Raw genomic sequence first — 57,671 nt, 5'->3', positions numbered from 1 at the left:
CTACGGTGGCCAGCTGTGCCGAGACCGGATCAGGTGAGAAGCACAACCCGTGCGGTGCCAGAGCAGCTTGCAGGCCGGAGTTGATGACACCGGGTTCGACTCGGGCACAACGCTTCTCGGTGTCGATGTCGAGTATCTTGTCGAAGACGGACAGGTCGAGCAGGACACCACCTTCGGCGGGCATCATCCCGCCCGAGCAGTTCGACGCCCCGCCGCGGGGAACGACGTGAACCTGGTGTTCGGACGCCAGGCGCATGATGGCGGCGATATCGTCGCGGGTGTGAGGACGCAGCAGCAGTCCGGCCAGCCCCCCCCCGACTCCCCAATAGTCCTGGCCTCGTTCGGTGAGCACGGTGTTGTCGGTGATCACCTCACCATGGCTTGCCGCCGCCGCGGCGAACCGATTGATGGCAGCATTGTCCGCGCCAGTTTGCTGTTGTGCAGTGTGAGTGGTTATTTCAATCAGATCCTTCGGTCGGGCGGCCACGTAGCCAGGCCTCCTCTTCGCCGGGGGCAGGTAGCACGCGTCCGCCTTCGATGGCAAAATGTGCTGGGCTGTTTTGAATCACAACCAGGACGCGCTCGGCGGGTATGCCGGTGACCCGCGAGGCCGCAGCGGCGATCGCGGCCACCAATTGGCTGCTTTGGGCTTCGGGATGTCCGGTCCGGACCCACCCGTTCACCAGAAGGGGTCGGGCGGGTTGACCACCGGTGTAGACGTCGTCGGGGGCCAGTTCATGGAAGACGACGTTGACATAGGTTCCGGGAACGTGATTGATCATCGAATGGATCCTGGTCACTTCGCCGGCGAGGGCGGCTTTCGTGTCGGCACTGAGCGTCGACTGCACCGTGGTGCAGGTGTAGACCGGCATCGCTCAGCCCAGGAACGGCAGTTGCGGTTGGGTGGGGACCACCAGAACGGTTGGTCCGTCGGCTTCCAGCGCCGCCTTGAATTCACGGGCGAGGTGCTCGGTGCCGTCAATCTGGGCCGTCCGACACCCGAAACCTGTTGCCAACGAAGCGATGTCCAGACCTGGAAGATCAAGGCCGGGGACGTTTGGCGTCTTCTCCAGTAGCGCAAATGATTTGAGTACTGCGTATTCACCGTTGCGCTGTACCACAAACACTATGGGCAATTTGTGCTGCGCGGCCGTCCAGATTGCCTGTATCGAGTACTGGAACGAACCGTCGCCGATCGAGGCGACGATGGTCCGCTTCACGCCACGGGCCCGGTCGCCGAGGGCGATGCCCACCGCCGCAGGCACTCCCCACCCGATGCCGCCGCTGCCGGTGGCAAAGAAGCTACCCGGACGTCTGGTGGGCCACCAGTGGATGAGGTCCGCCAATGTAGAGGTCGACTCCATCACGACTGCAGCGTCGTCGGGTTTGACCGAACTCAGCACTGCATAGACGTCGTTCGGCATCAGGGGCGCGGATGCCACCGGGAGCGTGTCGTTGAAATCTCTGCTCAATCCAGGCGGGGCCTGCCGATCGACCGGAACCTGCACCAGGTCCAGGAGCTGTTCCAGGACAGTGCCCATGTCGCCGACCAGGCTGTCGCCAACCGGCGCGATTGCGGCAAGGTGGGGATCGGAAGTGATCTGCAGGACCGAGGTTCCCTCAGGCAGGTAATCGCCGGCGACATAGGGGTAGTACCGGAACACCTGCGCACCGATCACGATGACCAGGTCGTAACCCGCCACGGCCTCGCTGACACCGGCGATGGTCAGCGGAAGTGGGCCCCCGTACAGCGGGTGGTCCTCGGGGAATGAGCACCGATCCGACAGCGCGCTGCCGCGCACCGGCGCCCGCAGCTTCTCGGCGAAGGCGACACCGGCCTCCCACGCACCGGCGCGGTCCACCTCTGGGCCCAACACCAAGAGTGGTCGCTCAGCCCGGCTGATCCGTTCGGCGAACTCGCGCAGCCGCTCGGCGTCGGGCTGGACGCGCCGGCTGACCGTCCTGACCACCGCCGGCGCCAGAGCCGGCTTGTTCCAGTCGTCGAGCGGGATCGACAGGAACACCGGACCCGCTGGCGGCTGGGTCGCCACCGCGTAGGCGCGCATGAAAGCCGCCGGCACATCCTCGGCGCGTGCCGGCTCGTAGGCCCACTTAACCCAGGGCTGTGGCATCACTGTCGGGTCGGGATTGTTCAAATACGGGTCGCACAAGGACATTTCACGGGTCTGCTGACCGGCGGTGACAATCAGTGGGGTATTGGCCCGGTAGGCTGCGACGAGGCTTCCCATTGCGTTGCCGGTGCCGGCGGCGGTGTGCAGGTTCACCAGCGCCGGCTTGCCGCATGCCTGGGCGAAGCCATCGGCCATCGCCAGCACCGAGGCTTCCTGTAGGCCCAACACGTAGGTGAAGTCGTCCGGGAAGTCCTGCAGGAAGGTCTGCTCGGTGGAACCCGGGTTACCGAACACCGTGGTCAGGCCCAGTGTGCGGAGCAGATCGAAGGTGACGTCGTGAACGGTCTTCTCGTCGGCCATCGTGTGAAACCCTTCGTGAAGTTAGGCAAGAAAACTCGGCTGCGGAAATCACACACCCTGCGCGCCCGGCTCCACCCCGTGGAAACCCCGGGTCCCGGTCAGACCCGGGGCCCGGCAGACTTGCCCGCGGGCCCGTCGGGGTGGCCGTCCTTTCTGCGGCTAAGAGCCGCCGCCATCCCTCTGACGTGCCAAGATGGCGAATATGGGACCGGGGGGTACACGACGCGGCGCTCTGTTCGGACGCCAACGCGAGCAACAGCAACTGGCCGAATTGCTGGGGCTCGCGATGGTCGGTGGTAGCGGGGTACTTGTCATTCACGGGGACGCAGGTATCGGCAAGACTGCGCTTCTCGCCGATGTTCTCGCCACGGCCTCCGATGTTCACGCCATCCAGATCAGCGGGGCGGAATCGGAAATGGAATTGGCCTACGCCGGCGTGCAGCAGTTGTGCGCCTCGCTTCTCGGCCGAATCGACCGGTTACCCGACCCGCAGAAGAATGCAATACGGGTGGCGCTGGGACTGCGAGACGGTGATGCACCTGACCGCTTCCTGGTCGGCTTGGCGGTGCTGACGTTGCTCGGAGACGCCGGTGCCGAACGTCCCACCGTGTGCATCATCGATGATGCCCAGTGGGTCGACCGCGCGTCACTGCTGACCCTGGCGTTTGTGGCGCGCCGGCTGCTCGCCGACCCGGTGGTGATGATCTTCGCCGCCCGCAATCCCGGCGGCGAACCCGAATTGGCAGGGCTACCCGAACTGCACCTGGGCGGGATCGCCGACTCCGATGCCCGCGCACTGCTGAGCACGGTCATGCCAGGCCGACTCGACGAGACCACACGGGAGAACATCCTCGCCGAAGCAGCCGGAAATCCGCTGGCGTTGCTCGAATTGAACCGTGCGTTGGCGCCTGCACAGTTGGCAGGAGGCTATGGGCTGGCGACTGCAAAGCCGCTGGCGACGCGGATCGAGCGTTCCTTTGACCTGCGGCTGCGTGAACTTCCTTCGCAGACAAAGACTCTGCTGCTTCTTGCCGCGGCAGATCCGACCGGTGAGCCCGCGTGGTTGTGGGCGGCGGCGGGGCAGCTCGGAATCAGCGCAGACGCGACCGTCCCGGCCGAGCGGGCAGGCCTGATCACCGTCGAATCGCGCTTACGATTTCGTCATCCACTGGTGCGTTCCGCCGTCTACCGCAACGCCTCGCTGTCTGAGCGGCAGCAAGCGCATGCCGCGTTGGCAGACGTGATGGTCGGCCCCGCCGCCGACGAGCATCGCGTTTGGCATCGCGCGCACGCCACGAGTGCACCCGTTGAGTCGGTGGCCGTCGAGCTGGTGCAGTCAGCCGAGCGGGCCCGCCGCCGCGGTGGTGTTGCCGCGGCCGCAGAGTTCCTGGCGTATGCGGTCGACCTGACACCGGATCCGGTCCGGCGGGCCGAGCGAGCCCTGGATGCCGCCCAGGCCAAGCTGGACGCCGCCGACCCGGAGGCCGCCGCCAGCTTGCTGATCGCCCTGTCGGAAACTGACGACGAATTGCTCAGTGCGCGAGTGGATCTCTTGCGCGCCAAGATCGCCTTTGCGGTGCGTCGCGGTCGCGACGCACCGCCGCTGCTGTTGGCTGCAGCCGAACGGCTGCGCCCGCTGGACCCCGAACTCGCGCGAGAGACCTATCTCGAAGCGTTGATGGCGGCGATGATCGTCGGCCGCCTCTCCGCCGATGTGCACGTGTCCGCGGCAGCGATCGCCGAGTCGGCGCGGCGGGCGCCACCTCCATCCGATCCGCCCACAGCGGTCGACTTGTTCCTCGACGGGCTTGTCGTCCGGCTGACCGAAGGCCACAGCGCCGCCGTTCCGCTACTGAGGCGAGCCATTCAGGAGTACCTGCAGGAGGACAACACCGGCGCCGCGGATCCCCGCTGGCACGACATCACCAATCGAGTGCTGCTGGACCTGTTCGATCAAGACACCTACAGCGCACTCAATGCCCGCCAGCTCGAACTACTCCGGGCGGCGGGCGAGTTGACGGTGCTGCCGGCGGCGCTGACCACCTACGCCGGGGCGTGTGTCACGTCCGGCGACTTCACGCAGGCCGCTGGGTTACTCGAACAGTCCGACGCAATCTCCACCGCAACCGGTGCACCGCCGCACCGCTCCATCCGCAGCTATCTCGCCGCCTGCCGCGGCCAGGAGCAACTGTGCCGTGACTTCGTCCAGGCCACGATCGACGAGTCCACTGCACGCGGGGAGGGTACCGAGGTCACCATTGCGCTCTTCGCGGCGACAATCCTGCACACCGGACTCAGCCAATACGAGGAGGCATTTGCGGCGTGCACCTCGGCCCTGGAATACGACGACGTCGGTATGTGCGGCCATCTGCTGAACGAGCTGGTGGAGGCCGCCACCCGGTCCGGCAACATGCGCATCGCCGAAGCAGCGGCCGATCAGTTGATCGAGCGGGCGACCGCCAGCGCAACCACAACCGCGCTCGGGTACGCGGCCAGGGCGAAGGCCTTGACCAACACCGGAGCAGATGTGGAATCCGAATACCGTGAGGCGATAGCCCAATTGGAGCGCAGCCCGCTTGTTGTCCTGTTGGCGCGGACGCACCTGATCTACGGTGAGTGGCTGCGGCGCGCCAACCGCAGGTCGGAGGCGCGGGACCGGCTGCGTGTCGCCCACAGCATGTTCGTGCAGATCGGTGCAGCGGGTTTCGCGGAGCGGACTCGCCGCGAACTGCGGGCCGCCGGCGAAGCGCCCCGCAAGCGGGCCGAGCGACCGGCCGTCGAGCTCACGACTCAGGAGAGCTACATCGCCCGGCTGGCGGGTGAAGGCTATACCAACTCGGAGATCGCCGGGCATCTGTTCATCAGCCCGCGCACCGTGGAATGGCATCTCGGCAAGATCTTCGCCAAACTCGGTGTGACGTCCCGCCGCGATTTGAGGCGCCTGCGGGAAAGTGTTGACGGGCAGTGAATCGCCACTGCACCGCGGACCGCGACGTCTTGTCAGCGCAGATCTCGCCGTCGAAAAGCGAGTAACCCGACTGCGATCAGTGCGGCGTCGATCAACAGCAGCCACATCAGCGGCGCGGCAGCTGATGTCGCCGAACCGATCCGGGGCACATGGCCGAACGGTTCGAGGTCGAGAAGCCATTGCGGGGCACCTGACAGCGACCCCAACAGATACACGGCGATGAGCCCAACCAGGACACCCCAAGCCGCTGGAGCAAAGCGGGGGAGCACCCCGAACAAGGCGACGCCGACGCCGGCCAACAGCCATACCGCAGGAAGCTGAACAGCCGCGGTGGCGACCACATTCGGCAGCTTGCCCGCCAGGTCGCCGGCTGCCAGTCCATAACTGAATCCGGCAACCAACCCCGAGATCAGCATGGCCACCGACGTACCCGCCAACACGATCATGAGATGACCGGCCAACCAACGGATCCTGCTCACCGCGCCGGCGAGTAGTGTCTCCGCCCGCTGGCTGTTCTCCTCCTGGTGCAACCGCAAGGTCAGCGACACCGCGAAGGCCGCGGCGACCATGGCGAGCATGTTGAACGCCACCGCGATGAACGCCGCCTCCATCTCCGTCGTGCCGCCCAGTCTGATCACGATGTCCTGAGCAAGTTGGCTGTTGCCGATCTCGTCTCCGATGCCGTGGACCACGCTGCCGATCAGCAGGCCGTAGAGCGACAACCCGACGGTCCACAGCAGCAGCGCACCGCGATCCAGCCGCCAGGCCAGCCCTACCGGCCCGTGCAGCGTGGACGAAGCCGATCCGCGTCCGGGACGTTCGGCGATCAGACCCGCCCCGACGTCGCGGTGATTCAGCAGCACATAAGCGATGACCGTCAGCACCATTGCCGTCGAGAGGTGCAGCGCCAGCACCCACCACCGATCTCCGGCGAAGGGCCGCACCAGCAAGGACCAACCCAGTGGGGAAAGCCAGGACAGGCCGGCCGCGCCCGCGTCGCCGACCGCACGCACGGTGAACGCTGCGGCGAGTACGGAAAACGCTGCGCCCCTGGCGAACCGCGCGCTCGGGGAGATCTGTGCAGCTACCGCGGCCACCGCCGTGAACACCAGCCCGGACCCGATCAGCGCCAGGCAGAACGCCAGCGAGCCGGCGACCGGGACATCGACGAAGAGCAGCCCGACGAAGCCGATCAGGCCGGTCAGCATGGCCGCTCCGGAGGCCAGCACCAGCGCTGCGGTCAGCCCGGCGCAACGGCCCACCACTGTCGAATCGAGGAGGTCGGTGCGGCCGGACTCCTCGTCGGCGCGGGTATGCCGGATGACGGTGAGGATCACCGCCACCGCGATCAGCACATGGAACATCCCGGCTTTCCAGATACCCACGGCGCCCAGGCTGTCGCTGTAGATGTTGCCGTAGAGGGCCCGCTGGGCGGGGCTGGCCATCACCGCTGCGGCAAAGATCGTCCGATCGGCTGCGGAGGGGTATACCGCTTCGATGCTGCCGACATACACGGTGGACAGAGGCACCGACAACAGCAGAATCCACAGCGGAGCCACCACCCGGTCCCGACGCAGATACAGCCGAAGCAGGTCAGTGGTGCCGGTGAAGCTGGAGGTGCGCGGCGCAGCGCGGTGGGCGGGTCGGTCGATCGTTGCGGTACTCATGCGAGAGTCCTCGGCGAATCATGCTGCACTGCGGCTGTTTTCCCGTTCTCGCTGTAGTGGCGCAGGAACAGGTCTTCGAGCGTCGGCGGCTGGCTTGTCAGGCTCTTCACACCGGCTTCGCCCAGGACCCTGATCAGTTCACCGAGACTTTCGCTGTCTACCTGGGCGCGCAGCGTGTGCCCGTCGACGCTGGCGTCCTCCACTCCCTTGATTCGGGAGATGTCACCTGGGTCGCCGATCATCTCTGCCTTGATCGATGTCCGGCTCAGGTGCCGCATCGACTCCAGCGTGCCGCTCTCGACGGCCTTGCCGGCGCGAATGATCGTGACTCGCCGGCACAGTGCTTCGGTTTCGGCGAGGATGTGGCTGGACAGCAGGACCGTGACACCACGTTCCTGTACTTCGGCGACACATTGCCGAAAGACGTTCTCCATCAGCGGGTCAAGTCCGCTGCTGGGTTCGTCGAGGAGCAGTAACCTGGCGTGCGACGAGAAGGCGGATATCAGCGACACCTTTTGCCGGTTGCCTTTGGAGTAGGTCCGGGCCTTCTTGCGCGGATCGAGGGCGAAGCGTTCGATGAGTTCGTTGCGGCGGGCAGTGTCGATGCCGCCGCGCATGCGCGCCAGCAGGTCGATGGTCTCGCCGCCGGTCAGTGTTGGCCAGAGTGTGACATCGCCTGGAACATAGGCGATCTGGCGGTGTAGTTCCACGGCGTCGGACCACGGGTCGCCACCCAGGAGTGTCGCGTGGCCCCCGTCGGCTCTGATCAGGCCCAGCAGAATTCTGATGGTGGTGGATTTACCGGCGCCGTTGGGTCCGAGGAACCCATGCACCTCACCTTCGGCAACCGTGAGATCGAGCCCGTTCAGCGCCGTGACGGCACCGAATCGTTTGGTCAGTCCTTGAATTTCGATGGCGGGGTGCGTGGTGTCAGGCTGTGCCGACATCGTCTTCTCCTTCTGTTGTTGTCTTGATGGGGAGGCCTTGCCGAAACTGGTCGGCAAACGTGTCGTACATCGTGTGATCGGCCAGTAGGCCGTCGCTGTAGATCTCGAGAGCAGGCAGTGTCATGTCCTGCATGTAGTCGTGCAGAACGGCGCGCATGTCCGCGGGATTGCCGTGCAACTGCAGGTACAGCAGGAACGCGCCACCACTGGTCATTGCGATGAACCTGGCGCGCGCCTTGGGATCCCGGGAGGGTTTGAGGGTGCCGGCGCGGACGCCCTCTTCGAGATATGTCTCCGCGTTGTCGATCATGGTGCGCCACAGTGACTTTGCGAGGTCGCTGCCGGACTGCAGGCTGCGCACCAAGTAGGACATGGCTGGAGCGAAGTCTTCCACCTCGGTCAGCTGGGACAGCCAGGTCGCCGGATCATGGGTCTTCAGTGACTCTGACTTGGCGCTGCGAATCAATTCGGCGACGTGGGCGTCGCAGGCCTGACGCAACCCGTCCTTGGAGCCGAAGTGGTGAATGACCAGGCCCGGGCTGACCGCAGCCGCGTCGGCGATCGAGCGCACTCCGACACCGAAACCGTGTTCGCCGAACTGGGAGATCGCCGCGTCGCGGATTCGTGCTGTCGCCGTCATGTCGATTGAACGCATGTTTAGAATACTAAACGCGTGTTCAGTGAGTATCAAGTAGTTGACAGTGATTTGCTGAGTGTTCGCTGTGGCGGTTTTCGGGGTGCCCATTTTTGCATTCAAGAGAATCATCGTTATTTGTGGCTGGACGCGCCAGGAACGGACGGCGGGCTGACCTAGGGGCGGGTTCTTGCGCCTTCCAGCCCTATTGCCTGCCGATAAGCCGCTGCAGCCCCTTGGGGTTCGGGTGCGGGACGGTACGTGGGAACGGCGATGTGCGTGGCGAATCCAATTATGTAAATAACATATTCAAATTCGACCTCGAGTTGCGCGGTTTGCTGTTACGTTGCTGAAAGCGCGCGTAACCACACACTGTCGTGGAGGAGACGTCTGGCCATGTCGAAGCATTCGAAGAGTTCCGTCACATGCCGTCGACCACTGGTGACCACGGCGGTTGGTGCAGGCTTGGTCCTCGGAGCGCCGGCGGCGGCCGTGCTGGGTTCAGCCGGCACCGCGGCAGCCGCGCCACAGGCCGCCGAAGTGGTGTGTCTCCTGCAGGTCGACTGCCCTTCGACGCCGCCGAATTCGATGTTCGGGACGGCTGCCTCGGCGCCGACGCCGCCCGGCCTGGCGACCGCGACCGTGTCCCTCGCCGGCCAATTCGAGGCCCTGCTCGACATCGCCGGCCTGATCCCAGGCCTCAACGTTTTCATCGGCAACGCACCCGACGCCGTCCTCCCCGGCATGAACGGCGGCAACGGCGGCATTCTCTTCGGTCGCGGCGGTAACGGCGCCAGCAGCCTGCTCGGCGGTGACGGCGGCAACGGTGGCAATGGCGGATTGTTCTGGGGCAGCGGCGGTAACGGCGGTGACGGCACCTTCGGCGGCAATGGCGGCCGTGGCGGCGATGCCGGGCTCTTTGCGCTGTTCGGCAATGGCGGAAGCGGTGGAAACGGCGGCGACGGGGTCCACGGCCTGCTATTGGCGCCGAACACTGCAGGTGGCAACGGCGGAGCCGGTGGCAGTGCCGGCTTCCTCGGCCTCTTCGGAAACGGCGGCGACGGCGGAAACGGCGGTAAGGGGGTTGCCGGCAACGACACGCTGGTGAACCCGGTTCTCGGGGGAGTCCCCGGCACCTACGGCGGATTGACTCTGGAACCCGGCGCCGATGGCGGCAACGGCGGTAACGGCACCGGCATCGGGATCCTGGGGGTCGGTGGCACCGGCGGCTCGGGCGGCTCGTACGTCGTGGTCAACGGTGATGGCGGCAACGGCGGCAATGGTGGGGACGGGTCTGCGGGAGGTGGTGCCGGCGGTAACGGCGGCCTCGGTGGCTCGTCCGTGGCGATCCTCGGTGCCTCCACCGGTGGTCGTGGTGGTGCCGGCGGTGACGGTGGCGACGGCCAGGCCGGTGGAAACGGCACGGCGGGAGGTGCCGGTGGCAGCGGGGGTAGCGCCGGGATCTTCGGCCGCGGCGGCAACGGTGGCGACGGCGCACGCGGCGGCGACGGTGGCAAGAGCACCACGATCGGCGGTTCCGGCGGGTTGGGCGGTGCCGGAGGATCGGCCACCGGTCTTGTCGGCCTCGGCGACACCACCGGAGGTGATGGTGGTGACGGCGGCAACGGCGGTGATGGCGGAGCCGGGGGCCGCGGTGGTGACGGAGGTAAGGCAGGTGCGGCGGGTGGTTCCGGATTGTTCGGCTCCGGAGGCACCCGTGGTTCCACGGGTAAAGGCGGAAAGGGCGGGGCCGGTAGCCCATTCGGTGGTCTGGGCGGCGCCGGTGGGCTCGGCGGTGCCGGCCTGTCCATCGGCGGGAACACCGGCAAGGCCGGCAAAGCCGGGAAGGCCGGAAATGCCGGCGCGTCCGGAGCCGACGGCACCGATGGCGGAAACGCCGGCGGCAACGGCTGAGAAACCTCGGGCTCACCCGGTGCGACCGGGCCGCGACTACATCCGGCGGTACACCCGCCAACGCATCTCGACGGGGCAAGCGTCACGGTTGAGATCGAACAGATCTCGCCCGCTGACCCAATCGGAGTACCAGCTCGTCGGCGGCCAGGCGCCGTCGGGCAGATTGGCCTCCTCGTACTCGTGGACCGAATCGTCCCCGGCTGGAATCAGCGGCAATCCCGCTGCTGCCATGGCCAATTCGTCTTCGGTGAAGATACTGGTGTACACCTGCTGGCCGAGCTCGCGGGCGGCGGCATCGGGGGTGTACCCCGCCTTGGCGAGGAACACGTTGAACAGCAACTGGCCGCCGGCTGCCAGGCACCCGGCTGCCAGCTCGAACACCCCCCGTAGCTGTTGAAGCGAGCGGAAGTCCGAGACCACCTCGGAGAGCAGGATCAGCTGGTAATCGGGTCGCAGTTCACCGGTTGTCGCAAAGACGTCGCCGTGGATGACCCGGACGTTCAGGGCCTCGGTCCTGGCCTGCTCTGCAATTTGCTCGGCGAACTTGGGGGTCAGCTCGACGGCGTCGACCGGATGTCCCCGGCGCGCCAGCGCCAGCGCATTGCGTCCGGTGCCGGCCCCGATGTCGAGCACCGGGGATGCCGCTGGGGCGCCTGCCTGACCGGCTGCCGCCCATACCCGTGCGTCGGGTTCGGTTCCGAACAGGGGAGGTTTGCGGGTGCTGATCCAGTTCTCGTATGCCTTGTCCAGTGACCACCACTCGATGTTGATCTCGTAGTTCAGCAGTGAGGCCGCAGATGCGCTGTAGGACACCACGATCGAGGACCGCGGTGACTTGGCGAAAGCTTCGTCCAACTGGCGCTGCAACAGCTCGCGTAACTGGTTGAGTTCCTCCGGGCTGAATTCGCGGCCGATATCGGCGAACACGTTGCCGCAGGTCGCTACGTAGTCGTCGATCATGCTCGGGACCGCGGGCACCGTGATCTGTCCCGTCGAGGCAGTGCGCCGAGCCAGCTTTCGTGACAGGGCCTCGCTCAGTGGTGCGGAACTGCCGTGTGATTTGACCATCGGGTCTTTTGCTACACCACAAGCTCGGCGTCCGCAATCCGTACCTCATCCCGCCCGCTACTATCTGCGCATGGGGGATGTCACATCGAACCGTGAAGAACTTGCCGGCGCACCGACTGTCGAGCAGCGAGCACAGCCGGGGACGGCGCTGGCTGTCGCCGCGTTGGTGATCGCCGTGCTCGCGGTGGCGCTGGCAGGCTGGACCTTGGTGACCCGGGATGCCGCCGAGACCGCGGCGCCCGTCGAGGAATCCGAGGTCGTGACCATCGATCCAGCCGCCTCGAAGACACGGGTGTGCACAGCTTTCGAGACGGTCACCAGGGCGGTGCAGTTGCAGACCAACGGCAACCTCGGTCCGGAACCGGTGGCTCAGATGGCCGTGGCCGCCAACGCTCGGCTGTCACTACTTGGCGGCGGCATGTATTTGGCCGCTCAGATCGACGAGGGCACGGCCGAGGATCTGGCCGAACCGGCACGGGAATTCGCCGACGTCCTGCAGGTGATCGGGATGAACGCGCTCACCGGGGTGACCAATCAGGACGCCGCTCAGCAGGGCAGATTGACCCAGGGCGAGCAACTCCGCCAGAGGATCGTCGCTCTCTGCGCCTAGTTGCGGCAGATCACTCGCGGGCGGCGGCCAGGATGCCGTCGCCCAGCGGGATGATCACCGGGGTCAGGCGTTCGTCCTCGGCGATGAGCCGGGCCGCTTCCCGCACCGCGGACACCTCGGCGTCGTGGGCGGCGGGGTCGCCGGCGCGGCCGCCGAGCGCGGCACGGTGCACCACGATCACGCCACCGGGTTTCAGCAATCTGATTCCCTCGACGACAAAGTCCGGCTGATCGCCCGGATCGGCATCGATGAACACCAGGTCGTAGGACTCGTCGGCGAGCCGGGTGAGTACCTCTTGGGCGCGCCCGCTGATCAACCGGGTGCGCGAGGGGCCGATCCCGCCCTCGGCGAATGCCTGCTTGGCAAGGCGCTGATGTTCGGGCTCGATGTCGATCGTGGTCAGTACGCCGTCGGGACGCATACCCGACAGCAGCCACAAACCGCTGACGCCGGCGCCGGTACCCACTTCGACGACGGCCTTGCCGCCGCTCAACCTGGCCAGCAGGCTCAAGAGGGCGCCGACAGCGGGGCTGACCGCACCGGCACCGATGTCGAGGGCTCGTTCGCGGGCGGCGACCAGCACCGCGTCCTCGGAGATCGCCCCCTCGGCGTGCGAGACGATCGATTCGGCCGTGTTGGTCGGGCCCTGACCTGATGTTCCATCTGCGGAGGCCATGCCCGCAGCGTAGAGGGGCGGGTGAGTGCGGCATCGCAGGCGCGCGGGTATCTGGGCCAGGCGTCCGACACGCCCGGCCGACACGCCGATCTGGAGCGCCTTTTGTGCTGGCTATGAGGGGTGACACACTCATTCTCAGCTAAAGTTCAGGTAGCTCATATGCCGACCACACGCCCATGCACGACGGTGTGGGGATGGAACTCGGCGGTCGCTGGTCCGGGAATAGCGCGCACCCCTCGGGCGTTCCCAGTCATGTCGATCTGTCGGGTCCATCCGGCAGCACAGATCAGGAGGATTCGACGACCACGATGACGGCGCCGAACAGCATGTCGCACGTCGCAGTACAGGCCGAGGCCGATTGGGTTGAACCCACGGACGAGTTGCAGGGCACCGCAGTATTCGATGCCACCGGCGACAAGGCCAATATGCCGTCGTGGGACGAACTGGTACGTCAGCACGCCGATCGCGTCTATCGCCTGGCGTACCGCCTCTCGGGTAATCAACACGATGCCGAGGACCTGACCCAGGAAACCTTCATCCGGGTATTCCGCTCGGTGCAGAACTACCAGCCTGGAACCTTCGAGGGCTGGCTGCATCGCATCACCACCAACCTCTTCCTCGATATGGTCCGCCGCCGCAGCCGTATCCGGATGGAAGCGCTGCCGGACGACTATGACCGGGTGCCGGCCGACGAGCCCAACCCCGAGCAGATCTACCACGACTCCCGACTGGGGCCCGACCTGCAGGCAGCGCTGGATTCGTTGCCTCCGGAGTTCCGCGCCGCCGTGGTCCTGTGCGATATCGAAGGTCTGTCCTACGAAGAGATCGGCGCCACGCTCGGCGTCAAGCTCGGTACGGTTCGCAGCCGTATCCACCGTGGTCGTCAAGCATTGCGTGAGTTCCTGGCGGCGCATCCGCAGGTTGACGCATCCGTAAATTCTGCCTGACAAGACCGTCCGTTGCGGTACCCGAAACCGGTCGGCGAGGTACATTGTTAAGGAAATGATTAAAGGCAGTTCTGACTGCCTGAACTCGCGCGGGTACCGGAAGGGGCGGGGTGAATGAGCGATCGGGGACACGTCTTCCGGCGAGCGTTCTCGTGGCTTCCCACACACTTCGCATCACAGAGTTCCGCTCCGGTGGGTGCCCCCCGACAGTTCGGCTCCACTGAGCATCTCTCCATCGAAGCCATCGCCGCATTTGTCGACGGCGAGCTGCGGATGAACGCGCATCTGCGCGCGGCACACCACCTGTCTCTTTGCGCTGATTGCGCCGGCGAGGTCGACGCACAGCGTCAGGCCCGCGAGGCGCTGCGCGACTCCTGCCCCATCCACATACCCAGCGGATTGCTCGGCGCGTTGTCGCAGATTCCCCACGCACCGGTGACCCCGCCCGACGATGCCGCCGACCGGATCGCCGATCAGTTGGCAGACGACACGACGCGTTCCCGCCGTCGCCGCCGGTAGGGTGGATGGGGCCGAGTCCGTCGTATGACAGGCTCGCGATCGCAGTATGAGATGTCGGTGATCCGTGGCTCGTAACCCGAGCGCCCCCAGAATGAGGATGACGTGAGTTCGAACCAGGACAACTCAGGCCACGGGTCCACTGGCCCTCGGTTGGCGCCACGTCCCGTTTCGAGGCCGCCGGTCGACGACGCACAGCGCCGGGCATTCGGGAGGCCCGACGGGGTGGACGGCTCATTTGTCTCCAAGGACGTCCGCCCGAAGAAGTTCCGCGACGGCGCCGAGTTCGAGCCACGCGACCTGCCACCGGATCCCGTGCTGGCCGAAGCCTTCGGTCGTCCCTATCTGAACGGCGACTCGCTGCAGCGGCATCCCGTGGATGCCGGCGCGCTCGACGCCGAAGAACAAGCCCGGAAAAACGGATCTGGTCCAGACGCTGCGGAGGACCCGTGGCGTGACCCGGCTGCGGCCGCGTCGCTGGGAACGCCGGCCGTGGTGCAGGCGCCCCCGCAGCAGGTCGTCGCCCCGATCGGCAAGCTCGGCGTCCGTGACGTGCTGTTCGGCGGCAGGGTGTCCTACGCCGCGCTGGCGGTGCTGGCGATCATCGCGCTGGTGATCGGCGTGGCCGGCGGCTGGGTCGGCCGGAAGACCGCTGAGGTGGTGCAGGCCTTCACGACGTCGAAGATCACCCTGGAGACCAACGGCAGCGCTGATCTGCCGCCGGGCCAGATCGCCATGGTGGCGGCATCGGTGGCCGATTCGGTGGTGACCATCGAAGCCAAGAGCGACAACGGCGGCGCCCAGGGTTCGGGTGTGGTGATCGACGGTCGCGGCTACATCGTCACCAACAACCACGTCATCTCCGAAGCTGCCACCAACCCGAGTCAGTGGAAGATGTCGGTGGTCTTCAATGACGGCAAGTCGGTGCCGGCCAATCTGGTGGGCCGCGACCCCAAAACGGATCTGGCGGTACTGAAGGTCGACAACGTCGACAACCTCACCGTGGCCCGCCTCGGTGACTCCGATGACGTCGTGGTCGGTGAAGAAGTGATCGCCGCGGGCGCCCCCCTGGGCCTGCGCAGCACCGTCACCTCGGGAATCGTCAGCGCATTGCACCGGCCGGTGCCGTTGTCCGGGGACGGTTCCGACACCGACACCGTGATCGACGCGATCCAGACCGACGCCTCCATCAACCACGGCAACTCCGGTGGCCCGCTGATCAACATGGAGTCGCAGGTCATCGGAATCAACACCGCGGGCAAGTCGCTGTCGGACAGCGCCAGCGGTCTCGGCTTCGCGATCCCGGTCAACGAGGTCAAGCAGGTCGCCGAGTCGTTGATCCGGGACGGCAGGATCAGCCATCCGACGCTGGGCCTGTCGGCTCGCTCGGTCAGCAACGATCTGGCCTCGGGCGCGCAGGTGGCCAACGTCCGCGCCGGCAGCCCGGCGGAGCGAGCGGGCATTCTCGAGAACGATGTTGTGGTCAAGGTCGGGCCTCGCAATGTCGCCGACGCCGATGAGTTCATCGTGGCGGTTCGTCAGCTGCCGATCGGCCAGGACTCGCCGATCGAGGTGATGCGCGACGGTCGTCGCGTGACGCTCATGGTCAACCCGACCCCGGACAACTGACGTGTTCGCCAATGTCGGCTGGGGCGAGATGTTGCTCTTGGTCATCATCGGACTTGTGGTGCTGGGGCCGGAGCGGCTCCCCGGCGCCATCCGATGGACTGCCGGCGCGGTACGGCAGGCCCGGGACTACGTCAGTGGCGCCACATCTCAACTGAAGCAGGATCTCGGTACGGATTTCGACGATCTCCGGGAACCGCTGTCGGAACTGCAGAAATTGCGCGGGATGACGCCCCGTGCGGCGCTCACCAAACACCTTCTCGACGGCGATGATTCGGTGTTCACCGGGAAGTTGGACGACAAGTCCACCCGCAATACCGGCAAGCCCGCCGACCCACCCGCATCCTCGACGCCGCCGCCGGCAGCACCCCCGGCGGTCACCCCGTTCGACCCCGACGCCACCTGACGCGCTCGAACTCACGCCTCGGCGGGGTCGGGGTATGAGCTCAGCGGCGGGTGGTGTCCAAGCCGAGCGACATGCCGGCCAGCCCACGCCGCCGTGACGACAAGGAATCGGCGATCCCACGGAGTTCCTTGCCGGCGGCGGAATCCGGGGCGCTGAGCACCAGCGGCACTCCGGAGTCGCCGGCGGCGACCAGCGCCGGGTCCAGTGGAACCTGACCCAGCAGCGGAACGTCTGCGCCGACGGAACGCGACAGGCTTTCAGCGACCTGACGTCCGCCGCCTTCACCGAAAATCTGCATAGTGGTGCCGTCGGGAAGCACCAGCCCCGACATGTTCTCCACCACGCCGACGACGCGCTGCCGCGTCTGCAGTGCGATCGCACCGGCGCGTTCGGCGACTTCGGCGGCGGCCAGCTGCGGGGTCGTCACGACCAGGATCTCGGCGCCGGGAATCAGCTGAGCCACCGAGATCGCCACGTCACCGGTACCCGGCGGCAGATCCAGCAGCAGGACGTCCAAATCGCCCCAGTACACGTCGGCGAGGAACTGCTGCAGCGCGCGGTGCAGCATCGGCCCGCGCCAGACCACCGGAGTGTTGCCCTGGGTGAACTGGGCGATCGAGATGACCTTCACGTCGTGGGCGACCGGCGGCACGATCATCGATTCGACCTGGGTGGGCCGGTCGGTGGTGCCCATCATCCGGGGCACGGAGTGGCCGTAGATATCGGCGTCGAGCAGCCCGACCGACAAGCCACGGGCTGCCATCGCGGTGGCGAGGTTGACGGTCACACTGGACTTGCCGACGCCGCCTTTCCCGGAAGCCACCGCGTACACCCGGGTCAGCGAGCCCGGCTGAGCGAACGGAATGACCGGCTCAGCGGAGTCGCCGCGGAGCTGTTTGCGCAGCTCGGTGCGTTGCTCGTCGTTCATCACATCCAGGGTGACGGTGACGGCGCCGGTGCCGGGGACATCGGCGACGGCCTGCGTGACCCGTTCGGTGATCTCGGTCTTCTTCGGGCAGGCGGAGGTGGTCAGGTAGATCTCGACGTGGACCGCGGCATCGGGTCCGACGTCGATGGACTTGACCATGTTGAGTTCGGTGATCGGACGCCGCAGCTCCGGGTCGATCACTTTGCCCAGTGCCACGCGGATCGCGGAGGTGAGGTCGCTTTGAGACATATCACCGCTGAGTGTATGCCGCCCGTCGCCGAGGCGATCAGACCTCACGCATCGAGTGTCACTCCAGGGCGCAAATCGGGCCGTCAAACCCGCCCTGGAGTGACACTCGATGGCGTGGAGCAGGTAAGCGTGGAGCGCGCCAGAGGTCAGGCCGGACCGGGCAACGGTCCCAGTGGGGCTGCAGGTGCCGGCGCCGGCGGAAGAGGAGGCGGAGGTGGACCGAAGAGGGTCATCCAAGGAGGCGGGGGCGGCGGCGCAAAAGGAGGCGGAGGCTCTACTGCGGCGACCGGGAGCGCAGGAGCATCGCTGATGCAGAAGATCGCGCACGGTCCCGCTACCGGCGGACCACCGGGTTCAGCGGGGCCCGGCGGCACCGGAAGCCGATTCGCGACGTCGGTCTGGTTCAGGCTCACCGGGAACTGGGCCAACGGATCAGTTGAGGGCAGACCGGCCGCGCTCAACGGCAGGTCCGGCCCGATCCCGCCGCGGCCGTTGAGATGGGCCATGCTGAGCTGGGGGACCGAACCGGTGATCGGCGGGAGGTCGACGGGCTCCACCCCGGTGGCATAGGACGCCGCCCAGCCGAGGACATTCCGGGCGTAGGCAACCGAATTGTTGTAGCGCAGCACCGCCGTCATCACCTGAGCCGGGTCGCGCAGGTTCAACCCGCCACTGCACAGGTACCGGGCGGCGGCCAGCGCCGAGTCGTACAGGTTCTGTGGATCGGACTTGCCGTCCCCGTCGCCGTCAGAGGCATACCGCGACCACGTGCCGGGCAGGAACTGCATCGGGCCGAGAGCGCGGGCGTAGGTCACCCGACCGGCCTGGTTGCTCTGCACGATGATCTCGTTGCCGGGCAGGGTGCCGTCGAGCGCAGGCCCGTAGATGGGCTGCACCGCAGTGCCCCGGGCGTCGGTGGCGCCGCCGTTGGCGTGCATCGACTCGATCCGGCCGATCCCCGCCAGCAAGTTCCAGCCGACCCCACAATTGGGCATCGCGCCGGCCATCATCACCTCGGCGTTGCGATACGCCGACAGAGCCATCGACGGAATCCGCAGCGAGCCCGGTGCCGACACCACGGTCGGCGGCGGCGGCGCGGAACTTGTTGCGGCAGCGACGCGGAAGCTCGCCGGCGGCCGCTTCACGGAGACCACCGAGGGTCCGGACATGTCCGGCGGTGCCGGCGCCACCGCGGCCAGTGGCGTCACTGCCTGGGTGCTCACGGGTTTGACGTTGGGCCCGGAGGCGCCGACGGCTGCGGCCAGCACCAGCGGGGTGAGGGCGAGGGCGCCGATCAGAGGCCGCTTCGATGCTTCGGATGCGGTGCGCCGGACGGACTTCAGCACATCCGCGAGACCCGGATGTGGTCCGGTGCCTCCGCGTATGCGCACTGGACCGTCCTAGGTGTGAGCCGCCGGCAATCCGGCCGTGCCGGGTGAACTCAGTCACCATACATATTCTCGTGACGGCTGTGGCAGCAATCGTCAGGCTTCGTCCGGGGCGGTCCCGTCGACGGATTCTTCGTGATCATCGCTGGGGTGCTGCTCTTGTGCGGCCGCCGTCACCCGCTGCTTCTTGGCGCGCCGCGCTTTGCCGTCTCCTTTGCTCGAGGACTTCGGAGGTTGCAGCGCCTCGAGCAGTTCGCGGAGTTCTTCGATTTCACGGCGCATGTAGTCACGGGTGGCGACCTCGCCGACCGCAAGCCGCAGCGCTGCCAGCTCCCGCGCCAGGAATTCGGTGTCGGCTTTGGTCTGCTCGGCCCGCCGGCGGTCCTCCTCGAGCGAAACGCGGTCGCGGTTCTCCTGCCGGTTCTGCGCCAGCAGGATCAGCGGCGCCGCGTAGGCGGCCTGAGTGGAGAACGCCAAGTTGAGCAGGATGAACGGGTAGGGGTCCCACTGCCAGGCGAACGCACCCATGTTCAGCATGACCCAGACGATCACCAAGACGGTCTGGATTGCCAGGTACCGTCCGGTGCCCAAGAAGCGCGCTATCGACTCGCTGACGCGGCCGACGGCCTCGATGTCGAAATGCGGGGCAAAATTGCGCGACGTACGTGGGGTGTCGAGCCGGCCGCGGCTTCCCTCGCTCACCGCGTCGAATCCAGTTCGGGCTCTTCGGCACTGGCCCGCCAGTCATGCGGTAGCAGGTGGTCGAGCACGTCGTCGACGGTGACCGCGCCCAACAGATGCTTCTCCTCATCGACGACGGGTCCGCAGACCAGGTTGTAGGCGGCGAAGTAGCGGGTCACCGCGGCCAGCGAATCAGCGGGGGCCAGGATCGGCAGATCATTGTCGATGACGCCGCTGACCAGTGCCGCCGGCGGCTCCCGCAGCAACCGCTGCAGGTGGACACAGCCCAGATAGCGCCCGGTGGGGGTTGCTGTCGGAGGCCGCACCACAAACACCATCGACGACAGCGCCGGGGTCAGGTCGGGATCGCGGACCCGGGCCAGCGCTTCGGCGACCGTGGTGTCGGGCGCCATCACCACCGGTTCGGAGGTCATGAGACCGCCCGCGGTGTCGGGGGAGTGCTGCAGCAGCCGCCGCACCGGGTCGGAGTCCTCGGGGTCCATCCGGGCCAGCAGCACCTCGGCCTCGTTGGGATTGAGCACCCCCAGGAGGTCGGCCGCATCGTCGGGATCCATCGCCTCGAGGACGTCGGTCGCCCGCTCGGTGCCGAGCTGCATCAGCAGCGTGGTCTGTTCGTCCTCGGAGAGCTCCTGGAAGACGTCGGCGAGGCGTTCGTCGTCGAGTGCGTTGATCACCTCGAAACGACGCTTTTCCGGCAGTTCGCGGATGGCGTCGGCGACCTTGATGGCGCGTTTGCCCTCGAACTGGTGGAGCAGTTGGGCGACGCCCTGGCCGGGCATCGCCAGCGCCGCCGGGTTGAGGCCATGAACGTCCTTCCAGCCGACCACATGCACGTTGGTGCGACGACCCAGCCGGCGGTGGCTGCGGACGGCGACCCGGGTGACCACCCAGTCCCGGGACCGCACCGGCTCGATGCCCAGATCGATGACGGTCACATCGACGCCTTGAAGCTGGGGGAGTTCGGGATCGTCGACACGCACCCGGGTGTCGAGGACCTGGCCGAGCACCAGGACCTCGCCGGGCCGCTGGGCGAAACGGCGCAGCGACAGGTTGGCGGTGTTCAAGGTGACGGCCTGCGGTTCGATCGCCGTGACACGCAGGATAGGCACGAAAATTCTTCGGCGCGAAAGCAATTCGATGACCAGGCCGAGCACCCTGGGTTGTTGGCGGACGATGCTCATGCTGATCACCACATCGCGGACCCGGCCCACGGATTCTCCATCAGGACCGAGAACAACCAGCCCTGAGAGACGGGCCGCGTACACCCTGTTGACCGACGCCATGACTCAAAGGGTAGGAGTGGATTCGTGAATACCGCGTATCGCCCCCGCCGAACCTGTCTGTCGGTCCCGGGCAGCAGCCGCAAGATGATCGACAAGGCCAAGAGCCTGCCCGCCGACGAGGTGTTCCTGGACCTCGAGGATGCGGTTGCCCCGGACGCCAAGGCGGCCGCCAGGCCGGTGGTGGCAGCCGCCCTGGCAGAGCCGGGGTGGGCCGGGCAGCTGCGCGGTGTCCGGGTCAACGACTGGACCACACCCTGGACCCACGCCGACGTCATCGAGGTTGTCGCCGGGGCGGGTGCGGCGCTGGATGTCATCGTGCTGCCGAAGGTCTCCGACGCCACACATGTGGCAGCGCTGGACCTGCTGCTGACCCAGCTGGAACACACCCACGGGCTCGAGATCGGCAGGATCGGCATCGATGCCCAGATCGAAGACGCGCGTGGTCTGACCAACATCAACGCGATCGCCGCCCATCCCCGGGTGCACGCCCTGGTGCTCGGGCCCGCAGACCTGATGGCCAGCCTCAACACCCGCACCCTGGTGGTCGGTGAGCAGCCGGAGGGATACGACGTCGGCGACGCCTACCACCACGTCCTGATGACCATCCTGGTCGCCGCCAGGACCCACGGGATCGCCGCCGTCGACGGCCCCTACCTGAAGGTGCGTGACGTGGCGGCGTTCCGGCGGGTGGCGGGCCGGGCGGCGGCGCTCGGATACGACGGCAAGTGGGTGCTGCATCCCGATCAGATCGCCGCCGGAAACGAGATCTTCAGCCCGCGCCAGCAGGACTATGACCATGCGGAACTGATCCTCGAGGCATATGAGTGGCACACCTCGACTGCGGGCGGGGCCCGGGGAGCGGTGATGCTCGGCGACGAGATGATCGACGAGGCGAGCCGCAAGATGGCGCTGGTGATCGCAGGTAAGGGGCGCGCGGCCGGGATGTGCAGGCTGGCGGAGCCATTCGTGCCGCCGAACGGGCCCTAATACGTCCCGTAGTTGGAACTGTTGGCTGCCACGACGACGACAAAGATCACATAGAGGATGCCGAGTGCCACCACGAGGCAGCCGATGATGAGACCGGCCAGGGCGAGTCCGTAGCCGTCCTGGCCGGTGCGCTTGGTCTCGCGCATCGCGATGGCGCCCAGGATGATCCCGGCGATCGACGGCAACCCACACAGCACCAGCCCGCCGATCGCGGTGACCAGCGCGGCGATCGCCTTGCCGTTTGTACCGGGCGGCTTGCCCTGGCCGTAGGGGTCGTACGGGTTGTACGGGGCGTAGGCGCCGTACCCGGGGAAGGGCGGCGGCGGGTAGTTCGGCGGGGTGCCCGGATAGCCGGGCTGGTAGCCGCCCATCTGATACGGATCAGGGTTCGGGTACGGCGGCGGATACACCGGTGGGGCCGCTGCAGTGTCGTAGCCCGGACCCGGGTAGTTGGCCGGGTAGTCGACCGGGGAGTACGGGTCGGCGGGGGGAGGCGATTGCTCCAGAGACGGGTACTCCACCCCACGCGACTGTGGATCAGGGTTGGTCATGAATGTGAATGCCTCCAGGGTCAACGCAGCGCGAAGATGGTCCAGATTAGTCCGACGATGAGCATCGCCACACCGACCACTATGCCTGCGACGGCTATCCCGTAGCCCTCCTGCCGAGTCTCCTTGATCTGGCTGAGCGCAACGGCGCCCAGCACGATTCCGACGATCGACAGGATTCCGCCGCAAAACGGCACGATACCCAGCAGCGAGATCACCAGCGATGCGATCGCCATGGTGTTGGTGTGCTGCTGCGGGGGCGCGTGGCCATAGCCGTAGGGATCCTGGGCGGTGAAATCACCGGGCGGGAACTGGGCGCCGTAGCCGAGGCCGGGGGGTGTTCCGTACGGCGGCGCCGGTGGTCCCGGTGGAGGTCGATATCCCGACGGGGGCGGGTATCCGGCCGGCGCCGACGTGGACGGCTGTTCGTACGCCGGGGGTGCGCCCTGCTCGGCCGGCGGAGCCTCGTGGAGACCGCCAACCGGGTCTTGGCCGGTCTCGTCACACGGCTTGTCGCCGGAGTCGCCACCGGGCAGGGTCATACTGTTCAACCTATCGTATGCGCTGGTCGAGCGGCAGGATCGAACAGTGCGGGCACCAAAGTCAGCGCCACGGCGTTGGCTGAAAAAGAGCACGAGACGGGTCCTGCGACGCGGATGGTTCCGACACCTTCGGGGATCCCCCCGACGGACTGGCCGCGGCAGGGCACAAGGAGGAGGATCACGAGGATGACGAGTCCATTCAAACCTTCGCAGCCGGGCGGGGCGGCAGGCGGCGCGCGCGGACGTCGTGGACCGGTGGGCCTTCCCACGCCGCCGAAAGGTTGGCCCATTGCGTCCTACCCGACCTACGCGGAGGCCCAACGCGCTGTCGACTACCTGTCGGACAACGAGTTTCCGGTGGAGCAGGTGACGATCGTCGGTGTCGACCTGATGCAGGTCGAACGTGTCACCGGGAAGCTCAGCTGGCCCAAGGTTCTCGGTGGTGGTGTGCTCACCGGCGCTTGGCTGGGTGTCTTCATCGGTCTGGTCCTCGGGTTTTTCAGCCCCAACCCGTGGTCGTCGCTGCTCACCGGCTTGATCGCCGGCATCTTCTTCGGCTTGATCACGTCGGCGATTCCGTACGCGATGGCGCGGGGTACAAGGGATTTCAGTTCGACGATGCAGCTGGTTGCCGGGCGGTACGACGTGCTCTGCGATCCGCAGAACGCCGAACGGGGCCGCGACATGCTGGGCCGACTTCGGTTGTGAGTTGCTGCCACTGAACGTCACATCGCCTCGCTGATCCTGGTCAGGATCACGACGCGCCCGGTGGGAGTGTTGCGTCTCACGGTGCTGTCGCTCTACGGTTCACGCGCGGGACAAGCCCGTTACAGAGCCGAAAGGCGGTGTTCAGCCGTTGGTCGCAGTAAGGCGCAGCACGGTTGTTCGTCGGCTGGGTGCTGCCATGTTGGCAACGTTGACCTCGGCGTCGTTGCTCTCGGCGTGCAGTTCCGGGCCCAACGGCCTGGTTGTCACGTTCTACACACCGGCCAACGAGATGGCGACCTTCACCGCAGTTTCCGAGCGGTGCAATGAGCAGCTGGACGGTAGGTTCACCATCCAGCAGGTCAGTTTGCCCAAGGGTGCCGACGACCAGCGTTTGCAGTTGGCCCGCCGGCTCACCGGCAATGACCGGACCCTCGATGTGATGGCTCTCGACGTGGTGTGGACGGCGGAGTTCGCCGAAGCCGGCTGGGCGGTGCCGCTTTCGGAGGACCCAGCCGGGGCGGCGGTCGGCGACGCCAACACCAACACCCTGCCCGGTCCACTGAAGAGCGCAACCTGGAATGACCAGCTGTACGCGGCTCCGGTGACAACCAACACCCAACTGCTCTGGTATCGCGCTGATTTGATGGCGCAACCGCCGCGGACCTGGGACGAAATGGTGGCCGAGGCCACCCGTCTACATGCTGCCGGTGAGCCCAGTTGGATTGCGCTGCAGGCCAAGCAGTACGAGGGCCTGGTGGTGTGGTTCAACACCCTGCTCGAAAGTGCCGGTGGCCAGGTGCTTTCCGATGACGGCAAGACGGTCACCCTGACCGACACCCCAGAACACCGTGCGGCGACGGTGAAAGCACTGTCGATCATGAAGGCCGTCGCCACCGCACCTGGGGCGGACCCGTCGATCACACAGACCGACGAAGGCACTGCGCGGCTGGCGCTCGAGCAGGGTAACGCCGCCCTGGAGGTCAACTGGCCCTTTGTGCTTCCGTCGATGCTGGAGAACGCGATCAAGGGAGGCGTGTCGTTCCTGCCGCTCGACGAGCGCCCCGATCTACAGGCCGCGATCAACGACACCGGCTCGTTCGCCCCCGACGACGCGCAGTTCGCCGCGGCGTACGAGGCCAGCCAACAGGTGTTCGGCTTCGCGAATTACCCGGGTGTTCGCGACGGTGAGCCGGCGCGGGTCACACTCGGCGGGCTAAACCTGGCGGTGGCCAGCACCAGTCAGCACCGGGCCGAGGCGTTCGAGGCGATCCGGTGTATCCGCAACGAGGAGAACCAGAAGCTCACCTCGATCGAAGGCGGGCTGCCCGCGGTGCGGGCCTCGCTCTACGACGATCCGCAGTTCCAGGCGAAGTACCCGCAGTATGCGGTGATCCGCCAACAGCTCACCAACGCGGCGGTGCGGCCCGCGACACCGGTGTATCAGGCGGTGTCGACCATGATGTCGGCGACGCTGGCACCCATCACCGACATCGACCCAGAGCGCACCGCAGACGAGTTGGCCGAACAGGTGCAGAAGGCGATCGACGGGAAAGGGCTCATTCCGTGACCGCAGTGGCGCCACCCGACGGCAAGAACATGCTGTCCGACGACAAGAGATCCGAACGTCGCCTGGCTTTCCTGTTGATCGCCCCCGCGGTCTTTCTGATGGTGGCCGTCACCGGCTATCCGATCGGGTACGCGGTGTGGCTGAGCCTGCAGCGGTACAACCTGGCCACCCCCGATGACGTCGAGTTCGTCGGCCTGGCGAACTACATCACCGTCCTGTCCGACGGCTACTGGTGGTCGGCGTTTGCGGTGACGCTGGCGATCACAGTGATATCGGTGACCATCGAACTGGTCCTCGGCATGGCCCTGGCTCTGGTGATGTACCGGACCATCTTCGGAAAGGGATTGGTGCGCACCGCAATCCTGATCCCGTACGGGATCGTCACAGTGGCCGCGTCCTACAGCTGGTACTACGCGTGGACACCGGGCACCGGCTACCTGGCCAACCTGCTGCCCACCGGGGCGGCCCCGCTGACCGAGCAGATCCCGTCGCTGGCCATCGTGGTGCTCGCCGAGGTGTGGAAGACCACGCCGTTCATGGCGCTGCTGTTGCTGGCCGGCCTGGCGCTGGTGCCCGACGACCTGCTGAAGGCCGCGCAGATGGACGGTGCGGGGGCCTGGAAACGGCTCACCAAGATCATCATTCCGTTGATCAAACCGGCCATCCTCGTTGCGCTGCTGTTCCGCACGCTGGACGCCTTCCGCATCTTCGACAACATCTACGTGCTGACCGCGGGATCGAACAACACCGCATCGGTGTCGATCCTGGGCTACAACAACCTCTTCAAGGGGTTCAGCCTGGGACTCGGTTCGGCCATCAGCGTGCTGGTGTTCCTCTGTGTCGCGCTCATCGCGTTCATCTTCATCAAACTCTTCGGGGCAGCGGCGCCGGGATCCGACGGTGACCGTGCATAAGGGGAATCATGTCTGACCGGGTCAGCGGGCGTCGCGCCGCGGGATGGATCATCATCGACTTCTTGGTGGTGCTCTATGCGTTGTTCCCGGTGCTGTGGATCCTGTCGCTGTCGTTGAAGCCGACCTCGAGTGTCAAGGACGGCAAGCTGATTCCGTCGGAGATCACCTTCGACAACTACAAGGCGATCTTCCGCGGGGACGTTTTCAACTCGGCGCTGATCAACTCGATCGGCATCGGGCTCATCACCACCGTGATCGCGGTGGTGATCGGCGCGATGGCCGCCTATGCGATTGCCCGGCTGTCCTTCCCGGGAAAGAAGCTGCTCGTCGGTGCCGCCCTGCTGATCGCGATGTTCCCCCAGATTTCCCTGGTGACACCGCTGTTCAACATCGAGCGTCGACTCGGCCTGTTCGACACCTGGCCCGGTCTGATCATTCCCTACATCACGTTCGCGTTGCCGCTGGCCATCTACACCTTGTCGGCCTTCTTCAAGGAGATCCCGTGGGATCTGGAGAAGGCCGCCAAGATGGACGGCGCCACACCGGGACAGGCGTTCCGCAAGGTGATCGCTCCGCTGGCGGCACCCGGCATCGTCACCGCCGCGATCCTGGTGTTCATCTTCGCGTGGAACGACCTGCTGTTGGCGCTGTCGCTGACCGCGACCAACGCCGCGATCACCGCCCCGGTGGCGATCGCGAACTTCACGGGCAGTTCCCAATTCGAAGAACCCACCGGATCGATAGCGGCGGGCGCGATCGTGATCACGATTCCGATCATCATCTTCGTACTCATCTTCCAGCGACGGATCGTCGCTGGTTTGACCTCCGGCGCGGTGAAGGGGTAGCGCGATGGCAGAAATCGTGTTGCAGAACGTCAGCAAGAGTTACCCCGACGGCGCAGTGGCGGTGAAGGACTTCTCCATCACCATTGCCGACGGCGAGTTCATCATCCTCGTCGGCCCGTCGGGCTGTGGGAAGTCCACGACGCTGAACATGATCGCGGGACTCGAGGACATCACCTCCGGTGACATGCTGATCGACGGAAGCCGGGTCAACGACCGGGCTCCGAAAGACCGTGACATCGCCATGGTGTTCCAGTCGTACGCGCTGTACCCGCACATGACGGTGCGGGAGAACATCGCGTTTCCGCTGACATTGGCGAGTATGTCCAAAGCCGAGATCGCAACCAAGGTGGAGGACACCGCCAGGATCCTCGATCTGAGCGACTTCCTGGATCGCAAACCGTCACAGCTCTCGGGTGGGCAGCGTCAACGCGTGGCGATGGGTCGTGCCATCGTCCGCAATCCCAAGGCGTTCCTGATGGATGAGCCGCTGTCGAATCTCGATGCGAAACTCCGGGTGCAGATGCGCGGTGAGATCGCCAGGTTGCAACAGCGGCTGGGCACCACCACCATCTACGTCACTCACGACCAGACCGAGGCGATGACGCTGGGGGACCGGGTGGTGGTGATGCGGGGCGGTGTCGCCCAGCAGATCGGCACCCCGACCGAGCTCTACGAGCGGCCCGCCAACTTGTTTGTCGCCGGATTCATCGGCTCGCCGGCGATGAACTTCTTCCCCGCGACGTTCACCGATGTGGGAGTGAAGCTGCCCTTCGGTGAAGTCACCCTGACCCAGGACGCCTTCGACGTGCTGACGCAGCATTCGCCGGTGCGCAACCTGGTCGCAGGAATTCGGCCCGAGCACCTCGAGGACGCGGCACTGTTGGACGGTTACGCGCGGATCCGCGCGCTGACATTCGGCGTCAAGGTCGATCTGGTGGAATCGCTGGGGCCCGACAAGTATGTGTACTTCACCGTGGCTGGGTCGGGTGCGCGCGCCGAACAGCTGGCCGAACTGGCAGCCGAGTCCGGGGTGGGGGAGAACGAGTTCGTCGCCCGGGTCTCCGCAGACTCCAAGGCCGCCAAGGGCGGAGAGGTCGAGCTGGCTTTCGACACCACCAAACTTGTTCTGTTCGATGCCGATTCGGGTGTCAACCTGAGCGTGCCCCCAGCCGGACCCCGGTGACCCAGGTCCTCGACGCGGTTCGCGCTCATCTGCGAGCTCACTTCGCCGCCAACGGAATCGACGCCGAGCCCGACTCGGCGAGCGTGACGTTCCTGGGCGTCGAAAGGATCGAGGTGTTGCGTTTCGGCCCGGATCGCCGACCCGGCTCGGAAGGGGTGATCCACTATGTGTCGCTGGGATGTTCGCGGCACCCGATGGGTGACCCGGCCGAGCTGGCGGCGGACCCGTTGCACGGGCCACGTGCCGAAGTTGTTGTGAGTCTGCGCGACTCAGCTCCCACACCCGGGTTGGCGCGAGCAGTGGCGCTGTTGGCAGCGACCCCCGCCGTCGATGGCGTGGTGTTGCAGCAGGATGCGCTGATCGACCTCGGGGCGACGCTGTGGGAGGGTGCCCGGGTCAGCGCCGTGGTGCTGGGATCGAGTGACATCCCGGATGCGGTGCTGGATTCGCCGCGGGAGCCGGTGCGCTTCCTCGCCGCGACACCGATCTCGGCCAACGAGGCCGCATGGGTGCGGCTCAAGGGAATCGACGAACTACGTCGCACCTGGGAACAAGACGGTGTCGACGTCCGCGACCCGGCCCGGCTCTGAGCTGACCTGATCGAGCCGATTCGCCGCCTGCATCAGAGCCAATGGTTGCGCCGGAAGGTCCGGTACAGCAGGGAACAAATGGTGAACATGACGCCCAGCACCGTCGGGTAGCCCCACGTCCACTCCAGTTCGGGCATGTGCTGGAAGTTCATCCCGTAGATCCCGGCGATCATCGTCGGGACCGCAGCGATGGCCACCCAGGCCGAGATCTTGCGCATGTCCGTGTTCTGTTGCATGCCGACCTTGGCCAACTCTGCCTCCACCAGCGAGCTCAACAGTTCGTCGTAGCTGTTGATCTGGTCGGCGGCCTGGGCCTGATGGTCGACGACGTCACGCATGTAACGCAGGATCTCTTTGGAGATCAGGTCCTTGTGTTCGGAGAGCCGCTGCAGTGCGACCGACAAGGGGGCGATGGCCCGCCGCATCTCCACGACTTCGCGCTTGAGCATGTAGATCTGCGCGATATCGGTGTTGCGGGTGGAGAATGCGTCCTCCTCGATGGCGTCGATATCGCACTCCATCAATTGTGTGACATTGCGATAGCTGTCGACAACGTGGTCGGCGATCGCATGCATCACCGCGTAGGGACCCAGCGTCAGGTGGGTCTGCTCGTGTTCCATCTCGTGCCGGACCCCGGCCAGCCCGGTGTGCTCGCCGTGGCGAACGGTGACCACGAAGTCCGGGCCGACGAACACCATGATCTCGCCCGTCTCCACGATCTCGTGGGCCTGCTCCACCGACTCGTGCGGCACATAGTTGACCGTCTTGAGCACCAGGAAAAGGGTGTCGTCGTAGCGTTCCAATTTGGGTCGCTGGTGGGCGTGCACGGCATCTTCGACTGCCAGCGGATGCAGGTTGAACACTTCGGCGACTGTCTGCATCTGGTGCTCGTCGGGTTCATGCAGGCCGATCCAGACAAACGCCTTGTGATCGGAGAACTCGGCGTCGCGCACCTTCTGCAGGGCGGCCCCGTGGGTGTACTTCCCGTGTAGCCGGGTGCCGTCGACGTACACCCCGCAGTCGACCATCGCCCGTGCCACCGGCACATGGATGCGTTTGGCGTCGACGTCGCGCTTCGTCTTGTTTCCGGCTCCATGCTGGGCAGCGGAACGCGGGCGGAATGAAGGCATCTGAGGTGTCTTTCCTCGAGCAGTCTGGAGCTGGTTCGGCGCATAGTACAAGCGGCGGCTGAACGGCCGCCGTCCTCACGTCCAGGGACTCGCTCCGGTGCGGGTGTGAGGTGCAGTAACGTGACGGCCGTGGCTGAAACAGGCAACCCCCACCTCGTGATCGACGACGAGGAGATCTTCAAAGCACATGAAGGCGGCAAGCTGTCCGTGGCGCTCGAGTCGCCGCTGGACACTCAGCGGGCGCTTTCGATCGCGTACACGCCGGGGGTAGCTCAGGTCAGCAGGGCGATCGCCGCGGACGCCACCTTGGCCAAGCGCTACACGTGGGCCAACCGGCTGGTCGCGGTGGTCAGCGATGGCAGTGCCGTGCTGGGTCTCGGCGATATCGGGCCGGCAGCCTCACTGCCGGTGATGGAGGGCAAGAGCGCGCTGTTCAAGGCGTTCGGCGGGCTCGACTCGATCCCCATCGTGCTGGACACCAAGGACCCCGACGAGATCGTCGAGACGCTGGTGCGGCTGCGCCCGACCTTCGGCGCGGTGAACCTGGAGGACATCTCGGCGCCGCGCTGCTTCGAGATCGAGCGTCGGGTCATCGAGGCTCTGGACTGCCCGGTGATGCACGACGATCAGCACGGCACCGCGATCGTGGTGCTGGCGGCGCTCAAGGGTGCGGCCAAGGTTCTCGGCCGTGACATGCGCAGCCTGCGGGTGGTGATCTCCGGCGCCGGAGCCGCCGGGGTCGCGTGCACCAACATCCTGTTGGCATCGGGAATCGCCGACGTCACCGTGCTGGATTCGAAGGGCATCGTGCACTCCGGCCGCGACGACCTCAACAAGGTCAAGGCGGAGCTCGCCGCGCGCACCAATCCGGCGGGGCGCACCGGTGGCATCGCTGAAGCGCTCGACGGCGCCGACATGTTCCTCGGGGTGTCCGCAGGTGTGGTGCCCGAGGACATCATCGCGACGATGGCCCCGGGTGGCATCGTCTTTGCGCTGTCGAACCCCGACCCGGAGATCCACCCCGACGCCGCCAGCAAGTACGCCGCAGTGGTGGCGACCGGGCGCAGTGACTTCCCCAATCAGATCAACAACGTGTTGGCGTTCCCCGGGGTGTTCCGCGGCGCGCTCGACGCGGGTGCGCGGCGGATCACCGAGAAGATGAAGGTCGCTGCGGCCGAGGCGATCTTCTCGGTGGTCGGTGACGACCTGAAACCGGATCACATCGTCCCGAGCCCGTTGGACCCGCGGGTGGGCCCGGCGGTGGCGGCCGCTGTCGCATCGGCTGTGGATGAGGCTCAGCTCTAGCCTGGGCGGTCTCGCGGTCGCCGTTCTCGTGGCTGGGATGGCCGCGTGTGGCGCCGAGCAACCGTCGGCGGTGTCACTCGCGGTGGGCGCCGACCCGAGCCCGGAGTCGGAGTTGCTGGCCAATCTCTATGCTGCGGCCCTGCGCTCCTACGGGACGCCCGCCCACGTCGAGGTGACCCGGGATCCGCTGGCCGGCCTCGATTCCGGCTCCGTCACGGTGGTTCCGGGCTTCACCGGAACTCTGCTGGAGATGTTCGCCCCCGGCTCGCAGGCGCGCTCCGACGACGACGTGTACGAGGAGATGGTGGGCGCGTTGCCCGAGGGGGTGGCTGCCGGTGACTACACCACCGCGGCCGAGGACAAGTCGGCGGCGGTGGTGGCCGAGCAGACCGCCGCCGCGTGGGGCGGCAGCGACATCGAAGCGTTGGTGCAGCACTGCGACGAGATCACCGCGGGGGTGGTGCGGGGTGGCCAGCCGCCGAAGCTGATCGATGACTGCCCCTTGTCGAAACCGTACGAGTTCCCCAACGATGCGGCGCTTTTTGCCGCGCTGGAGGCCGGTCACCTCAACGTGGCATGGACCACCACGGCGGATCCCGATGTGCCATCGCAGACGGTGGTGCTCGCCGATCGCTCGCCGGTGCTGATCCAGGCCGAGAACGCGGTGCCGTTGTACCGGCGAAACGGGCTGACTGCCAGGCAGGTGCTGGCGGTCAACGAGGTCGCCGGGGTGCTGGACACCGCCGCTCTCAAGCAGATGCGCGCCGAGGTCGCGGCGGGATCCGATCCCGAGCAGGTGGCCGAGGCCTGGCTTGCGGAAAACCCGATCGGTCGCTGAGGCCCGGGCCGGTAGCCCACCGTCGCATCAGGCCTAGTGCACGTTCGGCAGTACCCGCGCCATCGCCGTGGAGAACAACCGCTGATAGCCCGAGCCGGTGATCCGAACCAACACGTCGAGCACCTTGGCGTCGGCGCCGACCAACACCCGGGCCTTCTTCTTGCGCACGGCTTCGAGGATGACCTTGGCGGCTCTCTCCGGGGTCATGCTGGCCAGTGTCTTGTCGAAGACCGCGGCGAGTTCCTTCGCATCCAGGCCGTCGGCGGCGGTCGCGTTGCGTGCGATGGCGGTCTTGATCCCGCCGGGGTGCACTGCGGTCACCGCGACCGGGCGCTTCTTGGCCAGCATCTCCTGGCGTAGCGACTCGGTGAAGCCGCGGACTGCGAATTTGGCTGCGTTGTAGGCGGATTGGCCCGGCACCGAGAAGATGCCGAAGAGGCTGGAGATGTTGACCACGTGCCCGTCACCGGATTCGATCAGGTGGGGCAGGAACGCCTTGGTGCCGTTGACCACTCCCCAGAAGTCGACGTCCATCACCCGTTCGATGTCTTTGAACTGGCTGATCTCGACGTCACCGGTGAAGGCGATGCCGGCGTTGTTGTAGACCTGGTTGACCTTGCCGAAGTGTGCTTTGACCTCGTCGGCGTAGAGGAGGAACGCTTCGCGTTCGGTGACGTCGAGGCGGTCGGCTTTCACCGGCGCTCCGATGGCCTTGAGTTTCTCCTCGGTGACGGCAAGTCCTTCGGTGTCGACATCGCTGATCGCGAGCTTGGCTCCCCGTCGGCCCAGTTCGATGGCCAGAGCCTGGCCGATACCTGATCCAGCCCCGGTGACGACGGCGACTTTCCCGGCGAAGCCCTCCATGGCCCACACTCCCTCATGTCCGCTATTTGACTTGTGTTGAGTTTAACCGGTACCGACGGTACCGCTGCTGCTGGGTAACGTCACCTGTCGACGCCGCGATGGTCCAGACATGAAGTTCCCGCCTATCGCGACTGCCGCTCTGTCCGCCGCCCTGTTGGCGGGTGCCGCCGTGGGTGCCCCGACCGCACAGGCCGACCCGGGTGCCGATGCATTTCTGAGCGCACTGGCGGGAGCCGGTATCACTGGAATCGACCCGGCTACCGCTGTGTCCGTCGGCCAGCAGGTCTGCCCCATGCTCTCGGAGCCCGGCCAGCGGATGGCCGATGTCGCCGCCGACGTCTCCAGTGCCATCGGTCGGCCGTTGGGCCCGGCCACGATGTTCACCGGCCTGGCCATCACGCTGTTCTGCCCGGGTGCCGTCGCCGCGGTGGGGGACCGGATCGCCAACCCGGTGATCCTGCCGATGCTCGGCTTCTGACCCCATCAACGCCGCGAGCGCGCGGGTTTGTACAACTCCTTTCGGAGTGTTGTGTACAAACGCGCGCGCTCGTGACGAGAGGTAAAACTCAGCCGAAGGCCTCGTCGAGGATCTCCTGCTGCTCGACAGCGTGCACCTTCGACGAGCCCGACGACGGAGCCGACATGGCCCGTCGCGACACCCGCTTGATCCCGACCAGCTTCTCCGGCAACAACTCCGGCAGCGCCAGGCCGAACGTCGGCCACGCCCCCTGGTTGGCCGGCTCTTCCTGCACCCAGTAGAACTGCTTGGCATTCGGGTACTGACCGAGGATGCGGCTCAGACGGCGCGGTGGCAGCGGGTACAGCTGCTCGATGCGCACGATCGCGATGTCGTCGCGCTTGTCCTTGGCCTTCCTGGCCGCCAGGTCGTAGTACAGCTTGCCGCTGCACAGCAGGACCCGCTCCACCGCGGACCGGTCGCCGTCGCCCTCGACGTAGAGGGGCTCTTCCATCACCGATTGGAACTTCGCTTCGGTGAACTCCTTGATATCGCTGACCGCGGCCTTGTTGCGCAGCATCGACTTCGGGGTGAACACGATCAGCGGCCGATGGATGCCGTCCAACGAGTGCCGGCGCAGCAAGTGGAAGTAGTTGGCCGGCGTCGACGGCTGAGCCACCGTCATCGACCCTTCCGCGCACAGCTGCAGGAACCGCTCGATGCGGCCCGACGTGTGGTCCGGCCCCTGACCTTCGTGGCCGTGCGGAAGCAGCAGCACCACGTCGGACAGCTGGCCCCACTTGGCCTCACCGGAGCTGATGAACTCGTCGATGATCGACTGTGCACCGTTGACAAAATCACCGAACTGGGCCTCCCAGAGGACCAGCGCCTCCGGGTTGCCCACCGAGTAGCCGTACTCGAAGCCCACGGCGGCGAACTCCGACAGCGCGGAGTCGTACACCAGGAACTTGCCACCCGTCGGGTTGCCGTCCTCGCCGAGAGCCAACAGCTGCAGCGGGGTGAACTCTTCACCGGTCTTGCGGTCGATGATCACCGAGTGCCGCTGGGTGAAGGTGCCACGCCGGGTGTCCTGGCCGGAGAACCGGATGAGCTTGCCCTGGTTCACCAGCGAGCCGAGTGCCAGCAGTTCGCCGAAGGCCCAGTCGACCTTGCCTTCGTAGGCCATCTCGCGGCGCTTCTCCAACACCGGCTTCACGCGGGGATGGACGGAGAAGCCCTCGGGGATCGCCAGATGGGCATCGCCGATCTTGGCCAGCAGGGACTTGTCCACCGCGGTGGTGAGCCCCCTGGCCGGCAGCTGCTCGGACTCCACCGACTCGCTGGGCTCGACATCGTGCTTCTCGAGCTCGCGCACCTCGTTGAAGACCCGCTCGAGCTGGCCCTGGTAGTCGCGCAGGGCGTCCTCGGCCTCTTTCATCGAGATGTCGCCGCGGCCGATCAGCGCTTCGGTGTAGGTCTTGCGGACGCCACGCTTGTGGTCGATCACGTCGTACATCGCCGGCTGGGTCATCGACGGGTCGTCGCCCTCGTTGTGCCCGCGGCGGCGGTAGCACAGCATGTCGATGACAACGTCCTTCTTGAACTTCTGCCGGAAGTCGACGGCCAGTTTCGCGACCCACACACAAGCTTCGGGATCATCACCGTTGACGTGGAAGATCGGCGCACCGATCATCTTCGCCACGTCGGTGCAGTACTCGGACGACCGCGAGTTCTCCGGTGAGGTGGTGAAGCCGACCTGGTTGTTGACGATCATGTGGATGGTGCCGCCGGTGCGGTAACCCCGCAGCAGCGCCAGGTTCAGTGTCTCGGCCACCACACCCTGGCCGGCGAATGCCGCATCACCGTGCAGCATCAGCGGAACCACGGAGAAGCCCTCGGCCCCGTCACCCTTGTCCATCAGATCCTGCTTGGCCCGGACCAGACCTTCGAGAACCGGATCCACCGCTTCCAGGTGTGAGGGGTTGGCGGTCAGCGAAACCTCGATGTCGTTGTCGCCGAACATCTGGAAGTACGTGCCGGAGGCGCCCAGGTGGTACTTCACATCGCCGGAACCATGCGCCTGCGACGGATTCAGGTTGCCCTCGAACTCGCTGAAGATCTGCGCGTACGGTTTGCCGACGATATTGGCCAGCACGTTGAGCCGGCCGCGGTGCGGCATGCCGATGACCACTTCGTCGAGGCCGTGTTCGGCACACTGGTCGATCGCCGCGTCCATCATCGGGATGATGGTTTCGGCGCCTTCCAGGGAGAACCGCTTCTGCCCGACGTACTTGGTCTGCAGGAAGGTCTCGAAAGCCTCTGCGGCATTCAGGCGCGACAGAATGTACTTCTGCTCGGCGACCGTCGGCTTCTCGTGCTTGACCTCGACACGTTCCTGAAGCCACTGCTGCTGCTCGGGCTCGAGGATGTGGGTGTACTCCACCCCGACATGGCGGCAGTACGCGTCGCGCAGCACCGACAACACGTCGCGCAGCTTGCGGTGCTGCGAGCCGGCGAACCCGTCGACCTTGAATTCGCGGTCCAGATCCCACAGCGTCAGACCGTGGCTGAGCACATCGAGGTCGGGGTGGCTGCGGAAGCGGGTCTTGTCCAGGCGCAGCGGGTCGGTATCGGCCATCAGATGGCCGCGGTTGCGGTACGCCGCGATCAATTCGATGATGCGGGCGTTCTTGTCCGCGATCGAATCCGGGTTGTCGGTCCGCCAGCGCACCGGCTCGTAGGGAATGCCCAGCTCGAAGAAGATCTCGTCGTAGAACTCGTCGTCGAGCAGCAGCTGGTGCACCGTGCGCAGGAAATCGCCGGATTCGGCACCCTGGATGATCCGGTGATCGTAGGTCGACGTGAGAGTGATCAGCTTGCCCATGCCCAGGTCGGCGATGCGCTGTTCGCTGGCGCCCTGGAACTCGGCGGGATACTCCATCGCGCCGGCACCGATGATCGCGCCCTGGCCTGCCATCAGGCGCGGCACCGAATGCACGGTGCCGAGGGTGCCCGGGTTGGTCAGCGAGATCGTCACGCCGCCGAAGTCCTCGGCCGTCAGCTTGCCGTCACGGGCCCGCCGCACGATGTCCTCGTACGCAGCGATGAACTGACCGAACTTCAGCGACTCGCAGTTCTTGATGGCCGCAACCACCAGAGTCCGCTTACCGTCTTTGCCCGGCAGATCGATGGCCAGGCCCAGGTTGGTGTGGGCCGGAGTCACCGCGTTCGGCTTGCCGTCGATCTCGGCGTAGTGCCGGTTCATGTTCGGGAAGCTCTTGACGCCCTGGACGATCGCGTATCCCAGCAGGTGGGTGAAGCTGATCTTGCCGCCGCGGGTGCGCTTGAGATGGTTGTTGATGACGATGCGGTTGTCGATCATCGCCTTTGCCGGGATGGCCCGCACGCTGGTGGCGGTGGGCACTTCCAACGAGGCGTTCATGTTCTTGACGACGGCGGCGGCAGCACCACGCAGCACCTGGGTCTGCTCGACGGCAGGGGCCGGCGCCTTGGCCGCGGGGGCCTTGTCGGCGGCGGGCTTGGCTGTCGGTTGTGCACTCGGCGCCGCGGCCCCGTTACTGGTCGGGGGAGTCTTGGCAGGAGGCGCCGGCTTGGTGGGCGGCGGCGCGGGCTTGGGCTCCGGCGGCGCTGTCGGTGCGGCTTGCGCGTTCCCGGTCGCCGGTGTTGCGGTCGACGTGCCACCGACGGGCTCGGGGTTGTAGTCGACCAGGAACTCGTGCCAACTCGGGTCGACCGAGGACGGGTCTTCGCGGAACTTCTGGTACATCTCCTCGACCAACCATTCGTTTTGCCCGAATGGTGAACTTGTACTGCTCACAGCAGCTGCTCGCCTCGATTCAGTGTTTTGCTGATTCAGTGTTCTGTTGTTCCAGGCAAGCGGGCTGCGGTGGCTGCTTGCCACATTGTTTGTCGCCGGGTGCGGTGGCGGTGCTACTGCGGCCGTGTTTCGCCGCACTAAAGGCTATCGCGTGTGTCGTGTGTCGGACCATGGCAGTCGGAGAGAGGTTGTGCACAGTCTCTCCCCGGTGCTCCACTCCTCAGTCACCACCGGGAAGAGCGGGCACGATGTGCAGCGGAGCGGGCCAGCGGGCAGACGGCGGACCGAACGCGGCCCGGGAGTTGCTGACGATCTTCTTGCCCATCAATCTGTTGCCGCCGCCGCCGACCACGGCGCCGATTCCCACCGGCAACATCTTGCCCACGGCCAGCGCGCCACGTTTGAGGGCATACCGCTTGACGAAGTACTTGAACAGTCGGGAGTTGAGCTGCGATACGGCGGGCAGCGGTAGCGAGGCGGCGCCTTCGGACAGCCACGCACCACTGGTGCGGCTCGGGCCGAGGAGGTCCGCGACCGCTCCCTTGCTCTCCTCGCCGACCAGCACGGCCAGCACCAGCGCGCGGCGCCGTTCGCGGTCCTCGGCCGGAATGCCGTGCACCTCGGCGACTGCCAGCACGAACACCGCCGTGGCTTCGAGGAAGACCACTGTCTCGCCGGCCACGGCCGACATGGCGACCAAGGTGCCGATGCCGGGGAACGCGGCTGCGGACCCGACGGCGGCTCCGCTGGCCATCACTGCGGCCAGGTAGTGCTTCTCCAGCTTGGTGATGATCTCGGCGGGCGTGGCGTCGGGATTGGCGGCGCGCAGTCGTGCGACATAGCTACGGATCGCGGGCGCCTGTACCCGCGAGCCACTCTCGATCAGGTGCGACAACACCCTGGCTGCCGGGCCGGGGTCCTCATCGACGCGGGCGGGCAGGTTGACGGGGGCCGCACCCTGACGGGCCTTCGATCGTCCCATGCTCATCGAGCCTCCCAGGAAGTTCTTGTCTCTCAGGCTAGCGAACATCCAACGAATGACGGACCGAGTCGGTGCCCGGCAGTGAATCCGGTCACGGTTCACCCGCCCGGGGACTAATCGAACGTCCGTCGGTGTTCTAGTTATCCGTGGTTTTGACCGAGTTGGCTCCGCCCAATCGCATTCGAATGATTCTGGTTCTGGGCGCGCTGGTGGCGTTGGGGCCGCTGACCATCGACATGTACCTCCCCGCGCTGCCGAACATCGCCGACCAGTTGTCGGTGACCGAATCGGTGGTGCAGTTGACGCTGACCGGCACCTTGGCCGGGTTGGCGCTCGGCCAGCTGATCGTCGGTCCGTTGTCGGACTCCCTGGGACGGCGGCGGCCGCTGATTGCCGGGATCATCCTGCATGTGGTCGCTTCGCTGGTGTGCTTGGCGGCGCCGAACATCGAAGTGCTTGCGGTGGGTCGAGTCCTGCAGGGGATGGGTGCCGCTGCGGCAGCGGTGGTGGCGCTGGCCGTGGTCGGAGACCTGTACTCCGGTTCCGCGGCGGCGACGGTGATGTCGCGGCTGGTTCTGGTTCTCGGGGTCGCGCCGGTATTGGCGCCGACGCTGGGAGCGCTGGTGTTGCGGCACGGCGCCTGGCCCTGGGTGTTTGCGGCGTTGGCGCTGGCCGCAGTCGGCCTGCTGCTGGTCGCCGTGTTTGCGCTGCCGGAGACCTTGCCGGTGGCCCGCCGTCGTGACCTGCACGGCCGCAGCATTGCGCGGACCTATCTGAAGCTGTTCCGCGATATCCGGTTTGTGGTGCTGATCGGCGTTGCCGCTCTGGGGATGGCGGGGCTGTTCGCGTTCATCTCCGCGGCACCTTTTGTGTTGCAGGGCCGCTACGGGATGGACCAGCAGACCTTCGCCCTGGTGTTTTCCGCCGGCGCCGTGGTGCTCATCGGATCCACCCAGTTCAACGTGGTCCTGCTCCGGTGGTTCGCCCCCCAACGGATCATGCTCTGGGCATTGGCCGTCGCCGCGGTTGTCGGTGTGGTGTTCCTGGTGCTGGCGTTCACCCATACCGGCGGAGTGGTCGGTTTCCTGGCGCCGGTGTGGGGGATCCTCGCGGCGATCGGACTGGTGTTGCCCAACGCGCCGGCGGTGGCGTTGTCCCGACATCCGGAGGCCGCCGGAACCGCGGCAGCCACGTTGGGGGCGGCGCAATTCGGGGTGGGGGCGGCCGTCGCGCCCTTGGTCGGTGTACTCGGCAACAACGAGATCGCGCTGGCGGTGGTGATGGCGACTTCTGTCACCGTCGCGCTGGTGGCGCTGCTGGCGGTGAGTGCCGGCACCGGTGCCGTCGAGTCCGAGACCGCAGACCCCGACCGGGTGGGCGAACCCGCCTGAGTCGCGTCATCCGGGTTGTGAGCTGTCGGTGTCGCTACGTATCGTTCGGCCCGATCGCCGCGCACGGGGTGCGGCCGGCTTCTTCTCCAGCGCTGCCCATCGGACTCACCGACAGGTTGGGGTGGCACCATGCCCAGTGAAGCCGAGGCGCCGATGGCCGGTCGGATCGAACCTGAGTGAGGGGGCCGAATGACGGAATCCCGCGGGCGCCAGGCTGCCCGGGGTGTGTCGCCCGCGTCCTCTGAGGGCGCCGGCTCGTTCCAAGGCAACCCGTGGAATGCGCTGTGGGCGATGCTGGTCGGCTTCTTCATGATCCTGGTGGACTCGACGATTGTCGCCGTCGCCAACCCCAGCATCATGGACAGCCTGCAGACCGGCTACGACGCAGTGATCTGGGTGACCAGTGCCTACCTCCTGGCTTACGCGGTACCACTGCTGATCGCGGGCCGACTCGGTGATCGGTTCGGGCCCAAGAACCTGTACGTGATCGGTCTGGCGGTGTTCACCGTCGCCTCTCTGTGGTGCGGGTTCTCCGAATCGATCGAAATGCTGATCGCCGCGCGGGTGCTGCAGGGCATCGGCGCCGCCCTGCTCACCCCACAGACCCTGTCCACGATCACCCGGATCTTCCCTCCCGAACGTCGCGGTGTGGCGATGAGCGTGTGGGGCGCCACGGCGGGTGTGGCGACGTTGGTGGGGCCGTTGGCCGGCGGTGTGCTGGTCGACTCCCTCGGCTGGCAGTGGATCTTCTTTGTCAACGTCCCGATCGGCGTGATCGGAATCTCCTTGGCCGTCTGGCTGATCCCGGTACTGCCCACCGAGAAGCACCGCTTCGACGTTCTGGGTGTGCTGCTGTCCGGGATCGGCATGTTCCTGATCGTGTTCGGCCTGCAGGAAGGCCAGTCCAACGATTGGGTCTGGTGGATCTGGGCTTTGATCGCCGCCGGAATCGCGGCACTGGTGGCGTTTGTCTACTGGCAGGCGGTCAACCCGAACGAACCGCTGATCCCGCTGCGTATCTTCCGGGACCGCAACTTCAGTCTGGCCAACGCCGGCGCCGCAGTGATCGGGTTTGTCATCACCGCGTTCATCGTGCCGGTGATGTTCTACGCACAGGCGGTCTGCGGGTTGTCGCCGACGCGTGCGGCGCTGCTCACGGCGCCGATGGCGGTGACCACGGGTGTGCTGGCCCCGTTTGTCGGGCGGATCGTCGACCGGTCCCATCCGCGTCCGGTGGTGGGATTCGGGTTCTCGATGCTGGCCATCTCGTTGACCTGGCTGTCGATCGAGATGACGCCGACAACACCGATCTGGCGGTTGGTGTTACCTCTCATGGGTTTGGGTGTGGCGACCGCGTTTGTCTTTGCGCCATTGGCGGCGACGGCCACTCGGAACTTGGCACCGGATGTGGCGGGGGCGGCCTCAGGCGTCTACAACGCCACCCGACAGGTCGGCTCGGTGCTCGGCAGTGCGGCGATCGCGGCGTTCATGACAGCGCAAATCAGCGCCGAGATTCCGGGTAGCGCTCCCAACCGGGCTCCCGAGGGCGCCGTGACAGAGCTGCCCACGTTCCTGCTCGAACCGTTTGCGTCGGCGTTGTCGCAGTCGTTGCTGCTGCCGGCGTTCGTGGCGTTGTTCGGGATCATCGCCGCGCTGTTCCTGCTCGGGACGCGGTCGCGCCGCGCGGTGCCGGCGCGGCGCGCGGTGCCGGTGGTGTTGCCCCCGGACGCACGTACCGAGGTGATCGCGGCGATCGGTGATGATCACGACGCCCATGGGGATGACTCCTTTGGGGACGGAGCCTATGGGGACGACGATTTCGACGACGATTTTGCCGATGACGAGTACCTGGAGGTCGAGCTCGCCGCCGAGCAGGTCACCGACCAGTTCGACCTCGGCTTCCACGACGAACTGCGCGATCGGCTCCTCGACGGGGAAGTGACCGACCAGATTCCGGTGCGGCTCGCTCACGCGCAGGCCGATCCCGCCCCCTACGGTCGCGATGCCAACTTCCTCGATGAGGCCGAATCCGACGGTGATGTCGGTCCTTACGGCGATGCCGAACCGTACGAAACTGTCGGGCCGGTGTTCGATCGTGAGTCGATCGTAGTTGCGCACAACGGCTTTCGCGCCGATTCGGGGCCCTTGCAGTATCGGCAGGCGGGCGGCTTCGATGCGCTGTCGGCTAGTTTCGCCGATCTCGTGGAAGAGCGGGACCGGATGTCGCGGCACCGTCTCGCCGAGGAAGACTCGGCGGTACGCGGTGGCCGGCACTATCGGGATGACACCGAAGGCCGGCCCGCGCGTGGCAGGCAGTCGGACCCGAGCGGCAGTTAGCGGTTCCAGCTGCGTTCGCGACGGGCTGACACCGCCTGAGGGCCCGGCGTTGCCGCCTCGATGTCGCGGTGTCCCGGCTCAACTCACTCGGTCAGGGCCAGGAACGCACCGAGGTCGATCAGCCCGCTCGGGGTGGACGGAAGGTACTCGGTGAGCAACGCCGACCGGACGATCACCGCGGTGTGTTTCGCCCGGCTGACGGCAACGTTGAGGCGGTTTCTGTTGAGCAGGAACGAGATCCCCCGGGGCACGTCCTCGGCGGTGGACGCTGTCATCGACACGAACACCACCGGCGCCTGCTGCCCCTGGAACTTGTCGACGGTGCCGGCGCGGACATCGCCGAACCCGGCCGCGTCGAGGTGCCGGCGCAGCATCGCCACTTGGGCGTTGTAGGGAGTCACCACCAGGATGTCGGCGCCGCACAGTGGCCGTGTCCGGTCCTGATCAGTCCAGTCCCGGCCGATCAGATCGGCGATCTCGGCGACGATCGTGGCCGCCTCTTCGGGGCTTTCCGTCGAATTGCCGCTGTGGTCGACGGTGCACACCTGCACCCCCGGGGCGTAGCCGCTGATGCTGCGCCGCGTGGTGACGGCCTCCACCGAGGTCAGCCTGCCGTCATAGGACAACCGTGACACCGCGGCGCACACCAACGGATGCATCCGCCAGGAGCGGTCCAGGAAGTAGCCGCGCTCGTCGGACAGGGTGTGTTGCCCCTCGACCAGCCAGCCCAGCGCCGATTCGTCGACCGGTTCGGGGTGGGTGCCCTGACTGACCTGCGGTAGTTGCTGTGGATCGCCGAGCAGCAGCAGGTTGTGCGCAGCCGGGGCCACCGCGATGGTGTTGGCGAGGCTGAACTGGCCGGCCTCCTCGACCACCAGCAGGTCCAGGCTGCCCGGCGGGACCCGGGTCGCATTGGCAAAATCCCAGCTGGTGCCGCCGATCACGCAGCCGTTGTGTTCGGCGACAAAGCTGGGATAGCTCTTGGCGTCGATGTCCTGCCACGCCGCGTTGTCGCTGCGGGTCTCCCGTTTGGCCACCACCGCGGCGTCGACCCCGGCGCCGATGATGCCGCCGAACAGGTTCTCCACCACCGCATGTGACTGTGCCACCACGCCGATCCGCCACCGCGATTCGGTGACCAGTCGCGCGATGATCGCCGCCGCGGTATGCGTCTTGCCGGTACCCGGCGGCCCGTGGACCGCCAGATACGAGGAGTCCAGGTCGCGCAGGGCGCGGGTGATGTCGTCGATCGGGGCGCCCCCGTGCGGCAGCTCCCCGCCGGAGTGGGTGCGCGGTCGCCGGCGCAGCAGCAGGTCGACGATGGCGGTGTCCGGTAGCCGCGGCAGACCGTCGGCGATCTGGCCGGCTGTCGCGTCGATCGAGTCACGCTGGGCCTTGGTGGCTATCGGCGGGCCCGGCGTGAGCGCAAACGGCAGCTGATCGAAGGGATCGCCGTCCCTGGGTTCACGTTCGAGTACCACCACCGCCGAAGGGGTTTCGGGGTCATCGCGGTCCACCAACTGCACACTTCCGAAAGCGCGGCGTTCCGGGTCGTCGCTCAGGCCGGCGGGGGACGGCGGCGCATACAGCGCGTACATGTCGGTGCCGAGGTCGCCGGCGGCCAGCGCCCCGGTGAGCTGTATCCGGCGCTGAGGTTTGCGGGCGCGTGGCGGCGTGTGCCAGTCCTGTACCACGGTGGCGCTTTCGGCCAGGAAAACGCCTGTCTCATCGCCCCATTCGTCGACAGGGTTGTTGAGTCGGTCGAAATGCGCCCACCAGAACGGTTTGTCTTCGCGGCGGTGATAGCCGCGGGCGGCGGCGATCATCGCGACGGCCGATTGTGCCGGGCTGCGCGCGGCCGGATCCTCGCCGACAAATTTGGACAGGCGGCGGGCCAGCTGATCATCATCGGTCTCGGAGCGCTGGTGATCGCCGACCGGCAGCGAGCCCATCGGGGGCACCGAGGATTCGATGGCGCGGGCCACCAGCCAGTCGCGCAATCGGCGGGTGGAGCGGCAGTCGTAACGGTTGTACTCGCAGATCTCCCCGAGCAGCGCATCGGCATCGGCGTCGCGTCCGGCGTCGCGCAGCTCGCCGTAGCGGGCGTACTCGGTGATCGAGTCCGTGGCGGTGGTGACCTCGCCGGTGCGCAGCTCCGCACCCATGTAGAGCGGCTCCAGCGATTTGATGCTGTAGTTTTCGGCACCCACTCGAATGCTCTTGCGTACCAGTGGGAAAAGGTCCACCAGCACTCCGTTGCGCAGGAGATCGTCCACCTCGTCCTCGCCGACGCCGTGGCGTCCCGCCAGCCGCAGCAGCGCGGTCTTCTCGTAGGCGGCGTAGTGGTAGATGTGCATGTGCGGGTATCGCCTGCGACGTTTGCGCACCAATGCGAGGAAGTCCTGCAACGCTTTTCGTTCGGCAGCCCGGTTGTGTGCCCACAGCGGCTGGAAGGTGTCGGTGCAGTCGAGCACCCCGAACAGGTATTCCAGACCCCAGTCGGCGCCGTCGGCCGTCCACAACGGGTCACCTTCGAAATCGAAGAACAGATCCCCTTTGTCGGGGTTGGGCAGCACCATCAACGGCTGGGCGTCGGCGACCTGGTAGGCCGGTTTGCCGTCCACCCGGGGCTCTTTCTGCAGCCGGGCCTGCTCGGCCAGCGCGGTGACGGTGCGCTGCGGTAGCTCGGCGACGGTGCCGGTGAAGGCGGCGAGCTCGGTGACGCTGGTGACCCCGGATTCGAGGAACCGGGCCCGCTGGCTGACCCGCATGCCGGCCACCAGCAGCAGGTCGTCGTGTTCGCGGACCTTGGCGTCACAGTCGGAACAGCGGAAGCAGGCCCGAACCTTGTCGTCCTCCCAGCGCACCGGTGCCCCGCCGGCGAAGTGCCGGTCCAGCAGCTGCTCCAGCGCGGCGCGTCGCGGCCGGTACACCGGGATGATCTCGTCGAGCCGGTACCGGATCTGGGCTCCGGTACCCAGGATCAGTTCGGCCTCGTCGTGCACCGGTACGCCGGCGCCCGTCAGGGTGTCGGCGTAGGCCGCCAGCTGCAGCAGTGCCTCCACCTTGGCGGAGAGTGCAAGTTTGGTGTCCGAAACCCGGTAGCGGCCGTTCTCGAGGATCAGGAAGTCGGCAAAACCCAGGAACCGGCCGTCGAACATGGCCGCCTGGTAGACGACTGGCGCTTGCCCGGACAGCGCGTCCATGGTCTGTTGGGCTGCGGCGGTCAGCCCGGCGGCGGAGTACCTGGGCCGGTCGATGACGGTGACGCCACCGTCGAACTGAGCCGTCAGCTGGGCGAGGCGCCGATGTTCGTGCTCGTCGCCGAGCGCCGCGGTGCGGGCCAGGAGTTGGTCACCGCCGGGAGCCGCGGGACCCCATCCCAGTTTGGCGTCGAATGCCCGCAGCAGGGCGTATTCACAGCGCGCCGCGGCCGCCAGATCCGAGGCGCTGTAGAGGACACGGGCGCCGTCGACGAACACAGCCCTCACTGTAAGTGGCGGCCCCGACAGGCCGAGACCACTAGCCGGTGTTGCCGATCAACTCCACACCGCTGCCGTTCCACCGGAACTTCACCACGCTGGCCAGACCGGTGATCTGGCTGGAGTACTGCAGCGCCACGGTGTCCCCGGTGCTCTGCGAGGTGTCGAGGCCGTTGAACCCGAAGGTGTCCGGCACCCCGGCCGGGATGAAGTTCCCCTGATGGAACAGCACCGCCCGCGTGTTCGGGTTGTCGGCGTTGGTGTTGGCCTTGATGATCACCGCGGACAGCTGGGCGCACGCGTTGTAATTGCCCGCGATGGGCTCCGGGTTCCAGGCCTGCCCGCTGCGCGGGTCCTTGGGTAATTCGGAGACCGCTTTGACGATCGCCGGGGCGGCCAGGTCGATGGCGCACGGGTCGGCGGGCTCGCTGGGCGGCGGCGGGGGAGGCGGAGGTGGTGACGCGGGACCGTCCGGGAGGTTGGTCGTTGGATTGGTCACGGTGGCCTCGGGTGTCTGAGAGACGGTGGAGTCCCCCGAGCCGCAGGCCGGAGCCGCCAGCACCGCGATCACCAGGGCCGCGCCGCCGATCACCCGGCGCGCTTGCCCTGTCAACACTCCCTCGGCCCACACACCGCGCCAGGCTACCGGCAGCCGAATGTGGTCACTGGCAGGCATCGCCATGATCGGCCGATAGACTGCTACCTCGATGAGCACCTCCGATTCCGATCAGCCAGTCACGGCTCCGGCACAGGCGACAGCCGCGCCGCAGTCCTTCGCTGATCTGCAGATCCATCCCGCCGTGCTGGAAGCGGTGTTGGAAGTGGGGTACGAGACGCCGTCGGCGATCCAGGCCGCCACCATTCCGGCGCTGTTGGCCGGCTCCGACGTCGTGGGACTCGCCCAGACAGGTACCGGTAAAACGGCGGCCTTCGCGATCCCGATCCTGTCGAAGATCGACACCGAGAGCCGCGCCACGCAGGCCCTGGTGCTGGCACCCACCCGGGAGCTGGCGCTGCAGGTCGCGGAGGCGTTCAGCCGATACGGCGCCAAACTGAAGGTCAACGTCCTGCCGGTGTACGGCGGTTCGTCCTATGTGCCGCAGCTGGCCGGGCTCAAACGCGGTGCCCAGATCGTCGTGGGTACCCCCGGCCGGGTGATCGACCACCTGGAGAAGGGCAGCCTGGACCTGTCGCGCCTGGACTACATGGTGCTCGACGAGGCCGACGAGATGCTCCAGATGGGGTTCGCCGAGGATGTCGAGCGGATTCTCGCCGACACCCCCGAGTACAAGCAGGTCGCGCTGTTCTCGGCGACCATGCCGCCGGCCATCCGCAAGATCACCAGCAAGTATCTCCACGACCCGGTCGAGGTCACGGTCAAGGCCAAGACCCAGACCGCCGAGAACATCACCCAGCGTTACATCCAGGTGGCGGGACCCCGCAAGATGGACGCGCTGACCCGGCTGCTCGAGGTCGAGCCGTTCGAGGCGATGATCGTCTTTGTCCGCACCAAGCAGGCCACCGAAGAGGTCGCCGAGAAGCTGCGGGCCCGCGGATTCGCCGCGGCCGCCATCAACGGTGACATTCCGCAGGCGGTGCGGGAACGCACCATCGCGTCGCTCAAGGACTCCTCGATCGACATCCTGGTCGCCACGGATGTGGCCGCCCGCGGCCTGGACGTCGAGCGCATCTCGCACGTCGTGAACTACGACATTCCGCACGACCCCGAGTCCTATGTGCACCGCATCGGCCGCACCGGTCGGGCCGGGCGCTCGGGAACGGCGCTGCTGTTCGTCTCGCCGCGGGAACGGCACCTGCTCAATGCGATCGAACGGGTGACGCGGCAGAAGCTGGTGGAATCCCAGCTGCCGTCGGTCGACGATGTGAACGCCCAGCGGGTGCAGAAGTTCCGCGATTCGATCACCACTGCGCTCGGTTCGTCTGAAATCGAGGTGTTCCGCAAGCTGATCGAGGGCTACGAGCGCGACCACGATGTGCCGATGGCCGATATTGCCGCCGCGCTGGCGCTGCTGAGCCGCGACGGTGCGGAGTTCCTGATGACCGAACCGCCGCCGGAGAAACGTCGTGAGCGCCCCGACCGTCCGCCGCGTCCGGACAAGCCGATGCGCCGCGACGGCGGTTTTGCCACCTACCGGATCGACGTGGGTAAGCGGCACAAGGTGATGCCGGGTGCGATCGTCGGAGCCATCGCCAACGAGGGCGGTCTGCACCGCAGCGATTTCGGGCACATCACCATCCGGCCCGACTTCTCGTTGGTGGAGCTGCCGCCCAACTTGCCGGCGGACACGCTCAGGAAGCTGGAGAAGACCCGCATCCAGGGCAACCTGATCAACCTGCAGCCCGATGACTCGGCGGGTGGTCCGCCGCGCGGGCCCCGGACCGGCTCAGGGTTCAAACGCGACACCAAGCCCAAGAAGCACCGCAAGGCGCAATGACGGCGGCCAGGGATTTGGACGCGGTCGGCGGTCTGGAGCAGGTTTCCACCGCTGACCGGGTCGCTTCCCTCACTGGCGTCCGTGCGGTAGCGGCGATCCTGGTGGTGGCCACCCACGCCGCCTACACCACCGGGCGCTACCCGCAGGGTTTCCTGGGCCTGGTGTATTCGCGGATGGAGGTCGGCGTCCCGATCTTCTTCGCGCTGTCGGGTTTTCTGTTGTTCCGGCCGTGGGTACAGGCGGCCGCGGCCCGGCCGGCCCCGGGAACCGGCGCGGCACAGGGGGCGGACGCTGCTGCCGAGGCGCGCCCGTGGCCGTCGGTGCCGCGCTACGCCTGGCACCGGGTGCGCCGGATCATGCCGGCGTATGTGGTGACGGTGCTGCTGGCGTATCTGATCTATCACTTCCGGACGGCCGGGCCCAATCCCGGGCACACCTGGGAGGGGTTGTTCCGCAATCTCACGCTGACCCAGATCTACACCGACAGCTACATGTTCTCGTATCTGCATCAGGGGTTGACGCAGATGTGGAGCCTGGCCGTCGAGGTCGCGTTCTATGTGGCGCTGCCCGCGCTGGCGTATCTGCTGCTGGTGCTGTTGTGCCGCCGGGTCTGGCGGCCGGGGCTGCTGCTGGCCGGGCTGGGCGCCTTGGCGCTCCTGTCGCCGGTGTGGCTGACGGTGGTGCATGACACCACGTTTCTGCCGGACGGGGCTCGGCTGTGGTTGCCGACGTATCTGATCTGGTTCGTGGGGGGCATGCTGCTGGCGGTGCTGCAGGCGATGCGGGTCACGTGTTATGCCTTTGTTGCGGTGCCGATCGCGTTGATCTGTTTTCTCATCGTGTCGACGCCGATCGGTGGTGAGCCCACGACGTCGCCGGCGCAGCTGTACGAGGCTCTGTTCAAGACCGGTTTCTATGCGGTGATCGCGACTCTGGTGATCGCACCGCTGGCGTTGGGCAACCGTGGCTGGTACTCCCGGATCTTGGCGAGCAGACCGATGGTGTGGTTGGGGGAGATCTCGTATGAGATCTTCCTGGTGCACCTGGTGATCATGGAACTCGCGATGGTGGAGATCCTGCGTGATCCGGTTTACACCGGATCGACCTGGCAGCTGTTTGTGGTGACGATGGTGCTGACGATCCCGGTCTCGTGGCTGCTGCATCGCTTCACGCGGGTGCGCAGTTCCTGATCGGTTGTCCCGGAGCTCTCCCGAGGGCGGAGTCGCCCGCGCCAATCAAAGTTAGGCTACCCTTACTGCATCGACTGCAGCAGGAAGGGGCCCGGCATGGCCGAGCAGAAACCGTCTCGTGGGTTGACCGGCGCACTGGTCAAACTGTGGCGCGGCGGCGATTACGAGCTGACCGTCACCGGCCGCACCCAGATCAGCTCGCATTACCTGCGCCTGCACTTCAGCGCCGGTGACTTGCTGAAGGAACGCGCCGTCCACCCGACCATGTGGATTCGCGGTTGGTTCCCCGATGGCGACAAGTCACATCAGCGTGGCTACACGCTGGTCAATCCGGATCCGGTTGCCGGGACCGTCGACATCGACTTTGCCCTCCACGAGGGCCTGGCCACCCGGTGGGCGCAGTTGGCGGAGCCCGGTGACGTCCTCGAGGTGACGGTGCTCGGCAGCGACTTCCGGCTACCGACCCCGGGACCGGCCGGGTATGTGATCGTCGGTGACACCGCGTCACTGCCTGCCATCAACTCGTTGTTGGGGTCCATCGGCGATACCCCGGCGAAGGTGTTCCTCGAAGCCGGACATGCCGATGACCGGGAGATTCCGGTGGCGGCGCCGGCGACTGCCGCGGTGACCTGGGTGGACCGCAAGAACGCCGGGGCGGCGCTGGTTGAGGTGGTCAGTTCCTCGGCGTTCGACGCGTCCGACCATTTCGGCTGGGTGGCCTGCGACAACCGCACCACCCGCAGCGTGGCCCGGGTGCTCCGGGAGAACTACGCGATTCCGAAGAAGTCCATCAAGGCCCAGGGATATTGGGTGTCCTGACCGGCAGGCTTGCCGCTGGTCATCGGCTACGCCAATGCGGCGTTGCCCACCGGTCGCGGAACAGTGGTCATCACCCTGGGCTCGCACCCAGGTGCCGAGCTGCGGGTCACCGTGTAGCCCGCGGCGCCGGGGTCATGATCGGTATCAGGAACTCCTCGACCATGGAGCGTTCGTCGTCGGCGTCGCGGCCCGGCAGCAGCAACAGAGACGTCACAACCCGCACCAGCCATCGTGCTTTGCGTTCCACGGCGTCCGGGTCGTCAGGCCCCAGCGAGACGATGAACGCCGATCCCATCGCTTGGATGACGTCGGATTGTTCGGCGATCTCGATGCCGATCGGTGCGCCGCTGGTCGCGAACCAGGAGTTCAACGCGGGGCTTCGGCGGACCAGGTCCAGCGATGTCAGGAAACCGGCGACCAGGCGTTCCCGCGGGTCGGCGATATCGGCGATGTGTTCGGTCATCGCGTTGTGGAGCGCGTGGGCCTCGCGGTGCACGTAAGCGGTGTGCAGAGCTTCCCGGTTCTCGAAGTATCGATACAGCGTGGCACGCGAACACCCTGCGGTAGCGGCGATCTCGTGCATCCCAACCGAATCCGGGCGGCGGGTGGCGAAGAGCTCGCCGGCGGCGTCGAGGATCCGGTCGGCGGCGACCTCACTGCGCCGCGACCCCAGCCAGTTGTTGCCCGCCATCAGGATTTCACCGTGAACGGGATCGACACCGGCCGTCGCACATAACTGCCTCCGGCCCATCGGATACCGGTCTCATCGATCTCGAAATCAGGGCACCGGGTGAGCAATTCGTCCAAGGTCACCCGAGCCTGCATGCGCGCTGCCGCCGCGCCCAGACAATGGTGGGCGCCATGACCGAAGGTCAGGATGTTGCGGGGTTTGCGGGTCACGTCGAGGTCGCCGGCATCCGGGCCGTATTGCCGTTCATCACGATTGCCCGAGGCATAGAGCAACAATACCCGCCGGCCCTCGCCGATCGTGGTCTCGCCGATGGTCACGTCGCAGGTTGTGGTGCGGGCCAGCCCCTGTACCGGTGAGGTGAGGCGCAGGAACTCGTCCAACGCGTCGGGAATCAGGTCCGGATTCTCGGTGAGCAACCGCCGCTGATCCGGCCGCTGATGCAGCAATTGAACTGAGCCGCCGAGCATTCCGGTGGTGGTGTCGTTACCGCCGGTGACCATGGTGAAGGTGAAGGCCAGTATGGGGAACGCGTCGACGCCGGCCGCCGCCAGGTGTGACACCGTGTCGTCCTCGGGGTGGGTGCGCCGTCGGTCGATCAGTGCGGTGAAGTAGCTCATCATCTCGCCGAGCGCGTCGCCGAGAGTCTGGAGCGCGCCGCCGATTCCGTTCTCGGCGGTGTTGGCTGCGACGATCGCCTCGGTCCATCGATCGAACTGCGCCCGGTCGGACTCGGGAACGCCGAGGTAGTGGGCCACCACCATCGTCGGCAGGGGTTTGAACAGTTCGGTGACGATGTCACCGCCGCCGTTGGCGCGCAGCCTCTCGATGCGGCCCGCCACGTAGTCGCGTACTCGGGGTTCGACCGTTTCCACCTGGCGCGGGGTGAATCCGCGGGACACCAGCTTGCGAAAGGCGGTGTGCAGCGGAGGGTCCTGCATGACCATCGGTGGGTTGTCTTGCAGGCCGATCTTTTCCAGTTCGCCGTAGTTGACCGTGAGGCCCTGCGAGGAGGAGAAGGTGTGGTGATCGCGGGCGGCCGCCCAGATGTCGGCGTGTCGGGACAGTACGTAGTAGTCCCGATCGCCGTTCGGGACGGGAAGTCTGCCGGTCGGTTCGGGGAAGACATGATGCACCGGGTCGTGGTCACGCAGCGTGCGGTACATCGGCCACGGATCGGCCCAGGTGTCGGCTGTGGCCAGGGTGAACCGCGCCGCACCTGAATGAGACAGAGTATCTGTCATGTCTTATGGATACGACAGCCGGGCGCGAGTGTCAACCCCGGTGGGGCAACCGGACTGGATCAGACGACAGCACCCGGATTGAGAATGCCGTCGGGATCCAGCGCCGCCTTGATCCGCCGATTGAGTTCCATCGCCTCCGGACCCAGATACCCAGCCAGCCATGGCTTCTTGAGCCGGCCGACGCCATGCTCGCCGGTGATGGTGCCGCCCAGGCCGACGGCCAGATCCATGATGTCGCCGAACGCCTTGTTGGCCCGCTCGGTCTCGGCGGCGTCGGCGGGGTTGTAGACGATCAGCGGATGGGTGTTGCCGTCGCCGGCGTGGGCGATCACCGAGATCAGCAGCCCCGAGTCAGCGGCCAGCTTCTCGATGCCCGAAACCAGGTCGGCGAGCGCGGACAGGGGTACGCCGACATCCTCCAGCAGTAGTGAGCCCTTCGCTTCGACGGCCGGGATGCAGAAGCGCCGCGCCGCGACAAATGCTTCTCCCTCTTCGGGATCGTCGGTCGAAAAGACCTCGGCGGCACCGTGTTCGGTGAACACTGCGGCCATGAACGCGGCGTCCTCGGCGCCGGTGGGGCCACGTTCGTCGGAGGTCGCAACCAGCATGGCGGCGGCGGATCGGTCCAGGCCCATCCGCAGCTTGTCCTCGACGGCGTTGATCGCCGCCGAATCCATGAACTCCAGCATCGCGGGGCGGATCGTGGCCGTCACCGCGGCCACCGCGTCACAGGCGGCCCGCACCGAGGCGAACGTCGCCACCACCGTGCACGCCCGGGGCTGTGGCGGCAATAGTCGCAACGTCACTTCGGTGATCACCCCGAGGGTGCCCTCACTGCCGACAAAAAGCTTGGTCAAGCTCAGTCCCGCCACGTCTTTCAGGCGCGGACCGCCGAGCCGCACCGCAGTGCCGTCGGCGAGCACCACCTGCAGGCCCAGCACGTAGTCGGTGGTGACACCGTATTTCACGCAGCACAGCCCGCCGGCATTGGTCGCGATGTTGCCCCCGATGCTGCAGATCTCGAACGACGACGGATCCGGTGGGTACCAGAGGCCGTGCTCGGCGACCGCTTTTTTCACCTCGGCGTTGAGCAGCCCGGGTTGCACGACTGCGGTCCGGGTCACCGGGTCGACGGCGATGTCTCGCATCTTCTCCGTGGACAGCACGATGCCGCCGTTGACCGCCGTGGACCCGCCGGACAGACCGGTGCCCGCACCGCGGGGAACCACCGCGACGTGGTGTTGGGTGGCCCACCGCATCACGGTCTGTACCTCTTCGGTGCGGCGTGGTCGCACCACGGCCAGCGCAGTGCCCGCATCGGGATCGAGGGCGCGGTCCTGACGGTAGGACGCCACGATGTCGGGGTCGGTGACGACGACGCCGTCGGGCAGCGCACTGGTCAAATCCGCGATTGTGAAGGGGGTCACAGGTCGATTCTATGTGGTGGGATCGTGGTCCAGTTCCCGCAGCGAACCCATGAACACCGCTAACACCCCGATCGCCAGCATCGGCAACGACAACGCCAGGAAGGTGGTCTGCAGTCCCGCCGCGTCGGCGAGTGGACCGGCCACGATCAGGCCCAGCGGCCCGGCGGCGTAGGCCAGTGAGCCCATCACCCCGACCACCCGGCCCCGCAGATGCTGTGGCGCGCGGGTTTGCATCACGTAGTTGTAGATCGGCGCGATGGGTCCGTACACCAGGCCGACGAGGGCGCACAAAACCAGGATCAGCGGCAACGGTGGCAGGAACGCGATGATGGTCATCGCCACGCCGAGCGTCAACACCGCGGTCAGCATGACACCCCGCTTGCTCGAATACTTCGACAGCACTGCGTATCCCAGCGCGCCGAACAGCCCGCCCACCGACAGGGCCATCAGCACCCAGCCGAGGTGGGCGGGCTCGTCACGGTCGGTGAAGTACTTCGGGAACAGCACACTCTCCATCGGCATGTAGAGGCCGGTGACCGTGAGATCGACAAACGCCAGCCCGCGCAGCACCTTGTTGTTCCAGACGAACCTCAAACCCTCGACGATCCCGGCCCACACCCGGTCCGGAAGCTGGTCGCGGTCGGGGGTGCCGATGGCTTCCAGGCGCAGCACCGAGATGGCGGCAATCGAGAGCAGGAACGTCGCGGCCGTCACCCACATGGTGTTGATGCCGCCGATGGTGGCGATCAGCAGCCCGCCGATGCCGGGCCCGACGATATAGGCCAGGTTGAAAACAGCTTCGTAGACCGAGTTGGCGTGGTCGAGTGTCCAGCCGGCCCGGTTGGCGGCTTCGGGCAGCATCGTCTCCCTGGCGGTCATGCCCGCGGGATCGAAGAACGCGCCGAGTGCAGCCAGCGCCGCGAGCACGGCGACACCGATCACGTCGACACCGAAGCTCAGCGCCAGCACGGGTACCGCGGCCACCGACAGCGCCGAGAGCGCATCCGAGATCATCGACACCCGGCGTCGGCCCAGGTAATCGACCGCTGCTCCGGCGATCAGCGTGGCGATGAGCAGCGGCAAGGTGCCGGCCATCGCCACGATCGAGGCGTCGACCGCCGAACCGCTGCGTTGCAGGGCCAGCCACGGAAAAGCGATCAGGGAGATGCCGTTCCCGGCGCCGGCCATCAGGGCGGCGAACAGGATGACGACAACCGGTCCGCGCTTGTTGTTGGCCATGGCGCGGCTGAATCTAGCAGCGCGGACACCGTCGCGACGATCGGTTTTCCGCCGCGGTGCACGATGGTCTGATGCTTGCCCACCCGCGCACCGGCGTCGTCTTCGATTCTCCGGTGCCGCCGGGGCGCGGCTGGCCCGGGGACCCGGCCCGGCGCACCACCCCGATCGCCGGCGACACCGAGGCCGTGTCCGAGCTGGCCGATGCTGGGACGATGCGCGAACTCGACGCGCGGATCAGCGTCTGCCGCGCCTGCCCGCGGTTGGTGCAGTGGCGCGAGGAGGTCGCCGAGGTGAAGCGGCGGGCATTCGCCGACCAGCCGTACTGGGGGCGGCCGGTCCCCGGCTGGGGTGCTGCCAAACCCAGGGTATTCGTGGTGGGGCTGGCACCCGCGGCGCACGGGGCCAATCGCACCGGCAGGATTTTCACCGGCGACCGTTCCGGCGACCAGCTGTTCGCGGCGTTGTACCGCGCCGGCCTGGTCAATCAGCCGACCAGCGTGGATGCCGCGGATGGTTTGGTGGCCAACGGGATTCGCATCAGTTCGCCGGTGCGCTGCGCGCCGCCCGGCAATGCGCCGACGCCGCAGGAGCGGAACACGTGTGCGCCGTGGCTGGCGGCGGAGTGGCAGCGGATCTCGCGTCACGTGCGGGTGGTGGTGGCGTTGGGTGGTTTCGCCTGGCAGGTGGCGCTGTCGATGGTGGGGGAGAAGTCCCGGCCCAAGTTCGGTCACGACGTGGTGTTCGAGGTGTCACCGGGGCTGGTCCTGCTGGGCTGCTATCACCCGAGTCAGCAGAACATGTTCACCGGCCGGCTGACTCCGGAGATGCTCGACGACGTGTTCACCCACGCTCGCGACCTGTCCGGGATCGTGGCGCGTTCGTAACAGGTCAGGATCTCGGCGCCATGTCCGCCAGGTCTGTTCAGTGTTATCTCACACCCCTGCTAACGCGTATCAACGCCCTGCTATCGCTGTTAGCGTGATGTCTCGAACATGTCAGGTTCGGCGCGACAGGCGGGAACGGGCGCCGCACCAGAGTGCACCGACACCGCATGTTTCTGCCATGAGTGCGGCAAGGCTACTGCTACGGGACTCGGCGAAACCGCAATAAATGGGGAGCCGATGACGTTGCGAACGGTTATGCGGCTTTCTGTGCTTGATCTTGTTCCCGTGCGTGCCGACCAAACCACCGCAAACGCCCTGGCCGCCACGGTCCGGCTGGCCCAAGCCGCCGACCGGCTGGGATATACGCGGTACTGGGTGGCCGAGCATCACAACATGCCCGCAGTCGCGGCGACCAGCCCGCCGGTGGTGCTGGCCTACCTGGCCGGGCAGACCGAGCAGATCAGGTTGGGTTCCGGCGGGGTGATGTTGCCCAACCACGCGCCGCTGGCCGTCGCGGAGCAGTTCGCGCTGTTGGAGGCTGCCGCGCCCGGCCGTATCGACCTGGGTTTGGGCCGGGCGCCCGGCTCGGATCCGGTGACGTCGGTGGCGTTGCGGGGTGCCGCGGGGCGCGACGATTCCGACATCACCAACTTCCCGCGTTATCTCGACGAGGTGGCCGCCATGATGAGTGCCACCGGTGTCCGCGTCGAGTTGTCGCGGCAGCTGCAGCGCCCGGACTACATCCTCAAGGCCACGCCGGCGGCGGTCGGTGAACCGAGACTGTGGCTGCTGGGTTCGTCGATGTACTCGGCTCATCTGGCTGCGGCCAAGGGGCTGCCGTACGTGTTCGCCCACCACTTCGCCGGTCAGGGCACCGAGGAGGCGCTGGCCGTCTACCGCGAGGAGTTCCAGCCCAGTGCGCTCACCGCGGAACCGGTGACGTTCATGACGGTCAATGCCTCGGTTGCCGAGACCCGCGAGGAGGCCGAAGCTCTGTTGCTGCCGCAGCTGGTGATGATGGCGACGTTGCGCACCGGAAAGCCGTTGCGTGCCTTGGATCTTGTGGAAGAGGCCGCGCTGATGCAGTTCTCGGCGCAGGAGTACGCGATCATCGAGGACGGTCGTGCCAGAGCGATCGTGGGCACTGCGTCGGAGGCGGCCGCGCAGGTGCGTGAGGTGGCCGAGTACTTCGCGGTGGACGAGGTGATGATCAACCCGGTCGGATCGGCCTACCGCGGTACCGATGCGGCGACCGCGCCGGCCCGGGAGACGACGTTGGAACTACTGGCCAAGGAGCTGTTCTAGCTTGCCGGTCCAGCAGTCGAGGCCGGCCGGGGCGAGAGCGCGATGATCGCGATGGGCCGGTCGGTGCGCCGCTGGTAGGCGGTGTAGCGGTTGGAGTTGTTGGCGTTGACGACGTCCCACAACCGCGGGTAGTCCGGTGCGTCCGGCATCAGGATCTCGGCGTGGACCGGCAATCGTGTTGTGCCCACGTTGATCTCGATGTCCGGGTGGGCTCTGAGGTTGTGGTACCAGGCCGGGTAGCGGTTGGCGCCACCGTTGGATGCGACGACGAGGTATCGCGCGCCGTCGCGGGCGTAGGTCAGCGTGTTGACCCGCGTGGCGCCGGTCTTGGCGCCGATCGTGTGTAACAGCAGGCTGGGGGGAACACCGGGAATGGTGTGCCCGATCCGGCCTCCGGACTTTTGGTAGATGAAGTCATGTACCCGCAGCAAGCGCAGGCCCACCTTCTCCACCGGCGACAGATTGCTCATGGACTCCAGTGTGTCAGCCGAGTCCGGCGATGCGCGCGACTGTGAGCGCGGATGTCAGCTTCAGCAGGTCACGCGGGCGCATCAGCCGCAGTCCGGTCAGCCCTTCCAGTCGGCGGATCCGCTGCGCCACGGTGTTGGGGTGCAGGTGAAGCGTGGCGGCGGCGGCGCGACGATCCAGTTCGTGGTCCAGCAGGACTCGTACCGTGTGCAGTAGTTCGGTGTCGTGGTCGGCGTCGTACTCGATGGCGGCGCCCAGTGTCAGGCGGGCGAAATCCCGGAGCGTGTCGGGGTCGTCGAGCTGTAGCAGCAGGTGGTCGATGGCGACCTCACGCAGGTCGATGACCGCAGCGGATGGCCCGCCGCCGGCCAGGTCGAGGGCGCCGCGCACCGTCCGGAACAGGGTGGCCAGCCGTGCGGGGG

The 57,671-nt window shown here is 66.6% G+C and carries 48 protein-coding genes and 2 pseudogenes (1 of these 50 running past the window's edge); 24 read left to right on the top strand and 26 right to left on the bottom strand.

What is annotated here, in order from left to right:
- The 3 genes and pseudogenes from WBB07_RS28515 to mdlC all read right to left on the bottom strand — a co-directional run.
- Window positions 1-256: pseudogene (locus WBB07_RS28515) on the bottom strand (FAD-binding oxidoreductase); its annotated part reaches 44 nt to the left of the window's first position; the annotation flags it as partial.
- Window positions 257-458: 202 nt separating this feature from the next.
- On the bottom strand, window positions 459-872 hold the full coding sequence (locus WBB07_RS28510; RefSeq protein ID WP_526312950.1) for a tautomerase family protein: 414 nt from the start codon (window positions 870-872) through the stop codon (window positions 459-461).
- 3 nt (window positions 873-875) lie between these two features.
- Window positions 876-2,492, bottom strand: coding sequence for a benzoylformate decarboxylase (gene mdlC, locus WBB07_RS28505; protein WP_526312948.1), 1,617 nt, complete (start codon window positions 2,490-2,492; stop codon window positions 876-878).
- 202 nt (window positions 2,493-2,694) lie between these two features.
- Here mdlC and WBB07_RS28500 point away from each other — a divergent pair, with 202 nt between their 5' ends.
- Window positions 2,695-5,460, top strand: a complete 2,766-nt coding sequence (locus WBB07_RS28500; RefSeq protein ID WP_526312946.1) for a helix-turn-helix transcriptional regulator — start codon at window positions 2,695-2,697, stop codon at window positions 5,458-5,460.
- Between the two features lie 32 nt (window positions 5,461-5,492).
- On the opposite strand, the gene WBB07_RS28495 is transcribed toward WBB07_RS28500, so the two are convergent.
- From WBB07_RS28495 to WBB07_RS28485, 3 genes are read right to left on the bottom strand one after another with little or no spacing between them, the layout of a single operon-like run.
- Entirely contained in the window at window positions 5,493-7,127 is a 1,635-nt protein-coding gene (locus tag WBB07_RS28495; protein WP_526312944.1) for an ABC transporter permease, read from the bottom strand.
- A complete protein-coding gene (locus tag WBB07_RS28490) occupies window positions 7,124-8,074 on the bottom strand; it encodes an ABC transporter ATP-binding protein (protein ID WP_526312942.1) in 951 nt (316 codons plus the stop codon). Before WBB07_RS28490 ends, WBB07_RS28495 begins: the two co-directional genes overlap by 4 nt.
- Entirely contained in the window at window positions 8,058-8,729 is a 672-nt protein-coding gene (locus tag WBB07_RS28485; protein WP_526312940.1) for a TetR/AcrR family transcriptional regulator, read from the bottom strand. Before WBB07_RS28485 ends, WBB07_RS28490 begins: the two co-directional genes overlap by 17 nt.
- 420 nt (window positions 8,730-9,149) lie before the next feature.
- Here WBB07_RS28485 and WBB07_RS28480 point away from each other — a divergent pair, with 420 nt between their 5' ends.
- The gene (locus tag WBB07_RS28480; protein ID WP_526312938.1) at window positions 9,150-10,622 is read left to right on the top strand and encodes a hypothetical protein; all 1,473 of its coding nucleotides are present in this window, start codon (window positions 9,150-9,152) and stop codon (window positions 10,620-10,622) included.
- Window positions 10,623-10,658: 36 nt separating this feature from the next.
- Here the strand turns inward: WBB07_RS28480 and WBB07_RS28475 are convergent, their stop codons facing one another.
- A complete protein-coding gene (locus WBB07_RS28475; RefSeq protein ID WP_526312936.1) occupies window positions 10,659-11,690 on the bottom strand; it encodes a class I SAM-dependent methyltransferase in 1,032 nt (343 codons plus the stop codon).
- 70 nt (window positions 11,691-11,760) lie between these two features.
- Between WBB07_RS28475 and WBB07_RS28470 the strand changes: the two genes are divergently transcribed.
- On the top strand, window positions 11,761-12,300 hold the full coding sequence (locus WBB07_RS28470) for a hypothetical protein (protein ID WP_526312934.1): 540 nt from the start codon (window positions 11,761-11,763) through the stop codon (window positions 12,298-12,300).
- A gap of 10 nt (window positions 12,301-12,310) precedes the next feature.
- Here the strand turns inward: WBB07_RS28470 and WBB07_RS28465 are convergent, their stop codons facing one another.
- A complete protein-coding gene (locus WBB07_RS28465; RefSeq protein ID WP_526312932.1) occupies window positions 12,311-12,976 on the bottom strand; it encodes an O-methyltransferase in 666 nt (221 codons plus the stop codon).
- Between the two features lie 308 nt (window positions 12,977-13,284).
- Between WBB07_RS28465 and sigE the strand changes: the two genes are divergently transcribed.
- From sigE to tatB, 4 genes are all read left to right on the top strand, one after another.
- Window positions 13,285-13,923: an RNA polymerase sigma factor SigE gene (gene sigE / locus WBB07_RS28460; RefSeq protein WP_526312930.1), complete on the top strand. Its 639-nt coding sequence runs from the start codon at window positions 13,285-13,287 to the stop codon at window positions 13,921-13,923.
- Between the two features lie 114 nt (window positions 13,924-14,037).
- Window positions 14,038-14,442, top strand: coding sequence for an anti-sigma E factor RseA (rseA, locus tag WBB07_RS28455; protein ID WP_526312928.1), 405 nt, complete (start codon window positions 14,038-14,040; stop codon window positions 14,440-14,442).
- Window positions 14,443-14,544: 102 nt separating this feature from the next.
- Entirely contained in the window at window positions 14,545-16,068 is a 1,524-nt protein-coding gene (htrA, locus tag WBB07_RS28450) for a serine protease HtrA (RefSeq protein ID WP_526312926.1), read from the top strand.
- 1 nt (window position 16,069) lies between these two features.
- Window positions 16,070-16,471: a Sec-independent protein translocase protein TatB gene (tatB, locus tag WBB07_RS28445; RefSeq protein ID WP_526312924.1), complete on the top strand. Its 402-nt coding sequence runs from the start codon at window positions 16,070-16,072 to the stop codon at window positions 16,469-16,471.
- A gap of 40 nt (window positions 16,472-16,511) precedes the next feature.
- On the opposite strand, the gene WBB07_RS28440 is transcribed toward tatB, so the two are convergent.
- The 4 genes from WBB07_RS28440 to WBB07_RS28425 form a co-directional block, all read right to left on the bottom strand.
- Complete coding sequence (locus WBB07_RS28440) at window positions 16,512-17,648, bottom strand: P-loop NTPase (RefSeq protein WP_526312922.1); 1,137 nt, start codon at window positions 17,646-17,648, stop codon at window positions 16,512-16,514.
- 146 nt (window positions 17,649-17,794) lie between these two features.
- Window positions 17,795-19,039 (bottom strand): lytic transglycosylase domain-containing protein, encoded by a 1,245-nt coding sequence (locus WBB07_RS28435; protein ID WP_526312920.1) that lies wholly within the window; start codon window positions 19,037-19,039, stop codon window positions 17,795-17,797.
- 93 nt (window positions 19,040-19,132) lie between these two features.
- Window positions 19,133-19,738 (bottom strand): DUF1003 domain-containing protein, encoded by a 606-nt coding sequence (locus tag WBB07_RS28430; RefSeq protein WP_526312918.1) that lies wholly within the window; start codon window positions 19,736-19,738, stop codon window positions 19,133-19,135.
- Window positions 19,735-21,021, bottom strand: a complete 1,287-nt coding sequence (locus WBB07_RS28425; protein ID WP_526312916.1) for a magnesium transporter MgtE N-terminal domain-containing protein — start codon at window positions 21,019-21,021, stop codon at window positions 19,735-19,737. The genes WBB07_RS28430 and WBB07_RS28425 overlap by 4 nt, the downstream gene beginning before the upstream one ends.
- A gap of 24 nt (window positions 21,022-21,045) precedes the next feature.
- On the opposite strand from WBB07_RS28425, the gene WBB07_RS28420 reads away from it, so the two are divergent.
- Complete coding sequence (locus tag WBB07_RS28420) at window positions 21,046-22,008, top strand: HpcH/HpaI aldolase/citrate lyase family protein (RefSeq protein ID WP_526312914.1); 963 nt, start codon at window positions 21,046-21,048, stop codon at window positions 22,006-22,008.
- Here WBB07_RS28420 and WBB07_RS28415 read toward each other — a convergent pair.
- Both WBB07_RS28415 and WBB07_RS28410 read right to left on the bottom strand, forming a co-directional pair.
- Window positions 22,005-22,559 (bottom strand): DUF4190 domain-containing protein, encoded by a 555-nt coding sequence (locus tag WBB07_RS28415; protein ID WP_526312912.1) that lies wholly within the window; start codon window positions 22,557-22,559, stop codon window positions 22,005-22,007. The two genes, WBB07_RS28420 and WBB07_RS28415, sit on opposite strands and share 4 nt — an antisense overlap.
- 20 nt (window positions 22,560-22,579) lie before the next feature.
- Window positions 22,580-23,107: a DUF4190 domain-containing protein gene (locus WBB07_RS28410; RefSeq protein WP_526312910.1), complete on the bottom strand. Its 528-nt coding sequence runs from the start codon at window positions 23,105-23,107 to the stop codon at window positions 22,580-22,582.
- Between the two features lie 177 nt (window positions 23,108-23,284).
- Between WBB07_RS28410 and WBB07_RS28405 the strand changes: the two genes are divergently transcribed.
- From WBB07_RS28405 to WBB07_RS28380, 6 genes are all read left to right on the top strand, one after another.
- Window positions 23,285-23,806 carry a general stress protein gene (locus WBB07_RS28405; RefSeq protein ID WP_526312908.1) on the top strand — a complete coding sequence of 174 codons (522 nt, stop codon included), beginning with the start codon at window positions 23,285-23,287 and terminating at the stop codon, window positions 23,804-23,806.
- A 196-nt stretch (window positions 23,807-24,002) separates the two neighbouring features.
- Window positions 24,003-25,373, top strand: coding sequence for an ABC transporter substrate-binding protein (locus WBB07_RS28400; RefSeq protein WP_526312906.1), 1,371 nt, complete (start codon window positions 24,003-24,005; stop codon window positions 25,371-25,373).
- 29 nt (window positions 25,374-25,402) lie between these two features.
- Window positions 25,403-26,287 (top strand): carbohydrate ABC transporter permease, encoded by an 885-nt coding sequence (locus tag WBB07_RS28395; RefSeq protein ID WP_526313051.1) that lies wholly within the window; start codon window positions 25,403-25,405, stop codon window positions 26,285-26,287.
- A gap of 8 nt (window positions 26,288-26,295) precedes the next feature.
- Window positions 26,296-27,132, top strand: a complete 837-nt coding sequence (locus WBB07_RS28390) for a carbohydrate ABC transporter permease (RefSeq protein ID WP_526312904.1) — start codon at window positions 26,296-26,298, stop codon at window positions 27,130-27,132.
- A gap of 4 nt (window positions 27,133-27,136) precedes the next feature.
- Window positions 27,137-28,315 (top strand): ABC transporter ATP-binding protein, encoded by a 1,179-nt coding sequence (locus tag WBB07_RS28385; RefSeq protein WP_526312902.1) that lies wholly within the window; start codon window positions 27,137-27,139, stop codon window positions 28,313-28,315.
- Entirely contained in the window at window positions 28,312-28,905 is a 594-nt protein-coding gene (locus WBB07_RS28380) for a suppressor of fused domain protein (protein WP_526312900.1), read from the top strand. Before WBB07_RS28385 ends, WBB07_RS28380 begins: the two co-directional genes overlap by 4 nt.
- A gap of 32 nt (window positions 28,906-28,937) precedes the next feature.
- Here the strand turns inward: WBB07_RS28380 and corA are convergent, their stop codons facing one another.
- On the bottom strand, window positions 28,938-30,035 hold the full coding sequence (gene corA, locus WBB07_RS28375) for a magnesium/cobalt transporter CorA (protein WP_526312898.1): 1,098 nt from the start codon (window positions 30,033-30,035) through the stop codon (window positions 28,938-28,940).
- Between the two features lie 129 nt (window positions 30,036-30,164).
- On the opposite strand from corA, the gene WBB07_RS28370 reads away from it, so the two are divergent.
- Together WBB07_RS28370 and WBB07_RS28365 are read left to right on the top strand one after the other, a co-directional pair.
- On the top strand, window positions 30,165-31,340 hold the full coding sequence (locus tag WBB07_RS28370; protein WP_526312896.1) for an NAD(P)-dependent malic enzyme: 1,176 nt from the start codon (window positions 30,165-30,167) through the stop codon (window positions 31,338-31,340).
- The gene (locus WBB07_RS28365) at window positions 31,324-32,178 is read left to right on the top strand and encodes a glycine betaine ABC transporter substrate-binding protein (RefSeq protein ID WP_526312894.1); all 855 of its coding nucleotides are present in this window, start codon (window positions 31,324-31,326) and stop codon (window positions 32,176-32,178) included. The genes WBB07_RS28370 and WBB07_RS28365 overlap by 17 nt, the downstream gene beginning before the upstream one ends.
- Window positions 32,179-32,211: 33 nt before the next feature.
- On the opposite strand, the gene WBB07_RS28360 is transcribed toward WBB07_RS28365, so the two are convergent.
- Window positions 32,212-33,042 carry an SDR family NAD(P)-dependent oxidoreductase gene (locus tag WBB07_RS28360; protein WP_526312892.1) on the bottom strand — a complete coding sequence of 277 codons (831 nt, stop codon included), beginning with the start codon at window positions 33,040-33,042 and terminating at the stop codon, window positions 32,212-32,214.
- A gap of 109 nt (window positions 33,043-33,151) precedes the next feature.
- Here WBB07_RS28360 and WBB07_RS28355 point away from each other — a divergent pair, with 109 nt between their 5' ends.
- Window positions 33,152-33,520, top strand: coding sequence for a DUF732 domain-containing protein (locus tag WBB07_RS28355; protein ID WP_526312890.1), 369 nt, complete (start codon window positions 33,152-33,154; stop codon window positions 33,518-33,520).
- An 88-nt stretch (window positions 33,521-33,608) separates the two neighbouring features.
- Here WBB07_RS28355 and WBB07_RS28350 read toward each other — a convergent pair whose 3' ends face one another.
- Together WBB07_RS28350 and WBB07_RS28345 are read right to left on the bottom strand one after the other, a co-directional pair.
- Window positions 33,609-37,337: a multifunctional oxoglutarate decarboxylase/oxoglutarate dehydrogenase thiamine pyrophosphate-binding subunit/dihydrolipoyllysine-residue succinyltransferase subunit gene (locus tag WBB07_RS28350; protein WP_526312888.1), complete on the bottom strand. Its 3,729-nt coding sequence runs from the start codon at window positions 37,335-37,337 to the stop codon at window positions 33,609-33,611.
- A gap of 220 nt (window positions 37,338-37,557) precedes the next feature.
- A complete protein-coding gene (locus tag WBB07_RS28345) occupies window positions 37,558-38,325 on the bottom strand; it encodes a hypothetical protein (RefSeq protein WP_526312886.1) in 768 nt (255 codons plus the stop codon).
- A 179-nt stretch (window positions 38,326-38,504) separates the two neighbouring features.
- Between WBB07_RS28345 and WBB07_RS28340 the strand changes: the two genes are divergently transcribed.
- Together WBB07_RS28340 and WBB07_RS28335 are read left to right on the top strand one after the other, a co-directional pair.
- Window positions 38,505-39,710 (top strand): multidrug effflux MFS transporter, encoded by a 1,206-nt coding sequence (locus WBB07_RS28340; RefSeq protein ID WP_526312884.1) that lies wholly within the window; start codon window positions 38,505-38,507, stop codon window positions 39,708-39,710.
- Between the two features lie 291 nt (window positions 39,711-40,001).
- Entirely contained in the window at window positions 40,002-42,047 is a 2,046-nt protein-coding gene (locus WBB07_RS28335; RefSeq protein ID WP_526313049.1) for an MFS transporter, read from the top strand.
- A gap of 83 nt (window positions 42,048-42,130) precedes the next feature.
- Here the strand turns inward: WBB07_RS28335 and WBB07_RS28330 are convergent, their stop codons facing one another.
- Together WBB07_RS28330 and WBB07_RS28325 are read right to left on the bottom strand one after the other, a co-directional pair.
- Window positions 42,131-45,529 carry a TM0106 family RecB-like putative nuclease gene (locus tag WBB07_RS28330; RefSeq protein WP_526312882.1) on the bottom strand — a complete coding sequence of 1,133 codons (3,399 nt, stop codon included), beginning with the start codon at window positions 45,527-45,529 and terminating at the stop codon, window positions 42,131-42,133.
- A gap of 40 nt (window positions 45,530-45,569) precedes the next feature.
- On the bottom strand, window positions 45,570-46,205 hold the full coding sequence (locus WBB07_RS28325; RefSeq protein ID WP_526313047.1) for an LppP/LprE family lipoprotein: 636 nt from the start codon (window positions 46,203-46,205) through the stop codon (window positions 45,570-45,572).
- A 31-nt stretch (window positions 46,206-46,236) separates the two neighbouring features.
- Here WBB07_RS28325 and WBB07_RS28320 point away from each other — a divergent pair, with 31 nt between their 5' ends.
- The 3 genes from WBB07_RS28320 (at window position 46,237) to WBB07_RS28310 (ending at window position 49,994) form a co-directional block, all read left to right on the top strand.
- A complete protein-coding gene (locus WBB07_RS28320; RefSeq protein WP_526312880.1) occupies window positions 46,237-47,985 on the top strand; it encodes a DEAD/DEAH box helicase in 1,749 nt (582 codons plus the stop codon).
- A complete protein-coding gene (locus WBB07_RS28315) occupies window positions 47,982-49,175 on the top strand; it encodes an acyltransferase family protein (protein ID WP_526312878.1) in 1,194 nt (397 codons plus the stop codon). Before WBB07_RS28320 ends, WBB07_RS28315 begins: the two co-directional genes overlap by 4 nt.
- A 96-nt stretch (window positions 49,176-49,271) precedes the next feature.
- Window positions 49,272-49,994 (top strand): siderophore-interacting protein, encoded by a 723-nt coding sequence (locus WBB07_RS28310; RefSeq protein WP_526312876.1) that lies wholly within the window; start codon window positions 49,272-49,274, stop codon window positions 49,992-49,994.
- 106 nt (window positions 49,995-50,100) lie between these two features.
- Here the strand turns inward: WBB07_RS28310 and WBB07_RS28305 are convergent, their stop codons facing one another.
- The 4 genes and pseudogenes from WBB07_RS28305 to tap all read right to left on the bottom strand — a co-directional run.
- A complete protein-coding gene (locus WBB07_RS28305; RefSeq protein ID WP_526312874.1) occupies window positions 50,101-50,685 on the bottom strand; it encodes a TetR/AcrR family transcriptional regulator in 585 nt (194 codons plus the stop codon).
- Window positions 50,685-51,926, bottom strand: coding sequence for a cytochrome P450 (locus tag WBB07_RS28300; protein ID WP_526312872.1), 1,242 nt, complete (start codon window positions 51,924-51,926; stop codon window positions 50,685-50,687). The genes WBB07_RS28305 and WBB07_RS28300 overlap by 1 nt, the downstream gene beginning before the upstream one ends.
- 59 nt (window positions 51,927-51,985) lie before the next feature.
- The gene (locus WBB07_RS28295) at window positions 51,986-53,353 is read right to left on the bottom strand and encodes an FAD-binding oxidoreductase (protein ID WP_526312870.1); all 1,368 of its coding nucleotides are present in this window, start codon (window positions 53,351-53,353) and stop codon (window positions 51,986-51,988) included.
- Between the two features lie 9 nt (window positions 53,354-53,362).
- A pseudogene (gene tap, locus WBB07_RS28290) lies at window positions 53,363-54,604 on the bottom strand (multidrug efflux MFS transporter Tap); the annotation flags it as partial.
- A 44-nt stretch (window positions 54,605-54,648) separates the two neighbouring features.
- On the opposite strand from tap, the gene WBB07_RS28285 reads away from it, so the two are divergent.
- Both WBB07_RS28285 and WBB07_RS28280 read left to right on the top strand, forming a co-directional pair.
- Complete coding sequence (locus tag WBB07_RS28285) at window positions 54,649-55,476, top strand: uracil-DNA glycosylase (protein WP_526312868.1); 828 nt, start codon at window positions 54,649-54,651, stop codon at window positions 55,474-55,476.
- Window positions 55,477-55,731: 255 nt separating this feature from the next.
- On the top strand, window positions 55,732-56,781 hold the full coding sequence (locus WBB07_RS28280) for an LLM class flavin-dependent oxidoreductase (RefSeq protein ID WP_526313045.1): 1,050 nt from the start codon (window positions 55,732-55,734) through the stop codon (window positions 56,779-56,781).
- Here WBB07_RS28280 and WBB07_RS28275 read toward each other — a convergent pair.
- On the bottom strand, window positions 56,778-57,251 hold the full coding sequence (locus WBB07_RS28275; protein ID WP_526312866.1) for a nitroreductase family deazaflavin-dependent oxidoreductase: 474 nt from the start codon (window positions 57,249-57,251) through the stop codon (window positions 56,778-56,780). The two genes, WBB07_RS28280 and WBB07_RS28275, sit on opposite strands and share 4 nt — an antisense overlap.
- Window positions 57,252-57,264: 13 nt before the next feature.
- The coding region (locus WBB07_RS28270; RefSeq protein ID WP_526312864.1) for a PucR family transcriptional regulator at window positions 57,265-57,671 on the bottom strand (407 nt) is incomplete at its 5' end.

The organism is Mycobacterium sp., assembly GCF_049647605.1.
In the GTDB taxonomy this organism is placed as follows: domain Bacteria; phylum Actinomycetota; class Actinomycetes; order Mycobacteriales; family Mycobacteriaceae; genus Mycobacterium.
Note: the sequence above shows the minus strand (reverse complement) of the source record. Positions and strands in the feature narration are given on the sequence as shown.

Bases quoted from the DNA above. Each gene is read 5' to 3' on its own strand.
- WBB07_RS28510 (WP_526312950.1), bottom strand. From the start codon at position 872: ATGCCGGTCTACACCTGCACCACGGTGCAGTCGACGCTCAGTGCCGAC.
- mdlC (WP_526312948.1), bottom strand. From the start codon at position 2,492: ATGGCCGACGAGAAGACCGTTCACGACGTCACCTTCGATCTGCTCCGC.
- WBB07_RS28500 (WP_526312946.1), top strand. From the start codon at position 2,695: ATGGGACCGGGGGGTACACGACGCGGCGCTCTGTTCGGACGCCAACGC.
- WBB07_RS28495 (WP_526312944.1), bottom strand. From the start codon at position 7,127: ATGAGTACCGCAACGATCGACCGACCCGCCCACCGCGCTGCGCCGCGC.
- WBB07_RS28490 (WP_526312942.1), bottom strand. From the start codon at position 8,074: ATGTCGGCACAGCCTGACACCACGCACCCCGCCATCGAAATTCAAGGA.
- WBB07_RS28485 (WP_526312940.1), bottom strand. From the start codon at position 8,729: ATGCGTTCAATCGACATGACGGCGACAGCACGAATCCGCGACGCGGCG.
- WBB07_RS28475 (WP_526312936.1), bottom strand. From the start codon at position 11,690: ATGGTCAAATCACACGGCAGTTCCGCACCACTGAGCGAGGCCCTGTCA.
- WBB07_RS28470 (WP_526312934.1), top strand. From the start codon at position 11,761: ATGGGGGATGTCACATCGAACCGTGAAGAACTTGCCGGCGCACCGACT.
- WBB07_RS28465 (WP_526312932.1), bottom strand. From the start codon at position 12,976: ATGGCCTCCGCAGATGGAACATCAGGTCAGGGCCCGACCAACACGGCC.
- sigE (WP_526312930.1), top strand. From the start codon at position 13,285: ATGACGGCGCCGAACAGCATGTCGCACGTCGCAGTACAGGCCGAGGCC.
- rseA (WP_526312928.1), top strand. From the start codon at position 14,038: ATGAGCGATCGGGGACACGTCTTCCGGCGAGCGTTCTCGTGGCTTCCC.
- WBB07_RS28440 (WP_526312922.1), bottom strand. From the start codon at position 17,648: ATGTCTCAAAGCGACCTCACCTCCGCGATCCGCGTGGCACTGGGCAAA.
- WBB07_RS28425 (WP_526312916.1), bottom strand. From the start codon at position 21,021: ATGGCGTCGGTCAACAGGGTGTACGCGGCCCGTCTCTCAGGGCTGGTT.
- WBB07_RS28415 (WP_526312912.1), bottom strand. From the start codon at position 22,559: ATGACCAACCCTGATCCACAGTCGCGTGGGGTGGAGTACCCGTCTCTG.
- WBB07_RS28405 (WP_526312908.1), top strand. From the start codon at position 23,285: ATGACGAGTCCATTCAAACCTTCGCAGCCGGGCGGGGCGGCAGGCGGC.
- WBB07_RS28400 (WP_526312906.1), top strand. From the start codon at position 24,003: ATGTTGGCAACGTTGACCTCGGCGTCGTTGCTCTCGGCGTGCAGTTCC.
- WBB07_RS28395 (WP_526313051.1), top strand. From the start codon at position 25,403: ATGCTGTCCGACGACAAGAGATCCGAACGTCGCCTGGCTTTCCTGTTG.
- WBB07_RS28390 (WP_526312904.1), top strand. From the start codon at position 26,296: ATGTCTGACCGGGTCAGCGGGCGTCGCGCCGCGGGATGGATCATCATC.
- WBB07_RS28385 (WP_526312902.1), top strand. From the start codon at position 27,137: ATGGCAGAAATCGTGTTGCAGAACGTCAGCAAGAGTTACCCCGACGGC.
- corA (WP_526312898.1), bottom strand. From the start codon at position 30,035: ATGCCTTCATTCCGCCCGCGTTCCGCTGCCCAGCATGGAGCCGGAAAC.
- WBB07_RS28365 (WP_526312894.1), top strand. From the start codon at position 31,324: ATGAGGCTCAGCTCTAGCCTGGGCGGTCTCGCGGTCGCCGTTCTCGTG.
- WBB07_RS28360 (WP_526312892.1), bottom strand. From the start codon at position 33,042: ATGGAGGGCTTCGCCGGGAAAGTCGCCGTCGTCACCGGGGCTGGATCA.
- WBB07_RS28355 (WP_526312890.1), top strand. From the start codon at position 33,152: ATGAAGTTCCCGCCTATCGCGACTGCCGCTCTGTCCGCCGCCCTGTTG.
- WBB07_RS28345 (WP_526312886.1), bottom strand. From the start codon at position 38,325: ATGAGCATGGGACGATCGAAGGCCCGTCAGGGTGCGGCCCCCGTCAAC.
- WBB07_RS28340 (WP_526312884.1), top strand. From the start codon at position 38,505: ATGATTCTGGTTCTGGGCGCGCTGGTGGCGTTGGGGCCGCTGACCATC.
- WBB07_RS28335 (WP_526313049.1), top strand. From the start codon at position 40,002: ATGCTGGTCGGCTTCTTCATGATCCTGGTGGACTCGACGATTGTCGCC.
- WBB07_RS28325 (WP_526313047.1), bottom strand. From the start codon at position 46,205: ATGCCTGCCAGTGACCACATTCGGCTGCCGGTAGCCTGGCGCGGTGTG.
- WBB07_RS28320 (WP_526312880.1), top strand. From the start codon at position 46,237: ATGAGCACCTCCGATTCCGATCAGCCAGTCACGGCTCCGGCACAGGCG.
- WBB07_RS28315 (WP_526312878.1), top strand. From the start codon at position 47,982: ATGACGGCGGCCAGGGATTTGGACGCGGTCGGCGGTCTGGAGCAGGTT.
- WBB07_RS28310 (WP_526312876.1), top strand. From the start codon at position 49,272: ATGGCCGAGCAGAAACCGTCTCGTGGGTTGACCGGCGCACTGGTCAAA.
- WBB07_RS28305 (WP_526312874.1), bottom strand. From the start codon at position 50,685: ATGGCGGGCAACAACTGGCTGGGGTCGCGGCGCAGTGAGGTCGCCGCC.
- WBB07_RS28300 (WP_526312872.1), bottom strand. From the start codon at position 51,926: ATGACAGATACTCTGTCTCATTCAGGTGCGGCGCGGTTCACCCTGGCC.
- WBB07_RS28280 (WP_526313045.1), top strand. From the start codon at position 55,732: ATGCGGCTTTCTGTGCTTGATCTTGTTCCCGTGCGTGCCGACCAAACC.
- WBB07_RS28275 (WP_526312866.1), bottom strand. From the start codon at position 57,251: ATGAGCAATCTGTCGCCGGTGGAGAAGGTGGGCCTGCGCTTGCTGCGG.